The sequence below is a fragment of the Tabrizicola oligotrophica genome, from assembly GCF_011008935.1.
GTDB lineage: Bacteria > Pseudomonadota > Alphaproteobacteria > Rhodobacterales > Rhodobacteraceae > Tabrizicola_A > Tabrizicola_A oligotrophica.
On record NZ_JAAIVJ010000001.1, the window covers coordinates 554178 to 610904 of the forward strand.

Annotated in this window: 50 protein-coding genes (2 of these 50 running past the window's edge); 19 read left to right on the plus strand and 31 right to left on the minus strand. The window is 66.2% G+C overall.

The annotated features are described in order from the left end of the window. Window positions 1–185: the 3' portion of an ArsR/SmtB family transcription factor gene (locus tag G4Z14_RS02695; protein ID WP_164623196.1), read on the plus strand. Its footprint begins 184 nt before the window's first position; 185 of the gene's 369 nt are visible here — the last part of the coding sequence; the start codon falls outside the window, past its left edge; it ends in the stop codon at window positions 183–185. A 144-nt stretch (window positions 186–329) separates the two neighbouring features. Here the strand turns inward: G4Z14_RS02695 and G4Z14_RS02700 are convergent, their stop codons facing one another. After that, window positions 330–1400, minus strand: a complete 1071-nt coding sequence (locus G4Z14_RS02700) for a LysM peptidoglycan-binding domain-containing protein (protein ID WP_164623197.1) — start codon at window positions 1398–1400, stop codon at window positions 330–332. Window positions 1401–1497: 97 nt separating this feature from the next. Here G4Z14_RS02700 and G4Z14_RS02705 point away from each other — a divergent pair, with 97 nt between their 5' ends. Then, window positions 1498–2067: an LOG family protein gene (locus G4Z14_RS02705; protein ID WP_164623198.1), complete on the plus strand. Its 570-nt coding sequence runs from the start codon at window positions 1498–1500 to the stop codon at window positions 2065–2067. On the opposite strand, the gene rarD (G4Z14_RS02710) is transcribed toward G4Z14_RS02705, so the two are convergent. The 6 genes from rarD (G4Z14_RS02710) to G4Z14_RS02735 all read right to left on the minus strand — a co-directional run bounded on the left by rarD (G4Z14_RS02710) (window position 1974) and on the right by G4Z14_RS02735 (window position 9965). Beyond that, complete coding sequence (rarD, locus tag G4Z14_RS02710; protein WP_164623199.1) at window positions 1974–2942, minus strand: EamA family transporter RarD; 969 nt, start codon at window positions 2940–2942, stop codon at window positions 1974–1976. The genes G4Z14_RS02705 and rarD (G4Z14_RS02710) overlap by 94 nt on opposite strands. An 80-nt stretch (window positions 2943–3022) precedes the next feature. Then, on the minus strand, window positions 3023–3625 hold the full coding sequence (locus tag G4Z14_RS02715) for a superoxide dismutase (RefSeq protein WP_164623200.1): 603 nt from the start codon (window positions 3623–3625) through the stop codon (window positions 3023–3025). Window positions 3626–3709: 84 nt separating this feature from the next. Further along, window positions 3710–4825, minus strand: a complete 1116-nt coding sequence (locus tag G4Z14_RS02720) for a cystathionine gamma-lyase (protein ID WP_164623201.1) — start codon at window positions 4823–4825, stop codon at window positions 3710–3712. 90 nt (window positions 4826–4915) lie between these two features. Next, on the minus strand, window positions 4916–5815 hold the full coding sequence (locus tag G4Z14_RS02725; protein WP_407703781.1) for an NAD(P)-dependent oxidoreductase: 900 nt from the start codon (window positions 5813–5815) through the stop codon (window positions 4916–4918). 34 nt (window positions 5816–5849) lie between these two features. Then, complete coding sequence (locus tag G4Z14_RS02730; protein ID WP_164623203.1) at window positions 5850–7409, minus strand: trimethylamine methyltransferase family protein; 1560 nt, start codon at window positions 7407–7409, stop codon at window positions 5850–5852. Between the two features lie 102 nt (window positions 7410–7511). Next, a complete protein-coding gene (locus tag G4Z14_RS02735; protein WP_164623204.1) occupies window positions 7512–9965 on the minus strand; it encodes a GcvT family protein in 2454 nt (817 codons plus the stop codon). A gap of 160 nt (window positions 9966–10125) precedes the next feature. Between G4Z14_RS02735 and G4Z14_RS02740 the strand changes: the two genes are divergently transcribed. Further along, window positions 10126–10677 (plus strand): helix-turn-helix domain-containing protein, encoded by a 552-nt coding sequence (locus G4Z14_RS02740; RefSeq protein WP_164623205.1) that lies wholly within the window; start codon window positions 10126–10128, stop codon window positions 10675–10677. A 74-nt stretch (window positions 10678–10751) separates the two neighbouring features. On the opposite strand, the gene G4Z14_RS02745 is transcribed toward G4Z14_RS02740, so the two are convergent. After that, window positions 10752–13193, minus strand: a complete 2442-nt coding sequence (locus G4Z14_RS02745) for a GcvT family protein (protein ID WP_164623206.1) — start codon at window positions 13191–13193, stop codon at window positions 10752–10754. A gap of 129 nt (window positions 13194–13322) precedes the next feature. On the opposite strand from G4Z14_RS02745, the gene G4Z14_RS02750 reads away from it, so the two are divergent. Beyond that, entirely contained in the window at window positions 13323–14174 is an 852-nt protein-coding gene (locus G4Z14_RS02750; RefSeq protein ID WP_164623207.1) for a LysR family transcriptional regulator, read from the plus strand. Window positions 14175–14282: 108 nt separating this feature from the next. Here the strand turns inward: G4Z14_RS02750 and G4Z14_RS02755 are convergent, their stop codons facing one another. Further along, a complete protein-coding gene (locus G4Z14_RS02755) occupies window positions 14283–14966 on the minus strand; it encodes a GntR family transcriptional regulator (RefSeq protein ID WP_164623208.1) in 684 nt (227 codons plus the stop codon). Between the two features lie 11 nt (window positions 14967–14977). After that, window positions 14978–16336 carry a formimidoylglutamate deiminase gene (locus G4Z14_RS02760; protein ID WP_164623209.1) on the minus strand — a complete coding sequence of 453 codons (1359 nt, stop codon included), beginning with the start codon at window positions 16334–16336 and terminating at the stop codon, window positions 14978–14980. Between the two features lie 72 nt (window positions 16337–16408). Here G4Z14_RS02760 and hutI point away from each other — a divergent pair, with 72 nt between their 5' ends. The 5 genes from hutI (at window position 16409) to hutU (ending at window position 23168) form a co-directional block, all read left to right on the plus strand. Continuing rightward, the gene (gene hutI / locus G4Z14_RS02765; protein WP_227751479.1) at window positions 16409–17608 is read left to right on the plus strand and encodes an imidazolonepropionase; all 1200 of its coding nucleotides are present in this window, start codon (window positions 16409–16411) and stop codon (window positions 17606–17608) included. Beyond that, complete coding sequence (gene hutH, locus G4Z14_RS02770) at window positions 17598–19151, plus strand: histidine ammonia-lyase (RefSeq protein ID WP_227751480.1); 1554 nt, start codon at window positions 17598–17600, stop codon at window positions 19149–19151. Before hutI ends, hutH begins: the two co-directional genes overlap by 11 nt. A 65-nt stretch (window positions 19152–19216) precedes the next feature. After that, on the plus strand, window positions 19217–20359 hold the full coding sequence (locus G4Z14_RS02775; protein WP_164623212.1) for a CaiB/BaiF CoA transferase family protein: 1143 nt from the start codon (window positions 19217–19219) through the stop codon (window positions 20357–20359). After that, window positions 20352–21476: an acyl-CoA dehydrogenase family protein gene (locus G4Z14_RS02780; protein WP_164623213.1), complete on the plus strand. Its 1125-nt coding sequence runs from the start codon at window positions 20352–20354 to the stop codon at window positions 21474–21476. The genes G4Z14_RS02775 and G4Z14_RS02780 overlap by 8 nt, the downstream gene beginning before the upstream one ends. Before the next feature lie 9 nt (window positions 21477–21485). Continuing rightward, window positions 21486–23168 carry a urocanate hydratase gene (gene hutU / locus G4Z14_RS02785; protein ID WP_164623214.1) on the plus strand — a complete coding sequence of 561 codons (1683 nt, stop codon included), beginning with the start codon at window positions 21486–21488 and terminating at the stop codon, window positions 23166–23168. Window positions 23169–23275: 107 nt separating this feature from the next. Here hutU and G4Z14_RS02790 read toward each other — a convergent pair whose 3' ends face one another. Further along, entirely contained in the window at window positions 23276–24235 is a 960-nt protein-coding gene (locus G4Z14_RS02790; protein ID WP_227751481.1) for a CehA/McbA family metallohydrolase, read from the minus strand. A gap of 129 nt (window positions 24236–24364) precedes the next feature. Here G4Z14_RS02790 and G4Z14_RS02795 point away from each other — a divergent pair, with 129 nt between their 5' ends. Further along, window positions 24365–24700, plus strand: coding sequence for an ArsR/SmtB family transcription factor (locus tag G4Z14_RS02795; protein ID WP_227751517.1), 336 nt, complete (start codon window positions 24365–24367; stop codon window positions 24698–24700). Between the two features lie 113 nt (window positions 24701–24813). Here the strand turns inward: G4Z14_RS02795 and G4Z14_RS02800 are convergent, their stop codons facing one another. The 4 genes from G4Z14_RS02800 to G4Z14_RS02815 form a co-directional block, all read right to left on the minus strand. After that, the gene (locus G4Z14_RS02800) at window positions 24814–25548 is read right to left on the minus strand and encodes an SDR family oxidoreductase (RefSeq protein WP_164623217.1); all 735 of its coding nucleotides are present in this window, start codon (window positions 25546–25548) and stop codon (window positions 24814–24816) included. A gap of 1 nt (window position 25549) precedes the next feature. Further along, window positions 25550–25741, minus strand: a complete 192-nt coding sequence (locus G4Z14_RS02805) for a 4-oxalocrotonate tautomerase (protein WP_164623218.1) — start codon at window positions 25739–25741, stop codon at window positions 25550–25552. Window positions 25742–25829: 88 nt separating this feature from the next. After that, entirely contained in the window at window positions 25830–27740 is a 1911-nt protein-coding gene (locus G4Z14_RS02810) for a heavy metal translocating P-type ATPase (RefSeq protein ID WP_164623219.1), read from the minus strand. Between the two features lie 104 nt (window positions 27741–27844). Beyond that, complete coding sequence (locus tag G4Z14_RS02815) at window positions 27845–31540, minus strand: vitamin B12-dependent ribonucleotide reductase (RefSeq protein ID WP_164623220.1); 3696 nt, start codon at window positions 31538–31540, stop codon at window positions 27845–27847. Between the two features lie 937 nt (window positions 31541–32477). Between G4Z14_RS02815 and G4Z14_RS02820 the strand changes: the two genes are divergently transcribed. From G4Z14_RS02820 to G4Z14_RS02835, 4 genes are all read left to right on the plus strand, one after another. Next, a complete protein-coding gene (locus tag G4Z14_RS02820; protein ID WP_164623221.1) occupies window positions 32478–32894 on the plus strand; it encodes a Fur family transcriptional regulator in 417 nt (138 codons plus the stop codon). Next, on the plus strand, window positions 32891–33781 hold the full coding sequence (locus G4Z14_RS02825; RefSeq protein WP_321572993.1) for a DMT family transporter: 891 nt from the start codon (window positions 32891–32893) through the stop codon (window positions 33779–33781). Before G4Z14_RS02820 ends, G4Z14_RS02825 begins: the two co-directional genes overlap by 4 nt. Before the next feature lie 86 nt (window positions 33782–33867). Continuing rightward, entirely contained in the window at window positions 33868–35145 is a 1278-nt protein-coding gene (gene eno / locus G4Z14_RS02830) for a phosphopyruvate hydratase (protein ID WP_164623222.1), read from the plus strand. Between the two features lie 91 nt (window positions 35146–35236). Continuing rightward, entirely contained in the window at window positions 35237–36268 is a 1032-nt protein-coding gene (locus G4Z14_RS02835; protein WP_164623223.1) for an SGNH/GDSL hydrolase family protein, read from the plus strand. A gap of 10 nt (window positions 36269–36278) precedes the next feature. Here the strand turns inward: G4Z14_RS02835 and G4Z14_RS02840 are convergent, their stop codons facing one another. After that, the gene (locus G4Z14_RS02840; RefSeq protein ID WP_164623224.1) at window positions 36279–37346 is read right to left on the minus strand and encodes an NAD(P)/FAD-dependent oxidoreductase; all 1068 of its coding nucleotides are present in this window, start codon (window positions 37344–37346) and stop codon (window positions 36279–36281) included. Between the two features lie 55 nt (window positions 37347–37401). On the opposite strand from G4Z14_RS02840, the gene G4Z14_RS02845 reads away from it, so the two are divergent. From G4Z14_RS02845 to rarD (G4Z14_RS02850), 3 genes are all read left to right on the plus strand, one after another. Next, window positions 37402–37932 carry a pseudouridine synthase gene (locus G4Z14_RS02845; RefSeq protein WP_164623509.1) on the plus strand — a complete coding sequence of 177 codons (531 nt, stop codon included), beginning with the start codon at window positions 37402–37404 and terminating at the stop codon, window positions 37930–37932. Further along, the gene (locus G4Z14_RS19065) at window positions 37917–38051 is read left to right on the plus strand and encodes a hypothetical protein (RefSeq protein WP_265331845.1); all 135 of its coding nucleotides are present in this window, start codon (window positions 37917–37919) and stop codon (window positions 38049–38051) included. The genes G4Z14_RS02845 and G4Z14_RS19065 overlap by 16 nt, the downstream gene beginning before the upstream one ends. 132 nt (window positions 38052–38183) lie before the next feature. Then, entirely contained in the window at window positions 38184–39080 is an 897-nt protein-coding gene (rarD, locus tag G4Z14_RS02850) for an EamA family transporter RarD (RefSeq protein WP_164623225.1), read from the plus strand. A gap of 51 nt (window positions 39081–39131) precedes the next feature. Here the strand turns inward: rarD (G4Z14_RS02850) and phoB are convergent, their stop codons facing one another. From phoB to murI, 15 genes are all read right to left on the minus strand, one after another. After that, window positions 39132–39821 carry a phosphate regulon transcriptional regulator PhoB gene (gene phoB / locus G4Z14_RS02855; RefSeq protein ID WP_164623226.1) on the minus strand — a complete coding sequence of 230 codons (690 nt, stop codon included), beginning with the start codon at window positions 39819–39821 and terminating at the stop codon, window positions 39132–39134. Next, window positions 39821–40531, minus strand: coding sequence for a phosphate signaling complex protein PhoU (gene phoU, locus G4Z14_RS02860; protein WP_164623227.1), 711 nt, complete (start codon window positions 40529–40531; stop codon window positions 39821–39823). The genes phoB and phoU overlap by 1 nt, the downstream gene beginning before the upstream one ends. 9 nt (window positions 40532–40540) lie before the next feature. Next, entirely contained in the window at window positions 40541–41335 is a 795-nt protein-coding gene (pstB, locus tag G4Z14_RS02865; RefSeq protein ID WP_164623228.1) for a phosphate ABC transporter ATP-binding protein PstB, read from the minus strand. A gap of 15 nt (window positions 41336–41350) precedes the next feature. After that, window positions 41351–42706, minus strand: coding sequence for a phosphate ABC transporter permease PstA (gene pstA, locus G4Z14_RS02870; protein WP_164623229.1), 1356 nt, complete (start codon window positions 42704–42706; stop codon window positions 41351–41353). Further along, window positions 42703–44163 (minus strand): phosphate ABC transporter permease subunit PstC, encoded by a 1461-nt coding sequence (pstC, locus tag G4Z14_RS02875; RefSeq protein WP_164623230.1) that lies wholly within the window; start codon window positions 44161–44163, stop codon window positions 42703–42705. The genes pstA and pstC overlap by 4 nt, the downstream gene beginning before the upstream one ends. 64 nt (window positions 44164–44227) lie before the next feature. Then, window positions 44228–45283 carry a PstS family phosphate ABC transporter substrate-binding protein gene (locus tag G4Z14_RS02880; RefSeq protein ID WP_164623231.1) on the minus strand — a complete coding sequence of 352 codons (1056 nt, stop codon included), beginning with the start codon at window positions 45281–45283 and terminating at the stop codon, window positions 44228–44230. Between the two features lie 140 nt (window positions 45284–45423). After that, window positions 45424–46449 (minus strand): ATP-binding protein, encoded by a 1026-nt coding sequence (locus G4Z14_RS02885; RefSeq protein WP_164623232.1) that lies wholly within the window; start codon window positions 46447–46449, stop codon window positions 45424–45426. A 76-nt stretch (window positions 46450–46525) separates the two neighbouring features. Further along, window positions 46526–47011, minus strand: coding sequence for a holin family protein (locus tag G4Z14_RS02890; RefSeq protein ID WP_164623233.1), 486 nt, complete (start codon window positions 47009–47011; stop codon window positions 46526–46528). Then, a complete protein-coding gene (locus G4Z14_RS02895) occupies window positions 47002–47613 on the minus strand; it encodes a holin-associated N-acetylmuramidase (protein WP_164623234.1) in 612 nt (203 codons plus the stop codon). Before G4Z14_RS02895 ends, G4Z14_RS02890 begins: the two co-directional genes overlap by 10 nt. 164 nt (window positions 47614–47777) lie before the next feature. Next, a complete protein-coding gene (gene ccmE, locus G4Z14_RS02900; protein ID WP_164623510.1) occupies window positions 47778–48224 on the minus strand; it encodes a cytochrome c maturation protein CcmE in 447 nt (148 codons plus the stop codon). Between the two features lie 115 nt (window positions 48225–48339). Further along, window positions 48340–49368, minus strand: a complete 1029-nt coding sequence (argC, locus tag G4Z14_RS02905; RefSeq protein WP_164623235.1) for an N-acetyl-gamma-glutamyl-phosphate reductase — start codon at window positions 49366–49368, stop codon at window positions 48340–48342. A gap of 72 nt (window positions 49369–49440) precedes the next feature. Next, on the minus strand, window positions 49441–51591 hold the full coding sequence (locus G4Z14_RS02910) for a calcium-binding protein (protein ID WP_164623236.1): 2151 nt from the start codon (window positions 51589–51591) through the stop codon (window positions 49441–49443). A gap of 206 nt (window positions 51592–51797) precedes the next feature. After that, window positions 51798–52550, minus strand: coding sequence for a DUF1684 domain-containing protein (locus tag G4Z14_RS02915; RefSeq protein WP_164623237.1), 753 nt, complete (start codon window positions 52548–52550; stop codon window positions 51798–51800). A 19-nt stretch (window positions 52551–52569) separates the two neighbouring features. After that, window positions 52570–53418 (minus strand): PhzF family phenazine biosynthesis protein, encoded by an 849-nt coding sequence (locus G4Z14_RS02920; RefSeq protein ID WP_164623238.1) that lies wholly within the window; start codon window positions 53416–53418, stop codon window positions 52570–52572. After that, on the minus strand, window positions 53411–54223 hold the full coding sequence (murI, locus tag G4Z14_RS02925) for a glutamate racemase (protein ID WP_164623239.1): 813 nt from the start codon (window positions 54221–54223) through the stop codon (window positions 53411–53413). The genes G4Z14_RS02920 and murI overlap by 8 nt, the downstream gene beginning before the upstream one ends. 186 nt (window positions 54224–54409) lie before the next feature. Here murI and G4Z14_RS02930 point away from each other — a divergent pair, with 186 nt between their 5' ends. After that, complete coding sequence (locus tag G4Z14_RS02930) at window positions 54410–55303, plus strand: LysR family transcriptional regulator (protein ID WP_164623240.1); 894 nt, start codon at window positions 54410–54412, stop codon at window positions 55301–55303. Window positions 55304–55790: 487 nt separating this feature from the next. Beyond that, window positions 55791–56727, plus strand: partial view of a phosphoribosylformylglycinamidine synthase subunit PurL gene (gene purL / locus G4Z14_RS02935; RefSeq protein WP_164623241.1) — the 5' portion only. It continues 1223 nt past the right edge of the window; 937 of the gene's 2160 nt are visible here — the first part of the coding sequence; the start codon lies at window positions 55791–55793; the stop codon falls past the right edge of the window.

Sequence of the window (56727 nt, forward strand, 5' to 3'; positions counted from 1 at the left end):
TCCACGCCCGCAAGGAGGGCCGCAACGTGTTTTACGCGGTCGACCCGAACGGCATCGGCCAGACTATCGCCTTCCTCCTGAACGATTGCTGCATGGACCATCCCGAAGTGGTCGCCTGCTGCCGCCACGGCCGCAGCCCCGCCGAAATCCGCCCCGCCGCCGATGTGCGCCCGACCACGGACTGACTGGCTCACCCGTCTGTCCCGGCCCCCGGCCCCCGCCTTTCAGACTGGCGCAAATATCCCCGCCGGAGGCTCCGCCGCTGCCGCCACCCGGACCGCCCCGAACCATCCCGCGACGACGCGCGGCACGCGCCGGAGGAGCCGCCTTCAGGGTTTCGGCACGGTGAAGACCTGCCCCGGGTAGATCAGGTCGGGGTCCTTGATCTTGTCGCGGTTGGCCTCGAACACCTGCACATACATCATGCCCTCGCCGAAATTCTCGCGCGCGATGGCCCAGAGCGTAAAGCCGGGCTGCACGGTGGTGGTGATCGGCGCCGGGGCCACCGCGGGCGCCGGATCCGGGGCTGCGGCCGCGGGAGCGGGTTCGGGCGGCGGCGCTGTCGGCAGGTCGCGCTGGAACGGAGTCTCGAACCGGGCGGCCACCGTGCCATCAGCCGCCAGCTGATCGGCGCGCAGGGCGTGCAGACCGGGGGCGACCTCGGCCAGATCCGCCGTCCAGCGGCCGTCCGGCCCGGCCTGCGCTTCGATCAGCGGTGCGTCGTCAAGATAGAGCCGCAGCGTCGCCCCGGGGCTGGCGCGACCGCTCAGCGCCACCTCGCCGCCGGCCCCATAGGCGATGCTGTCGATGCTGAGCGGCAAGAGGTCCGCAGCCTTGGCCTGTTGCAGCACGGTCACCCCGGCCTCGCCCAGCAAGAGCGCGGCGGGCGCCTCCTCGGCCACCACCGCCTCGGGCAAGGCGGCGGGTGGCGCCAGAACCGGGCCGATCGCCACGGTTTCGCGGCCGGCAATCTCGGTGCCGTCGGGCAGCGTGGCGATCAGGCTCATCAGCCGCGGCTGATCGGAGGGCGGCAGGGTCAGGAGCGTGGCGAACTGCCCGGCGGCGTCGGCGCTGGCCGTTGCCGCCTCGACCCCGTCCAGCCGGATCGACACGGCGGCGCCGGCAGGCGCCATGCCGGCGACGGTGGCAAGCCCCGCCGTATCGACTCGCACCACATCAAAGCGTGGCGGTTCGGGCGGCAGGGCGGTGTCCGGCGCGGCAGGGGCCGTCACCGGCGCGCTGGCCTCGGCAGGCGCGGCCTCTTGCGGCGCCGTGCCCGGGTCCGACTGGCCGAGCCACCAGATCACGCCAAGCGCCAGGACCAGCGCACCGGCGGCACCGCCCAAGGCCCAGACCTTTGTCCTGCTCTCTGCCCCGTTCTCTGCCCCGTTCCTTGCCATGGCTTTCCCCATCCCGCGCGGCCTGTTGCCGGCCGCTGCTTTCCTTCGCATGGGAACCCCGTTACACCCCCGAAAGCAACCCTTTTCCGGAGCCGCCATGCCCGCCGACTTCTCCCGCCCCGCTGCCTCGATCTGCGTGTTCTGCGGTGCCCGTCCCGGCAAGGATCCCGCCCATGCCGAGGCCGGACGCGCCACCGGGCGGATGATCGCGGCCAACGGCTGGCGGCTGGTCTATGGCGCCGGCGATGTCGGGCTGATGGGCGAGGTCGCCCGCAGCGCCCAGACCGCGGGGGCGGCCACCTTTGGCGTCATCCCCACCCATCTGATGCGCGCCGAAGTCGGCAAGCGCGACCTGACCACGCTGGTCATTACCGAAGACATGCACGAGCGCAAGAAGGTGATGTTCATGAACTCCGACGCCATCGTGGTGCTGCCCGGCGGCGCGGGCAGTCTGGACGAATTCTTCGAAGTGCTGACCTGGGCGCAGATCGGGCTGCACCGCAAGCCGATCTTCCTGTTGAACGAACAAGGGTACTGGCAACCCTTGATCGGGCTTCTCGATCATATCGTGGATCAGGGCTTTGCCGATGCCTCGATGCTCGGGCTGTTCTCGCCGGTCGCGGATGTGGCCGCGCTGCAAGCGGCCCTGCGCGCCGCCCTGTCCTGAAGGATCGCCGCCAGCGAATAGACCGCCAGCGCCGCCCAGATCAGGCCGAAGGCGGCGGCATGCCAGCGGCTGAACGGCTCGCCCATCACCACCACGGCGGAAAACGCCTGCAGGGTCGGGTTCAGATATTGCACCACGCCCAGGGTCGACAGCCGGACCCGCTGCGCGCCCCACGAAAGCAGGATCAGCGGCAGGCCGGAAATCAGCCCGGTGACCGGCAGCATCAGCGTGGTGTAAAGCTCGCGCCCCCACAGCCCGCCAGCGCGGCCGAACTCCAGCCAGCCGGCGACATGCGCCCCCAGAAGCCAGATCACCGCAAGCGGCGCGATCACCAGCACTTCCGCCGTGACCGAAACCATGGCCGGCGCCGTCATCTCCTTTTTCAGCACCAGATAGGGCGCGAAACTGAAAGCCAGCACCAGCGCAATCCATGGCGCCACACCCATGCCATAGGTCAGCACCAGAACCGCCAGAGCGGCCAGCGCCACGGCAAGGCCCTGCGCGCGCGTCAACCGCTCGCCCAGCAGCACGACGCCCATGACCACCGAGACCAGCGGCAGGATGTAATAGCCAAGGCTCGCTTCGACAGCATGCCCCGCCTGAATTGCCCAGATGAATATCCCCCAGTTCAGCGCAATCACCGCGCCCGCCAGTGCAACCCGCAGGCCCCTTGGCCCAAGGATCAGCCGCCAGACCTGCCCCAACCGCCCCTGCACGCCCAAAAGCGCGCCAAAGAAGATCAGCGTCCAGAGCAGCCGATGCGACAGGACTTCAAGCGGCGGCACATGGGCCATCGCCTTGTAGTAAAGCGTCGCAAAGCCCCAGATCAGACAGGCCGCGACAATCGCCGCCACACCCTTTGCTGCTTCGCTCATCGCTGTCCCCGAAATGCAGACCGCCGCCCCGGCTGGGGGCGGCGGCCTTACGTCTCACATGGGCCTCAGGCCCGCAAGCCTCAGAGCTTGGCGGCGACGGCTTCCCAGTTGACCAGCTTTTCAAGGAAGTTGGTCAGATAGGCCGGGCGCTTGTTGCGGAAGTCGATGTAATACGAATGCTCCCAGACATCGCAGCCCAGAAGCGCGGTCTGGCCAAAGCACAGCGGGTTCACGCCGTTTTCGGTCTTTGTGACCTTCAGCGCGCCGTCCTTGTCCTTCACCAGCCAGGCCCAGCCCGAGCCGAACTGGCCCGCACCGGCGGCGGCGAAATCTTCCTTGAACTTGGCGACCGAACCGAAGGCCTCGGTCAGCGCCTTTTCCAGGTTGCCGGGCATCTTCTTGTCCGCGCCCGGCCCCATCACTTCCCAGAACAGGTTGTGATTCCAGTGCTGCGAGGCGTTGTTGAAGATGCCGTTCTGCGCCACGGCGCCGGCGTTGTAGGTGCCGCGCACGATGTCTTCCAGCGACTTCGATTCCCACTCGGTCCCGGCGATCAGCTTGTTGCCGTTGTCGACATAGGCCTTGTGGTGCAGGTCGTGGTGATACTCGAGGGTTTCCTTGGACATGCCGAGCGCAGCCAGCGCGTCATGGGCATAGGGCAGATCGGGCAGAGTGAAAGCCATCGGACTTCTCCTGTTCAGGGGTTCGCGTCACCCCTGAATAAGAGGCCAAGGGCCGGGAAGGTCAAGGGTTTGCGGCCCGGCGGATCAGGTTTTTCCGCCCGGCAAGGCCGCCTCGATCGCCGTCCAAAGCACCTCCACCGGCTCGACGCCAACCGAAAGCCGGATGAAGCCCGGCGCCACCTTGTCACCCCAGCGCGCCCGCCGCTCCCCCGCCGTATGCACGCCGCCGAAACTGGTGGCCTGCTCGATCAGCGGGCAGGCGCGCAGGAAGGCTTCGGCCTCCGCCTCGTCGGCCAGTTCGAGCCCGATCAGGAAGCCGCCGTTCAGCATCTGGGTCCGCGCCACCGCATGGGACGGATCGCTGTCCAGCCCCGGATAGCGCAGCGCCCGGACCGCCGGATGCGCCTTCAGCCGCGCAGCAATCACTGCCGCACTTTCGCACATCCGTGCAAGCCGCACTTCCAGCGTCTCGATGCCGCGATGCACCAGATAGGCCTCGAACGGCCCCGGCACCGACCCCGTCTGTCGCCGCCCCTCGCGGATGCGCGCCATCAGATTGGCGTCGCGCCCCGCAACATGGCCGAAAAGCGCATCCGAATGCCCGGCCGGCGCCTTGGTATCGGCTGCCACCACCAGATCGGCGCCGAGGTCCAGCGGGCGCTGCAACAGGGGCGTCATCGTGGTATTGTCGGCAATCACCTTTGCCCCCGCCGCATGGGCGCGGGCGGCCAGCGCGGCAATGTCCAGCACATCCAGCCCGGGGTTCGACGGCGTTTCGATATAGATCACGTCAAAGCCGGTGAAGTCCGCCACCGCCATCTCCAGCGTCGGCACCTCCACCACCTCCACCCCGTAGACCGCCAGAAGATCGCGCCCCAGAAGCCGGGTGACATAATAGCCATCCGAAGGGATCATCACCTTCGCCCCGGCCCGCAGCGTGGCAATCAGCGCGGCCGAAATCGCCGCCATGCCCGAGGGGAAAGCCACCACCTCCGCCGCCTCCAGCAGCGCAAGCTGCGCCTCCACCGCATCCCAGGTCGGCTGGCCCGAGCGGCCATAGTAATAGGCCGCGCCCTGCGCTTCGGGCAGATGAAACGTGGTCGCCACCGAAATCGGCGGCGCCACCGGCTCGCCAAGGGCCAGCCCCGCCTTGCGGTGATGCAACACCTGCGCCATCCGCGCCTTCGCCACCTCGTCCATGCCCGTCCTCCTGCCTTTCATACTGGCTCAAATATCCTGCAGGGGGGTCCGGGGGGACGCAAAGTCCCCCCGAGGTCCGGCAGCGAAGCCTTACTCCAGCCTCGCCGGGAACCCCGGCGCGCGCAAGTCGGTGTCCAGCAAATCTTCCAGCAATTTCGCAATCATCGGCGATTGTGCCTGCCCGCCATAGGCCGCCTTCGCCGCGACATAGGTCTGTTCGGTCATGCTGGCCAGGTCCAAAGGCACGCCGAACTCGCGGCCGAACTCCAGCGCAAAACCCAGATCCTTCAGCGCCAGATCGACGTTGAAGGCGATGTCGTAAGACCCGTTCAGAATGAGCGCGCCTTCGGTTTCATGCACAAAGGAATTGCCCGAACTGGCCCTGATCGCCTGCCAGGCCTGCCCCAGATCCAGACCGCCGCGACGCGCCAGCATCAGCGCCTCGGAGGTCGCCTTGAGGTGGATAAAAGCCAGCATGTTGGTGATGACCTTGATGATCGAGGCAGAGCCCAAAGGCCCCATGTGGAAGATCCTGTCGCCCATGGCTTCCATCGCCCCATGGTGCAGATCAAACATGTCTCTGTCGCCCCCCGCCAGCATGGTGATCTTGCCATGCTGCGCCAGATGCACCCCGCCGGTCACCGGCAGCTCCAGCATCCGCACGCCCGCTTCGGCCGCAACCCCGGCCAGCCGCAGCACCTCGTCGCGCCCCAGCGTCGACATTTCCAGCCAATGCGCCCCCGGCTTCATCGCCGGCAGCATGGCGCGCAACACCCGCTCCGACACCGCCGGCGACGGCAGGCAGGTGAGGACATGATCGACCTCCGCTGCCAGCGCCTCGGCGCTATCGGCAAGGGTCGCGCCCATGGCCACCAACGGATCGGCAAGCCTCGGGTTCAGGTCATAAACCGTCACCTTGAAGCCCGCCTTCACCAGACACCCGGCACAGGCCGCCCCGAGATTGCCAAGGCCGATGTATCCATAATGCATGGTCAAACCCTTTGCCTCCAGAGCCTTGCAGGCCTTACTTGAAGTAGATGTTGAACTTCGCCCGGATCGCCCGGTCAATCTCCGGGTCCACCACGCAACCCGCCTTCGCCAGGATCTCGTTCTTGCGCGCAATCGCCCCGTCCAAGAGCAAGGGCTTGCCCGCCTCGTTCCACTCCTTCGGGCTCATCCGGTTGCCGACCTTGGGATAGACATATTCGGTCTGCATCAGCTTCAGCGTCTGCTCGGAACCGAGATAGTGCCCCGGCCCGCCCAGACAGACCTCCTTCATCGCCTCAAGCGAGGTCGAATCCGGCGTCACGTCGATGCCCCGCACCAGCCGCATGGTCTGGCCCAGCAGGTCATCGCCCAGCACAAGGCTTTCCAGACAGAAGCCCAGCAGCGAGGCATGCATCCCCACCGCCTCATAGCACATGTTGAGGCCCGCCAGCCCGGCCAGCGCATTGGTGATGCCCTGCTCCCAACCCGCCTGCATGTCGGGCAGTTTCGAATCGGAAATCCCGCTCGCCGCGCCGCCCGGCAGGTCATAGAAGCGGTGCATCTGCGCACAGCCCGCCGTCAGCAGCGCCTGCTCGGCCGAGCCGCCAGACATCGCCCCGGTCCGCAGATCGCTGACGAAGGGCCAGGTGCCAAAGATCGCCGGCGCCCCCTTCCTGATGGCGTTGACATAGACCACCCCCGCCAGACATTCGGCCACCGCCTGAACGATGGTCAGCGCAATCGGCGCCGGCGCCGTCGCCCCCGCCTGCCCCGCGCTCAAGAGAAGCATCGGCATCCCCCGGCGGATGCAATCCTCCATGGTGATGCAGCTTTCCTCGGCAAACTTCATCGGCGGCACGACGAAACAATTGGAATTGCTGACGAAAGGCCGCTCCAGCCACTTCTCCTCGCCGCCCGCCACCATATGCAGCATGTCGAAACAGTCGGCGACATGGGAGGGGTCCGAGAAAGAGGTGCCCACATGCTTCCTGGTGCCGGCAAGGCAACCATAGAGCGTGTTCAGGTCCATCTCCTTGTTGTCCATCACATCGCGGCAAACCATGGTGCGTTGATAAAAGTGAATGTTATCAAGGTTATCCACCAGCCGCGCCGCATCATAAAGGTCCTGCGCCGTCGACTCGCGATAGTCGAGCGTGATCGGATCGACGATATGCACCGCTGCGCCCGCCGTGCCGTAATGCACATTTGTCCCACTCAGATGCAGGTCATGCTTCGGATCGCGGGCATGCAGCGTGATGCCCCGCGCCGCCACCGCCAGCATGTCCTCGACCAGCGCGCGCGGAAAGCGCATCCGCCCGTCGCTGCCGTAAACCGCTCCGGCGGCGGACATGATCTCGACCCCCGATTTCGGCGCCTGGCTCAGGCCGATCTCCTCCAGCGCATCCAGCGCCGCCTCATGGATCTGCTTCACCCCGGCTTCGCTCAGCGGCTTGTACTGCCCGCCGGCCATGCCGCCGCGCACCGGGCGCACATCATCGGCCAAGGGCGCCGCCCGCAGCGCCACCCTTGCCTGCCGTCCCCCCGATCGCCCTGCCCGCGCCCGTGCCGGTTCGCAAACGTCGCCAATCTCGCTCATCTCATGCCCTTTCATGCTGGCACAAATATCCCGGGGTTAGCCGGTGGTTTCGCCATTGGTTCAAGAAACCACCGGCTTGGGGGGCTGGCCCCCGGTCGCCGGTTACCCGCGCACCCTTTCCGATTTCGGATCATGCATCGGCGCCAGCGAGGCCACCGCCTCATGCCGCACTCCTGCAACTTCAATCTCATAGCGGCTGGCCAAGATCTCGGCCTCCGTCTCGCCCTTGCAGGGCACATAGCCCATGCCCACCGCCCCGCCGAGGAAATGGCCATAGGCGCCGCTGGTCACCGGACCGATGATCTTGCCATCGCGCACCAGCGCCTCGTTGTGGAAGAGGAGCGGTTCCGGGTCGGTCAGGCGGAACTGCACCATCCGCCGCTCGAGCCCCGCCGCTTCCTTGCGCAACACCGCCTCGCGGCCGATATAGCCCGGCTTCTTGCGGCTGGCGGTAAAGCCCAGCCCCGCCTCCAGCACATGATCTTCATCGGTGATGTCATGGCCCCAGTGCCGGTAGGCCTTCTCGATCCGGCAAGAATCCAGCGTGTGCAGCCCGCAGAGCTTCAGCCCCACCTCCGCCCCCGCCGCTTCCAGCGCCTCGAACACATGCGCGGTCTGGTCGGAACTCACATAAAGCTCCCAGCCAAGCTCGCCGACATAGGTCACGCGATGGGCGCGGGCCAGACCCATGCCTATCTCGATTTCCCGCATGGTGCCAAAGGGATGCGCCGCATTCGAGAAATCCGCCGGCGACACTTTCTGCATCAGATCGCGCGATTTCGGCCCCATGACACACAGCACCGATTCCGCCGCCGTCATGTCGGTGATGACGGCAAAATCCTCGCCGAGATGCTCCCGCATCCACGCCAGATTGCGCTGCAAGGTCGCCCCCGGCACCACCGCCAGATAGGCGGTTTCGGAAAGCCGCGTCACCGTCAGGTCGGCCTCGATGCCGCCCTTTTCGTTCAGGAACATGGTGTAGACGATGCGCCCCACCGCCACATCCATCTCGGCCGAGGAAATCCGGTTCAGGAATTTCACCGCATCCCGGCCCTCGATGCGGATCTTGCCGAAGGAGGTCATGTCGAAGAACCCGACCCCGTTCCGCACCGCCAGATGCTCGGCCTTCTGGTTGTCAAACCAGTTCTGCCGCTTCCAGCTATATTCATACTCCGCCTTCTGACCGGGATTGGCGAACCAGTTCGCCCGCTCCCAGCCCGCCACCTCACCAAAGACCGCGCCGCGGGCCTTCAGGTGGTCATGCAGCGGCGTCCGCCGCACACCGCGCGCGGTTTCCACCTGCCGATAAGGGAAGTGGTCGGCGTAGAGGAGGCCCAGCGTTTCCGACACCCGTTCCTTGAGATAAGCCTTGTTGCGCTGGAAGGGTTGCGCCCGGCGGATATCCACCTCCCAAAGGTCAAACGGCGCCTCGCCCTCGGTGATCCAATGCGCCAGCGCCATGCCGGCCCCGCCCGAGCCGGCAATGCCGACCGAGTTGTAACCGGCGGCCACCCAATAGCCTTTCACCTCGGGCGCCTCGCCCAGATAGTAGCGGTCATCGGGGGTAAAGCTTTCCGGCCCGTTGAAGAAGGTATGGATACCAGAGGTCTGGAACAGCGGCATGCGGTGCATCGCGTGTTCCAGAATCGGCATGAAGTGATCCCAGTCCTCGGGCAACGTATCGAACTCGAAATCCTCGCGGATGCCGGCCATGCCCCAAGGCTTGGCCTTCGGCTCAAAGGCGCCGATCATCATCTTGCCGGCGTCGGATTTGTAATAGGCACATTCATCCGGCACCCGTAGCACCGGCAGATGGCCCAGCCCTTCAACGGGTTCGGTGATGAGGTAGAAATGCTCGCAGGCATGCAGCGGCAGCGTAACCCCGGCCTGTTCCGCCAGATCGCGGCCCCACATGCCGCCGCAGTTCACCACGACATCGGTGGCGATATGGCCCGGCTCGCCGTCGCGGCCCACATAATCCACCCCGGTCACCCGGCCATTCGCCCGGGTCACGCCGGTCACCTTGGTATATTCAAAGATCTGCGCGCCCTGCATCCGCGCGCCCTTGGCCAGCGCCATGGCGATGTTGGCCGGGTCGCACTGGCCATCCAGCGGTAGATGCACCGCCCCCACCACATCGCCGACGTTCAGATGCGGATACATCGCCTTGGCTTCCGAGGGCGAGATTTCCTGCACATCCACATCGAAAATCCGCGCCACCGTCGCCTGCCGCAGCAACTCCTCATGCCGGTGCTGGGTCAGCGCCACCGAGATCGAGCCCACCTGCCGCATCCCGGTTTCCACCCCGGTCTCGGCGGCCAGCTTGACATAAAGGTCGGCGGAATATTTCGCCAGCCGCGTCATGTTGGCCGAGCCGCGCAACTGCCCGATCAGCCCCGCCGCATGCCATGTGGTGCCGGAGGTAAGCTGCTTACGTTCCAGCAGCACGATGTCCTTCCAGCCCATCTTGGCCAGGTGATAGGCGACCGAGGCGCCAGAGACGCCGCCGCCAATGATGACGGCCTGGGCTTTCGCGGGAATGGGGGCTGCGCACATGTCAGAGACCTTTCAGGATTGGGATACGCTGGTTCTGCGCTTCCTGAAATGAAATTTCAACGAATTCTTTCATTTTTGAGCCATCGAAATGAAAATCCTTCACCATTCCCCTTGCCAAGCGCCCCGGTTTCACCGCACCTTGCCGGTGAAAGGACCCGCCATGACCGATCCCCTCGGCCCCGACATCCGCGCGCTGCGCAAGTCGCGCGGCCTGACGCTGCAAGAGCTTGCCTCGGCGCTTGACCGCTCGGTCGGCTGGCTGAGCCAGGTCGAGCGCGGCCAGACCACCCCCGCCATCCCCGACCTCGCCCGCATCGCCGAGGTCTTCGGCCTGACCATCAGCTTCTTCTTCCGCTCCGCCGCCCGCGAGGCCGCCGAGCGCGGGGTAATCCAGCGCGCCGGTGACCGCGTGGCGATTGGCGACCTCACCCAGGGCCTGTCCGAAGAACTCCTGTCCCCCAGCCTCACCGGCGGGTTCGAGATGATCCAGTCCACCTTCGCCCCCGGTGCGCGCGGCCAGGGCCAGCAATCGGACGCCCGCGAAGACGGCGGCGTGCTGATCTCGGGCCAACTGACCTTGACGCTCGGCGCGCTGACCACCACGCTGAACCCCGGCGACAGCTTTCAGTTCAAGGGGCAAAGCTATGGCTGGTCGAACCCCGGCGCGATCCCCGCCGTGGTGATCTGGGTGATTTCCCCCCCGATCTACTGACCCGATCCCTCTCACGCCCTCGCCTTTCATACTGGTGCAAATATCCCGGGGTCCGGGGCTGGCCCCGGGGCTTGTCACGCGCGAATGCGCTCGTTCTTCGCATCCCACAGCGGCGCATCCGCCTGCACCACCGCCGGATAAAGTGTGCCGAAAATCTCCACCTCAACCTTGGTGCCGGGCTGATTGACCTCGGTCTTCAGCATCCCCAGCCCGATGCAGGCCCCGACCCGGTGGCCATAATAGCCCGAAGTCAGTTCGCCCACGATGGCCCCATCCTTCCAGATCGTCGCCATATAGGGCGGGTCCAGCTCGCCCGCCTCGATCACCAGCGTCGCAAAGCGCTTGGTCAGCCCACGCTGCTTTTCCGCCGCCAGCGCCGATTTCCCCCGGAACTCGGGCTTGGTCCAGTCGATGAACCGCTCCAGCCCGCCCTGCAACACGGTGTAATCGGTCGACAGATCGCCCTTCCAGGCCCGGTAGCCCTTTTCGATGCGCAAGGAATTCAGCGCAAACATGCCGAAGGGGCGCAGCCCGTGGCCCTTGCCCGCGCGCATGACCGCATTCCAGATCGCTTCGGTATCGGCGACTTTCGAGTGGATTTCCCAGCCCAGTTCACCTGCGAAAGACACGCGGGCCAACCAGACTTCGGCCCCGGCGATGCGGGCGGTCTGATGCGTCAGCCAGCCCTTCGCCAGATCGGCGTCGGTGACTTCGCCCAGAATGGCGCGCGATTTCGGCCCGGTCAGGATCTGCGTCGACCATTCGGTGGTGTGGTCGGTCAGCGACAAGTCCGGCGCCAGATGGCGCTTCAGCCATTCCCAGTCATGGCTTTGCGCGGTGGCCGCGGTGATCAGCACCATCTCGTCCTCGGCCATCCGCGCCACCGACATTTCGGTCACGATGCGGCCCTTGTCATCGGCGAAATAGGCGAGCCCCAGCCGCCCGACGCTTGGCAGTTTGCCGGTGATCTGGGTGGCAAGCCAGTCCGCCGCCCCGGCCCCTTTCAGGCCAAACCGCGAAAAGCCCGGCAGGTCGAGAATGCCGGCGGCATCGCGCACCGCCTGACATTCTTCCTTCACTGCGCCGAACCACGGGCCTTCCCGGTCCCAGGTGCGCTGCGCGTCCTCGCTCACATCATCGCCGGGCCGGGCGTACCAGGCCGCCCGCTCCCAGCCGTTATAGGGCGCATAGACCGCGCCGAGCGCCTTGGTCTGGGCATGCACCGCCGACAGCTTCTTGCCGCGCCCTTCCGGCCAGGAGTGGTGCGGGAAATGCATGGCGTATTCGTGGCCATAAACCTCTATCCCCTTCCTGACGCAATAGTCCGGGTCTTCAAAGCCGGTGAAGCGGCGCGGATCGCAAGACCACATGTCCCATTCGGTCGCGCCTTCCGTCACCCATTCCGCCAGCACCTTGCCCGCGCCCCCGGCCTGACAGATGCCGAAGGTGAAGACACAAGCCTCAAACGCGTTCGGCACGCCCGGCATCGGGCCGATCAGCGGGTTGCCGTCGGGGGTATAGGGGATCGGGCCGTTGATGACTTTGCTGAGGCCCGCCGATGCCAGCAAGGGCACCCGCGCCATCGCGTCATTGATGTGCCATTCCAGCCGTTCCAGATCGTCGGGGAACAGCTGGAAGCTGAAATCCTCGGGGAAGGGATCATCCTTCGTGACCCAATGCGCCTTGCAGTTGCCCTCATAGGGGCCAAGGTTGAAACCGTTTTTTTCTTGCCGCAGGTAATAGGACGAATCCACGTCGCGCAGCAAAGGCAGCTTGTGGCCGACCTCTTTGGTCCAGCCCTCCAACTCCGGAACGGTGTCGAACAGCATGTACTGATGGCTCATCACCATCATCGGCAGATCGCGGCCAAACCACTTGCCGACCTCGCGGGCATAATAGCCCGCCGCGTTCACCACGATCTCGCAGCGAATCTCGCCCTTCGGCGTTGAGACCACCCAGTCATCGCCCTCGCGCCGCACCCCGGTCGCCGGGCAAAACCGCTCGATCCGCGCGCCCATCTGGCGTGCGCCCTTGGCCAGCGCCTGCGTCAGCTGCGCCGGGTCAATGTCGCCGTCATAGGGGTCATGCAGCGCGCCGGTCAGATCATGGGTCTCGACAAAGGGATAGACCTCTTTGATCTCGTCCGGCGTCAGGATGTTCAGGTCCATCCCCTGATAGCGCCCCATGCCGACGACCTTCTTGAACTCCTGCAAGCGTTCCTTGGTATGGCCCAGACGCACCGATCCGGTGACGTTGTAATTCATCGGATAGTCGACCTCGTCGCCCAGACGGCGATACAACTCCGCCGAATAGCGCTGCATGTTCATGATCGACCACGAGGATGAAAACGTCGGCACATTGCCCGCCGCGTGCCAGGTGCTGCCCGCCGTCAACTCGTTCTTTTCCAGCAGAACGCAGTCGGTCCAGCCCGCCTTGCACAGATGGTACAGGCTGGAGGCCCCCACTGCGCCGCCCCCGATGATGACCACGCGGGCATGGGTTGGAAAATCTGACATGAGGGCCTCCCGGTTATCTGCGCGGCAGTATCCACCGCGCGAAAACCGCTTTCAATCGAGCCAATCCCGGTCTATTGATCGGGATAAACGATCAGGCCGCGAAGGCCCGGCAACCGACAGGCAGACCCGATGCAGATCGAACTTCTCGACACTTTCCTCGATCTGGTGGAAACCCGCAGCTTCCATCGCACCGCCGAACGGCTGGAAATCACCCAGTCCACCGTCTCGGCCCGGGTGCTGGTGCTGGAGCAGGCGATCGGCGCGCGACTGTTCTCCCGCTCGCGCGCCGGCACGCAGCTCACCACCGAGGGGCTGAAATTCCTGCCCCATGCCCGCGGCCTGCGCCATGCCTGGACCGAGGCGCAGCGCTCGGTCGCGCCCTCCGGCGATGCGGCGGTCTCCTTGCGCATCGGCATTCAGCACGACCTTGCCGCCGGGCGCATCGGCGGCTGGATGGCGGGCTTTCGCAAGACGCTGCCGGACTGCGCCTTTTATCTCGAACCCGACTATTCGGTGCAGATGTGCCAGGACGTCGCCAAGGGCGCGCTCGATTTCGCCATCCTCTACTCGCCGCAACCGCAGCCCGACCTGCATTTCGCCTCGGTCGGCGAGGTCAGCTACCGGCTGGTTTCCTCGATCGGCACCCGGCGGGCCGACCTGAAACCCGACCGCTACATCCGCGCCAGCTATGCCGCCGCCTTCGATGCGGCCCATGCCCAGGCGCTGCCGGAAATGTCGGCCACCCCCTTTGCCTCCGGGCAGGAGGCGGCGGTGGCGGCACTTCTGCAATCGCTTGGCGGCGCCGGTTTCGTGCTGGACCGCACTGCAGCGGCGCTGATCGAAACCGGCAAGTTCGCCGCCGTCACCGATGTCGAGCCGATCACCCAGCCGGTCTATGTGGTCACCCACCAGCGCCACCGCACCCAGCGCATGCACAAGCGGCTGACCAAGTCGGTGCTCAAGACCTTCGGCGCGCGCTGAGGCCTTTCATACTGGCTCAAATATCCATGTCCCGCCGCTTGGCCCCGCCTGCGCGGCCGGCAGGTTTGTCCGCGACGCGGCAGCGCCAGCGCCCCGAGGAGCCCACCTTCACACCAGCGTCTGCACCCGGTAGCCGGAGCCATGGGCCAGCCGGACAAAGGTGATCGGGCTTTCCGCCGTCCAGGTCATCCGCTCGGTAATGAACAGCGCGGTGCCGACCGCCACCCCCAGCACCGCCGCCTCGCGCGGGCCGGCGCCCTCGGCGGTAAAGGCGATGTCGCCGGTGACATAGGCGACATGCGACACCAGCCATTCGTTCGCGCTCAGCTCCTGGAAATCCGGCATCGGGCGCGGCAGGATTTCTGAATTCAGCCAGCGGGTTTCAAAGGCAAAGGGCTTGCCGTCGGCCAGATGCAAGGTTTCAAGATACAAAAGCTTGATCCCCGGCGGCAGTCCCAGCCGCGAGGCGATGGGCACCGGCGGCTCCATGAAGGCCTGTTTCAGCACCTGAAAGCTGTGCGCCTGCCCGCGCGCCTCGATTTCCTGGCGGATCACCGGAATATCCAGCGTCGCCTTGCGCACCGGCAGGGCGGCCACCCGGGTTCCCGCCTTGCGCCGGCGCTCCAGCACCCCCGCCTCGGCCAGATCGCGCAGCGCCCGGTTTACCGTGGCCCGCGCCACGCCGAATTCGACCGCCAGTTCCTCCTCGGTCGGGATCAGGCCGCCGGGCTGCCAGTCGCGCACCCGGATGCGGCGCAGCACCTCGGCCCGAATATCCTCCCACCCCTTCATGCCCGTCCCCTTCACAGCGCCTCTCTCAGCCGGGCCATCGCCGCCCGATAGCGGGCGATGATCCCTGCCCGTCCGGCATGCCTGCCGCCCGTCACGATATGACGGCCCGCCGACCAGACTTCGGCCACCATGCGGTCATCGCCGGCAAAAAGGAAGGTGTCGAGCAGCATATCGCCCTGACTTGCCGCCAGATCCGGCCCCGAGCAATCCAGCGCCATCAGGTCGGCCCATTGGCCCGCCTCGATCCGGCCGCCCTGCCGCCCGCCCGCCAGCGCGCCGCCGCGGGCTGCGGTTTCATAAAGCACCCGACCCGTAGAGCGCCCCTCGGTGGCCAAGAGCGCCCGCCCCTTCAGCCCCAGCCGCTGCGAATATTCCAGAAGCCGCAACTCCTCGGAGAGCGAGATCCGCACATTGCTGTCCGAGCCCACGCCGTAAACCCCGCCATGGGCGGCAAAGCGCACCCCGTCGAAGATGCCGTCACCAAGATTGGCCTCGGTGATCGGGCAAAGCCCCGCCACCGCGCCGGATTTCGCCATGGCTTCGGTCTCGAAAGGCTCCATCTGGGTGGCATGGATCAGGCACCAGCGCGCCGACAGATCGGTGTTGCCGATCAGCCATTCGACCGGTCGCGCCCCGGTAGCGCCCAGAACCTCGGTCACTTCCGCCACCTGTTCGGCGACATGGATATGGATCGGCGCGCCGAGGTTCAACCGCGCCGCCGCCGCGATCCCCTCCGGGCTGGCCGCGCGCAAGGAATGCGGCGCGACGCCCAGCACCGTATCGGCCGGCAGGTGCGACAGCGCCTTTGCCGCGCCCTCCCACAGCCGGGCAAAGCGGTCGGGGTCATTGCCAAAGCGCAACTGCCCCGCCGTCAGCGCCCGCCCGTCACAACCGCCCCGCTCGTAAAGCACCGGCAAATGCGTGAGGCCCAGCCCGGTTTCCGCCGCCGCCGCCGCGATGCGCGCCGACATCTCGGCCAGATCGTCATAGGTGCCGCCGCCCGGCGCGTGGTGCAGATAGTGAAACTCCGCCACCGCCGCATAGCCAGCTTCGGCCATCTCCAGCATCACCATCGCGGCAATCGCCTGCACATCCTCGGGGCTGAGCCGGTCAAGGAAGCGATACATCAGCGTCCGCCAGGTCCAGAAACTGTCCTGCCCCGCGCTGCGGTATTCCGTCATCCCCGCCATGGCGCGCTGGAAGGCATGCGAATGCAGGTTGACCATGGCCGGCAACAGGCAATCCACCCGCTGCCCGGTCGGCGTGGCGCCGGGCGTGATGCGGTCAATCCGGCCCTCCGCGATCTCGACCCGCACGTCATGGGCCCAGCCTTCGGGCAGCAGCGCGGTCTTGGCATGCAGAACGGTCATCGTCAGCCTCGTCTTGACAGGGTTATTATGTGCAGACATATTACAACCAAGCGCAGACAAAAGGCAAGCCAAATGGCGATTCTCCTGACCCATGCCACGATAGCCACTATGACGGCCGGATACGGCCTGATCGAGGACGGTGCCTTGGTGGCCGAAGGCGAGCGGATTGTCTGGATTGGACAGACGTCCGATATTCCGGCGCAGTGGCAGACCCTGCCCGCCCAGAATTGCGGCGGCCGCCTCCTCACCCCCGGACTTGTCGACTGCCACAGCCATATCGTCTTTGGCGGTCATCGCGCGGTTGAATTCGAAATGCGGCTGAACGGCGCCAGCTATGAGGAGGTCGCCCGCGCCGGGGGCGGCATTCTCTCCACCGTCACCGCCACCCGCGCCGCCTCCGAGGCCGAGCTTCTCGCCGCGGCGCTGGCCCGCGCCGATCTGATGATCGCCGCCGGCGCCACCACGATCGAGGTGAAGTCGGGCTATGGCCTGACCGTCGCGGACGAGCTGAAGATGCTGCGCGTCGCCCGCCAGATTGCCGCCCACCGCCGCTTGCGCGTGGTCACCACCCACCTTGCCGCCCACGCCATTCCGCCCGAATACAAGGGCCGCCCCGACGCCTATATCGACGAGGTGGCGATTCCCTCGCTGCACGCCGCTCAGGCGCAGGGCCTGATCGACGCCGTCGACGCCTTCTGCGAGGGCATCGCCTTTTCCCCGGCTCAGGTGGCGCGGCTTTTCCGTGCCGCGCAAGACCTCGGCCTGCCGATCAAGCTGCATGCCGAACAGCTTTCCGACTTGAAAGGCGCAGTGCTGGCCGCCGGCATGGGGGCGCTGTCCTGCGACCATGTCGAATATATCGGTGCCGATGGCGTGGCGGCCATGGCGGCCGCCGGCACGGTGGCGGTGATCCTGCCCGGCGCCTTCTACACCCTGCGCGAAACCCGGAAACCGCCGATCGAGGCCTTCCGCGCCGCCGGCGTGCCGATGGCGGTGGCGACCGATTTCAACCCCGGCTCCTCGCCGGTGGCCAGCCTGCCCTTGTCGATGAACATGGCCTGCACCCTCTTCCGCATGACGCCTTTGGAGGCGCTGCAAGGCACCACCACCCACGCCGCCCGCGCCCTTGGCCTGACCGACCGCGGCACCATCGCCCCCGGCCAGCTGGCCGATCTTTGCCTGTGGGATGCCACCCACCCGGCCGAACTGTCCTATCGCATCGGGGCCACGCCCCTTCACACCCGCATCTTCGGAGGCCGCCTTGACGCCTGACACCCTCATCCCCGAAATTCTGGTTCCGGGCCAAGCCACGCTGGCGCAACTGGAACGGATCTGGCGCGACGAGGCTCCGGCCCGCCTGCACCCCTCGGCCCGCGCCGGCATCGACCGCGCCGCCGGCATGATTGCCGCCGCTGCCAATGGCTCGGAGGCGGTCTATGGCGTCAACACCGGATTCGGCAAGCTTGCCAGCATCAAGATCGCCTCGGAAGATACCGCGACGCTTCAGAAAAACCTGATCCTCAGCCATTGCTGCGGCGTGGGCGAGCCGATGCCGCGTGCCACCGCCCGGCTGATGATGGCGCTGAAACTCCTGTCGCTCGGCCGCGGCGCCTCGGGCGTGCGGCATGAGGTGGTGGCGCTGCTGGAGGCCATGCTGGACAAGGGCGTCACCCCGGTCATTCCGGCGCAGGGCTCGGTCGGCGCCTCGGGCGATCTGGCGCCGTTGGCGCATATGACGGCGGCCATGCTGGGCCATGGTCAGGCAGAGCTCAGAGGTCAGGTGAAGAATTCTACTGATGCCCTTGCAGAAGCTGGACTTTCTCCCATCACGCTCGGCGCGAAAGAGGGCCTTGCCCTCATCAACGGCACCCAGTTTTCCACCGCCTATGCCCTTGCCGGCCTGTTCGACGGCTGGCGCGCGGCGCAGGGCGCGCTGGTCACCAGTGCGCTGTCGACCGATGCCATCATGGGCTCCACGGCGCCCCTGCAACCCGAGATCCACACCCTGCGCGGCCACCCCGGCCAGATCGAGGCCGCCGCCACCCTGCGCGCTCTCCTGGACGGCTCGGTGATCCGCGAAAGCCACCGCACCGGCGACAGCCGCGTGCAGGACCCCTATTGCATCCGCTGCCAGCCGCAGGTCACGGGCGCGGCGATGGACGTCATGCGTCAGGCCGCTCGTACTCTGGAAATCGAGGCCAATGCCGCCACCGACAACCCGCTGGTGCTGACCGAAGCCGGGATGATCGTCTCGGGCGGCAACTTCCACGCCGAGCCGGTGGGCTTTGCCGCCGACATGATCGCCATGGCGCTTTCCGAAATCGGCGCCATCGCGCAGCGCCGCATCGCGCTGATGGTCGATCCGGTGCTGTCCTTCGACCTGCCGGCCTTCCTCACCCCGAAGCCCGGCCTCAACTCCGGCTTCATGATCGCCGAAGTCACCACCGCCGCCCTCATGAGCGAAAACAAGCACATGGCGCATCCGACGGTGATCGACTCGACCCCCACCAGCGCCAATCAGGAGGACCACGTCTCGATGGCCGCCCATGGCGCGCGCCGCCTTGGCCGGATGGTGGCGAACCTGAACGTCATCCTCGGCGTCGAGGCGCTTTGCGCCGCGCAAGGCATCGAGTTCCGCGCGCCGCTGCCCACCTCCACCCCGTTGCAAGGCGCCATCGCCCGGCTGCGCGCCGATGTGCCGGCGCTGGGCGATGACCGCTACATGGCGGACGACATCGCCGCCGCCGCCAGCCTGATCGGCGCCGGCGCGCTGGTTCAGGCCACGCAAACCCCGATGCCATTCATACTGGCCTGAATATCCCACGGGGGTCCGGGGGTGTGAAACCCCCGGTCCCGCCCTCCGCGCCCCAGGACCGCCCGATGAAACCCTTGCAAGGCCTTCGCATCCTCGATCTGACCCGCGTCATGGCGGGGCCGTTCTGCACCGCGCTGCTGGCCGACCTCGGGGCCGAGGTCATCAAGCTCGAGCCGCCGCAGGGCGACGATTACCGCCACATCGGCCCCTTCGTGCAGGGCGAATCCGCCCTGTTCACCCTGATGAACCGCGGCAAGCAGTCGATCGTGCTGGATCTGAAAGACCCCGCGGCGCAGGCCACTGCCCGCGCGCTTGCGCTTGCCTGCGACGTGGTGGTGGAAAACTTCCGTCCCGGCGTGGCCAGCCGCCTTGGCCTTGGGCCCGAGTTGCGCGCCGACAAGCCCAGCCTGATCTATGCCTCGATCTCGGGCTTCGGCCAGACCGGCCCCGCCGCCCATCTGCCGGCCTATGACCTTGTGGCGCAGGCCATGTCGGGGCTGATGGCGGCGACCGGCGAAGAGGGTGGCGCGCCACTGAAGGTCGGCGAAAGCTATGGCGACCTGATGGCGGGGCTTTACGCCTCCTGGGCCATTCTGGCGGCGCTGCACAAGCGTGCAAATACCGGCGAGGGCAGCACCATCGACGTCGCCATGTTCGACGCGCTGTTCTCGCTGCTGCCCACCTCCCACGCCGTGCAGTTCTACGCCGGCGCCGCGCCGCGCCGGGTCGGCAACCGCCACCCGCTCTCCACCCCCTTCGGCTGTTTCCAATGCGCCGATGGACAGGCGGTGATCGCCGTGCTGGGTGACCGGCAGTGGCAGGCGCTGTGCAGCCTGATCGCCCGGCCCGATCTGGCCGACGACAGCGGTCTTGCCAGCGATGACGGCCGCACGGCCCACGAGCCCAGGGTGAAAGCGGCAATCGAGGCCTTCACCCTGCCCCGCGCCACGGCCGAAGTCGTGGCCTCGCTGGCCGCCGCCGGCATTCCGACTGCCGAGGTGCAGACGTTGGCCGAAGCCGCCGCCTCCCCGCATGCCACCGCGCGCGGGCTGGTGGCCGACCTGCCGCATGTCACGCTCGGCGCGGCGAAAACCGTCGGCCAGCCGGTGCGCTTTGACGGGGACAAACCGATTGCCGCCACTTCGGCCCCGGCTTTGGGGGCCGATGGCCCCGCCATTCTGCACCGTCTGGGGATCGCACATGACTGACCTTTTCCACATGCTCCCCGAGGAAGAGCGCGCGTTTTGCGATATGTTGTCGCGGATATGTGCAGACAAAATCGCCCCGTTGGCCGCCGAAACCGATGAGTCCTCGACCTTCGTCCATCGCCAACTGGCGGTGCTGGCCGAGGCGGGCATGATGGGAGCGAACCTGCATGTGCTGTCGGCCCAAGGCCTCTTGCGCGCGGTGGAGATCGTTGCCGGGGCCTGCGCCTCCACCGCCTCGGCGCTGACGGCGCATTATCTGGCCACCGACTCGCTTCTCCTCGGCGCCGATCAGGCCTTGCAGGACCGCTTCCTGCCCGCCGCCGCCGAGGGCAAGACCCTCGGCGCCTTCGCCCTGACCGAGCGCAATGCCGGCTCCGACCCCGCCGACATGCGGACAAAGGCCACGCGCGACGGCGACGGCTACTGGCTGAAAGGCTCCAAGTGCTTCATCTCGAACGGCGGGGTGGCGGATTTTCTGGTGGTCTATGCGGTGACCAACCCCGAGGCCGGGCACCGCGGCATTTCGGCCTTTGTGGTCGAGAAAGGCACCCCCGGTTTCACCCCTGGCCGGGCCGAAAACACCATGGGCCTGAAAGGCGGCCATGTCTGGGAACTGGAGTTTGACTGCCTGATCCCCGCCACGAACCGCCTTGGCGCCGAAGGCACCGGCTTTCGCACCGCGATGCAGGTCTTGGACCGCGGGCGGCTGGAAGTGGCCGCCATGTGCATTGGCATCGCCCAAACCGCGCTGAATGCCGCGACCGATTGGGCAAAGACCCGGATCATCGGCGGCGAGCCGCTGGCCGCTCGGCAAGGCATCCGCTGGCAACTGGCCGACATGGCGACCGACCTGCAGGCCGCGCGGCTTCTGGCGCTCGAGGCTGCCCGCCAGCGCCAGAATGGCAGCCGCTTCAGCCAAGCCGCCTCGATGGCCAAGCTTTACGCCAGCGAAATGGCCCACCGTGTCACCGACGCCGCGCTGCAACTGCATGGCGGCTACGGCTTTACCCGCGATTTCCCGCTTGAACGTCACGCCCGCGATTGCCGCATCATGCGGATCTACGAGGGCTCTTCCGAAATCCAGCGCACGATCATCGCTGGCCACCTTCTGCACTGAGGTATCCCCATGAACTCCCGTCACAACACCCGCGACATCTATCCCCCGACCGGCACCGAGATCACCGCCAAAAGCTGGCTGACCGAGGCGGCGATGCGGATGCTGATGAACAACCTGCACCCCGATGTGGCCGAAAACCCGCATGAGCTGGTGGTCTACGGCGGCATCGGCCGCGCCGCCCGGACCTGGGAAGATTTCGACCGCATCGTCGCCACGCTGAAGACGCTGAATGACGATGAGACGCTTCTGGTGCAGTCCGGCAAGCCGGTCGGGGTGTTCCGCACCCACAAGGACGCGCCGCGCGTGCTGATCGCCAACTCGAACCTAGTGCCGCACTGGGCGACCTGGGAGCATTTCAACGAACTCGACAAGAAGGGTCTGGCGATGTACGGCCAGATGACCGCGGGTTCCTGGATTTACATTGGAACTCAGGGCATTGTGCAGGGAACCTATGAAACCTTCGCAGAAGCCGGCCGCCAGCATTACGGCGGCGATCTGAAAGGCAAATGGATCCTGACCGGCGGTCTTGGCGGCATGGGCGGGGCGCAGCCCTTGGCCGCGGTGATGGCCGGGGCCTGCTGCCTTGCGGTGGAATGCGATGAGACGCGGATCGATTTCCGTATTCGCACCCGATACTTGGACGCCAAAGCCAAGACTCTGGATGAAGCGCTGGCGCTGATCGACGACTGGACCGCCAAGGGCGAGGCCAAGTCGGTCGGCCTGCTGGGCAATGCCGCCGATGTCTTCCCCGAGCTGGTCAAACGCATGAAGAATGGCGGCCATCGCCCTGATATCGTGACCGATCAAACCTCGGCCCATGACCCGCTGCATGGCTATCTGCCGCAGGGCTGGACCGTGGCCGAATGGCGCGCAAAACAGGAAACCGACCCCAAGGCGGTGGAAAAGGCCGCCCGCGCCTCGATGCGCACCCATGTCGCCGCCATGGTCGAGTTCTGGAACGCCGGCGTCCCGACGCTCGATTACGGCAACAACATCCGGCAGGTGGCGCTGGACGAGGGCCTTGAAAACGCCTTCGCCTTCCCCGGCTTCGTGCCGGCCTATATCCGTCCGCTGTTCTGCAAGGGCATCGGCCCGTTCCGCTGGTGTGCGCTCTCGGGCGACCCGGAAGATATCCGCAAGACCGACGCGGCGATGAAGAAACTCTTCCCGGAAAACACCCACCTGCACCGCTGGCTTGACATGGCGGGCGAGCGCATCGCCTTCCAGGGCCTGCCCGCCCGCATCTGCTGGATCGGGCTGGGCGACCGGCATCGCGCCGGGCTGATGTTCAACGAGATGGTGGCCTCGGGCGAGCTGAAAGCCCCGATCGTCATCGGCCGCGATCACCTCGATTCCGGCTCGGTCGCCTCGCCCAACCGCGAGACGGAAGCCATGAAGGACGGCTCGGATGCCGTCTCCGACTGGCCGCTTCTGAACGCGCTTCTGAACACCGCCAGCGGCGCGACCTGGGTGTCGCTGCACCACGGCGGCGGCGTCGGCATGGGCTTCAGCCAGCACTCGGGCATGGTGATCGTCGCCGACGGCACCGAGGACGCGGCCCGGCGGCTGAACAACGTGTTGTGGAACGACCCGGCCACCGGCGTCATGCGCCATGCCGATGCGGGCTACGACATCGCACGCGACCATGCCAAGGCGATGAACCTGCGCTTGCCGGGCATTTTGGGCAACTGACCAGCCTTCAATGTGGCTCAAATATCCCGGGGGTAGCCCATTGGTTACGCCATTGGTCCGAGTAACCAATGGGCCGGGGGGCTGGCCCCCGGTCCCACCATGACAACCTAGCCCGCCACCCGCGGGTTCTTCCCTTCGGCGCCGGTCCAGATCGGGTTAGACCAGGCCCGCTTGCCGGCGGCATCAATCACCGCCGCCCGCACCCAGGGCGAGTTGTTCAGCCGCTCCAGCGGCACCTCGGCGCGGGTCATCGAATGGCCATGCACCGCCTTGGCGCCGGTGCCGTGGCCAAGCGCCACCACCGAAACCGCCGCCGAGCAGTCGACGATCAGCTTGTCGCCCTCGATCCGCACATCGCGCAGCTCCGGGCCTTGGGTGGAGTAGAAATGCCCGGCCTTGAGCGCCGCCAGCAGCGCCTCTGGCGTGTTGGCTTCCGCCTTCACCATCACCCAGCCGCCGAAATGGTCCGGTTCGGAGAAATGCGCATCATCGGTGGCGATGAGCGTCAGGCGGCGGCCCTCGGTCAGCAAGAGATCGGCAATCGCCGCCCCGTCGGGCCGGTCGCAGCCCATGGCGCAGCCGTGGTTGTAGATCTCGACGGCATGGGCGGCGGTGATGCTGCGGGCATCCGCCAGCGTCAGACCCGACCATTGCGGATGGGCGATGGCCACGAAAGCGCCGGCGGCAACGGCGCGGGCGGCAATTTCCGGGCCGGTTTCCTGCCCCGCGACCGGCACGAAGGACGGCGTCTGCGAGGGCGCGAAACCGGCGGGCAGGCCGACGGCGAGGATATGCCACAACTCGCCGTTCGCCATGGCGCCGGAATGCAGCTCGGCCCCGAGAATCGTGGTGAATCCGGCATCGCGCATCGGGAGGGTATCGGTGATCGGATAGCCGAAGAGGCCGACGAAATGGTCGGTCAGCGCGATGAAATCATAGCCTTCGGCCTTGTAGCGCCGGCAGACCTCCTCGGGCGACAGCACCCCGTCCGACCGCGTCGAATGGGTGTGCAGGTTGCCCCGCCAGAAGCGGCCCGGGGCGGTGAAGGCGGGATCTTGGTGGCTCAACTCGGTCTCCTTGGCGGGCAAATCCCGCTTGCGTCGTCGCGCACTATCGCAACGGCGCGAAAGCTGTGCTATTCCAAAGCCGACAGGCGAAGAAGGCTGGAAACGATGGTCGCGCTCGGCAAACAGGCGATGGAACCCGGTGAGGCGGTGGGCTGCGTAAGCCTTCCGCCCGAAGAAATGGCGACCCGCGCGGCCGAGGCGGCGACCTTTCTCAAGGCGCTGAGCCATGAGGGCCGGCTGATGATCCTGTGCCACCTGTCCTCGGGCGAAAAGTCGGTGACAGAGCTTGAGGAACGCCTTGGCGCGCGTCAGGCCGCCGTCAGCCAGCAGCTGGCCCGCCTGCGCGCCGAAGGGCTGGTCGCGGCGCGGCGCGACGGCAAGGCGATCTATTATTCGATCAAGGACCCGAAGGCGGGGGCGATCATGGAACTGGTCTACGACATGTTCTGCAAGCCGGGCGCGTGACGCCCGATCCCGCGCCCAATCCCGCACCCGGTGCCCGGCCTGCCGCCGTCGGCCCGGTGGCCGGGGTTTGAGGCCTCCGGCGGGGATATTTGCGCCACGTTGAAGGCCATGGTCTATCCCCGGCCAAGGAAGGGCATGTCGCGGGCCATGATGGTCAGGAAGGGGATGTTGGTGGTCAGGGGCAAGCTGGCCATATGCAGCACTGCCGCCGCGACCTCGGCCACGTCCATTGTGGGTTCGACCCGCGTGGACCCGTCGGCCTGCGGCACTCCCTTGGTGAAGCCCTGCGTCATCTCGGTCAGGGCATTGCCGATGTCGATCTGACCGCAAGCGATGTTGAAGGCGCGGCCGTCAAGGCCGAGGGTCTTGGTCAGCCCGGTGACGGCGTGTTTCGACACCGTATAGGGCACCGAGCCGGGGCGCGGGGCATGGGCCGAGATCGAGCCGTTGTTGAGGATGCGCCCGCCCTGCGGGTCCTGATGGCGCATCAGGTGGAAGGCGGCGCGGGCGCACAGCACCATGCCCGAGATGTTGGTGTGCATGACCGCGAGCCAGTCCTCGACCGGGATTTCGTCCAACGGGGCCGGTTTCGTGGCGATACCGGCATTGTTGAACAGCACGTCGAGCCGGCCCCATTCGGCCGCCAGTCGGGCAAAGGCGCTGTCGACTTCGGCCGGTTGGCTCACATCGGCGGGCAGGATCAGCACGCCCGCGCCCTCGGCGGTTTCGCGCAAGGGTGCCTCGCGCCGGCCCATCAGCGCCACCCGCCAGCCGGCCGCCCGGAAGGCGCGCGCCGTGGCGCGGCCGATCCCGGCACCCGCGCCGGTGATGAGGACGGTCCTGTCCATGCTATTTCAGCCCGTCGGACATCAGCTTGCCGCCCGTCGCCCAATCGCTTTTGGCGATGTCGGTGAAGATCACATGCACCGCCTCGGGCTTGCCGTTGCAGGTTTCGGCCCAGGCCCTTGTCACGGCCTCGGCGCAGGCGCGCTTCTGCGCCTCGCTGCGGCCTTCAAACATTTCGATGCGGATGATGGGCATGGGGTTTTGACCTTTCGTTTCAGGGATTCAACGGCGCCGCGTCGGCAGGAGGCGGGGGCCATGTCGAGGTTGTACTAACGTACGACTCTCATTCGGTCGCCCCACCGCCCCGCCGGATCGGGTCGCCGAGCAGCCGCAGGCCGTTCAGCACCACCAGCACCGTGCCGCCTTCATGGCCGATCACGGCCAAGGGCAGCGGCAGCTCCCACAGGAGCGCGCCCAGCACCAGAACTGCCATGGCGCCAAGCGAAAAGGCCAGATTCTGCCGGATGATGGCGCGGGTGCGGCGGGCCAGCCGATAGGCGGCGGGAAGCTGGGTCATCTCTTCGGAGAGCAGCGCGACATCGGCGGCCTGCAGCGCCACCTCGCTGCCCGCCGCCCCCATCGCCACTCCGATATCGGCCCGGGCGAGCGCCGCGGCATCGTTCACCCCGTCGCCGACAAAGGCGACGCGTCCCTTGGCGGCGAGCTCCGCCACCAACGCCACCTTGTCCTCGGGCAGAAGGTCGGCCAGCGTTTCCTCGGGTCGCAAGCCCAGTTCGGCCGCGATGCGCTGCGCCACGGGTTCCCGGTCTCCGGTCAGCATGGCAAGCGTCGCGCCCGTGGCGCGCAGCGCGGTCAGCGCATCGCGCGAGGTTGCGCGCGGCTGGTCGGCCACCGACAGCGCGCCGATCAGCCGCGCGCCCTGTCCGACATGAATCAGCGTGCGATCGTCGGCTTGCAGCCCGGCCAGCCAATCCACCTGAGGATCTGCCCTCATCTGTTTGACAAGGCGCAAGTTTCCGGCCCAGAGCATCGCCTCGCCCTGACCGCTGGCGATGCCCAGCGACGGCAGGCTGCGAACATCAGGCCGTTCCTCGACCTTCAGCCCGCGTTCGGCCACCTCGCGGCGGATGGCGCTGGCGATGGGGTGTTCGGACTGCGCCTCGAGCCCCGAGACGAGACCAAGGAAGGCGTCCTCGGCCATCCCCGGCGCGACGATCCGCGCCACTTCGGCCCGTCCGGTGGTCAGGGTGCCGGTCTTGTCAAAGGCAAAGGCGCGCACCTCGGCCAGCGTTTCCAGCGCCGCGCCGCCCTTGAACAGCACCCCGCCACGCGCGGCCGCGGACAACGCGGACAGGATGGCGGCGGGCACTGAAATGACGATGGCGCAGGGGCTGGCGGCGACCAGCAGCGTCGCGGCGCGGTACAGCGCAAGATCCGGCGGCAGGCCCCAGCCCAGCATCACCGCCCAGGCCGCCAGCGCGCCGGCCAGCACCGCCACCGTATAGCGCTGGCCGAACCATGCCGAGAAGCGCTCGGACGGCGCCCGCGCCGCCTGCGCCTCGGTCACCAGATGGATCATGCGCGCCACCGTGCTGTCGGAAAGCGCCCGCGTCACCGCCATGTCAAGCACACCGTCAAGGTTCACCGTCGCCTCGTAAAGCGCCGCGCCGGGGGTCTTGTGGCGTGGCTCGGCTTCGCCGGTCAGGGTGGATTCGTCCAAGGCCCCCTCGCCCGCGACGATCACCCCGTCGACCGGCACCCGCGCGCCGGGACGCAGCACCACCACATCGCCCGGCTGCAGGCTGTCGGCGGGCACCTCGCGCACGCACGCCCCGTCGCGCAAGAGCGCGGTTTCCGGGCGCAGTGCCATCAGCGCCTCGAGCGCGCGGCGGGCGCGGCCCATGGCGCGATGTTCGAGCGCGCCGGCGAGGGTGAACAGGGTCAGGAGGATTGCGCCTTCCAGCGGCGCCCCCACCACCGCGGCGGCAAGGGCGGCCAGCACCATCAGGAGGTCGATGTCCAGGATGTGGGCGCGGAGCAGGCTGCGCAGCGCCTCGAGCGCCGAGGGCACGCCGCCCGCCAGATAGACCAGCCCATAGCCCCAGAGATCCAGATCATGCCGCCCGGCGAAATGCGCCGCAAGACCCGCCGCCATGCCCAGAACCACAAGGCCGGGCAGGATCAGGCTCTCCTCCGCCTCGGCGGCATGGTGGTGGGTATGGGCATGGGCCATGGCACTCTCCTCGCCCCACCCTGCCTCAGAGGCGCCCGAGCGCAAGGCCAAAACGAAACCGGGGGCCACGACGGGCCCCCGGATTGTCGATTTTACGCCGGGGCTTAGCTACACCCGCTCGTTCCGCCGCAAGTGTTGCACTTCATGCAGGTGCCGTTCCTGACCAGCGTGTAGTTGCCGCATTCGCCGCAAGGATCGCCCTCGTAGCCCTGCATCTTGGCCTTGGTGCGGGCGTCCATCGAGACGGTACCCGAGGAGATCGCCGTGGCCGAGCTCATGCCGCCCGTGGGTTGCGCGGTGTCCGGCACCAGCATGTTCAAGGCTGTCACCGGGTCGCTGCCGGCAAGCGCGGTGGCCCCGGCGGCGCTGATGCCGCCCTGAAACACCATCAACTCTTGCGGCAGGCGCTTGCGCAGGTAGCCGGTCGAGGAGATCGACTTCAGGAGTTCCACCGATTTCGAGGCCGCCCCGTCGCTGACTTCGCCGAAGTTGCGCTTGCCCTCGTTGTCGCCGCGCCCCAGATCGTCAAAGGCGGCGCCGGTGGGTTTGACATGCGCGAGATCGGTGCGGTCAAGGTAGGAGATCGCCAGTTCGCGGAAGATATAGTCAAGGATCGAGGTGGCGTTCTTGATCGAGTCGTTGCCCTGCACCATGCCCGCCGGTTCAAAGCGGGTGAAGGTGAAGGCCTCGACAAACTCCTCCAGCGGCACGCCGTATTGCAGGCCCACGGAAACCGCGATGGCAAAGTTGTTCATCATGGCGCGGAAGCCCGCGCCTTCCTTGTGCATGTCGATGAAAATCTCGCCCAGCCGCCCGTCACCATATTCGCCGGTGCGCAGGTAAACCTTGTGGCCGCCGACGATGGCCTTTTGCGTGTAGCCCTTGCGGCGCTCGGGCAGCTTTTCGCGGTTGGTGCGGATGATTTCCTTGACGATGATCTTCTCGACGATCTTTTCGGCCAGAACGGCGGCCTTTTCCTGCGCCGAGCCGGTGGCGAGGATTTCTTCGGCCTCTTCGTCATCCTCGATCAGCGCGGCGGCAAGCGGCTGGCTGAGCTTGGAGCCGTCGCGGTAAAGCGCGTTGGCCTTGATGCCGAGCGAATGGCTGAGTTCATAGGCCGCCAGCGTTTCCTCGATCGTGGCCGAGTTCGGCATGTTGATGGTCTTGGAAATTGCCCCCGAGATGAAGCTTTGCGCCGCCGCCATCATGTAGATGTGCGCGTTGACCGACAGATAGCGCGTGCCCTTCTTGCCGCAGGGGTTGGCGCAGTCGAAGACATTGTAATGTTCGGCCTTCAGGAAGGGCGCGCCTTCCAGCGTCATCGTGCCGCAAACATGGTCATTGGCGGCGTCGATCTGCGCCTTGGTAAAGCCGAGGTGGCGCAGCAGGTCGAAGGTCGGGTCGTTGAGCTTTTCCGCCGGGATGCCGAGGGTCTGGGTGCAGAACTCCTCGCCCAGGGTCCACTGGTTGAAGACGAAGCGGATGTCGAAGGCCGAAGGCAGCGCGGCCTCGACCTTTTCCAGCTCGCGCGGGCCGAAGCCGTGGCCGATCAGCGCGGTCGGGTTGATGCCGGGGCAATTGCCGATCGAGCCATGGCCGACGGCATAGGCGACGATCTCCGCCGACTGGCTGGTGGAATAGCCGAGTTTCTCCAGCGCCGCCGGAACCGACTGATTGATGATCTTGAAATAACCGCCGCCGGCCAGCTTCTTGAACTTCACCAGTGCAAAATCGGGTTCGATGCCGGTGGTGTCGCAATCCATGACAAGGCCGATGGTGCCGGTGGGCGCGATCACCGTGGTCTGGGCGTTGCGGAAGCCGTGCTTTTCGCCAAGCGCCAGCGCCTCATCCCAGGCCGAGCGGGCCAGCGTCACAAGGGTCTGGTCGGGGCAGTTGGCGGCATCCAGCGCCACCGGGGCGACGTTCAGATCCTCATACTTGCCCTTGTTCCAGGCGGCGGCGCGGTGGTTGCTAATGACGCGCAGCATGTGGTGCTTGTTGCGCGCATAGCCGGGGAAGGCGCCCAGCTCGGCGGCCATTTCGGCCGAGGTGGCATAGGAGATGCCGGTCATGATCGCGGTCAGCGCGCCGGCCAGCGCCCGGCCCTCGTCGCTGTCATAGCCAAGGCCCATGTTCATCAGGAGCCCGCCGATATTGGCATAGCCAAGCCCCAGCGTGCGGAAGTCGTAGCTGAGTTGCGCGATTTCCTTCGACGGGAACTGCGCCATCATCACCGAGATTTCCAGCGTGACAGTCCACAGCCGCGAGGCGTGGATATAGGCTTCGGCGTCGAACTTGCCGTTATGGAAGAAGGTCAGCAGGTTCATCGACGCCAGATTGCAGGCGGTGTCGTCAAGGAACATGTATTCCGAGCAGGGGTTCGAGCCGCGGATCGGGCCATCCGCCGGGCAGGTGTGCCAGGCGTTCACCGTGTCGTGGAACTGGATGCCGGGGTCGGCACAGGCCCAGGCGGCATGGCCGATCTGGTCCCAGAGCTCGCGCGCCGAGACGGTCTTGGCGACCTTGCCATCGGTGCGGCGGATCAGCTCCCAGGGCTGGTCGTTCTTCACCGCCTTGAGGAAGGCGTCGGTGACGCGGACCGAGTTGTTCGAGTTCTGGCCCGAGACAGTGATATAGGCTTCCGAATCCCAGTCGGTGTCATAGGTCGGGAATTCGATGCTGTCGAATCCTTGGGCTGCGTATTGCAGCACGCGGTTGGTGTAGGTGTCGGGGATCATGGCCTTTTTCGCGCCGCGGATCGCCGCTTTCAGGCCGGGGTTCTTCGCCGGATCCACCGCGTCCTCGCTCGAGCCGTCCCAGGCCCGGATCGCCGCGAAGATCTCGTTCAGCTTCTGCTCATGCATCTTCGAGCCGGCGACGAGGCTCGCCACCTTCTGCTCTTCGATGACCTTCCAGTTGATGAAGGCCTCGATATCGGGGTGGTCCATGTCGGCGATGACCATCTTGGCCGCGCGCCGCGTGGTGCCGCCCGACTTGATCGCCCCCGCCGCGCGGTCGCCGATCTTCAGGAAGCCCATCAGGCCGGAAGACTTGCCGCCGCCCGACAGTTTCTCGCCCTCACCGCGAAGCGAGGAGAAGTTGGTGCCGGTGCCCGAACCGTATTTGAACAGCCGCGCTTCCCGCACCCACAGGTCCATGATGCCGCCGTCGCCGACGAGATCGTCTTTCACCGACTGGATGAAGCAGGCATGCGGCTGGGGATGCTCATAGGCCGAGGCCGATTTGGTCAGCTCGCCCGTCTTGTGGTCGACATAGTAGTGGCCCTGCGACGGGCCGTCGATGCCATAGGCCCAGTGCAGCCCGGTGTTGAACCATTGCGGGCTGTTCGGCGCGGCCATCTGGCGGGCCAGCATGAAGCGCATCTCGTCGTAATAGGCGCGGGCGTCGGCCTCGGTCGAGAAATAGCCGCCCTTCCAGCCCCAATAGGCCCAGGCGCCGGCCAGACGGTCGAACACCTGCCTGGCCGAGGTTTCGCCCACCATCCGCGCGTCCAGCGGAAGTTTGGCCAGCGCCTCGTCATCGGGGACCGAACGCCAGAGGAACTCGGGCACGCCCTTTTCCTTGACGCGCTTCAACGCCGCGGGAATGCCGGCCTTGCGGAAGTATTTCTGCGCCAGAACGTCGGACGCCACCTGGCTCCAGCCGTCCGGCACTTCGACCGCCTCGTTGCGGAACACCACCTTGCCATCGGGATTGCGGATCTCCGATGTGGTGATCTGAAACGCCATTTCGCCGTAAGCCCCGGCCTCGGCCGTAGTGAACTTCCGCTCGATTTTCATGCCCCGTCTCCGTCCCGTGCCTGGCGGGGATTTTCCCCTGCCGTTTTGGTTGCATTTCCCCTGCCCGCAAAACACATGCCCACCGATCCTTCCCGCGCTTGGCAAAAAGGGCCGCGCCGGTGCTCTGGCGCTGATCTGGATCGGTGACCATCTGTCCGTCTCCACTATATCTTGTGGTTTGGCGGGCGACCTCATCAAATTGTCGGAATTCCGGCCGCGCGGCAATTGGATTTTTTAACTCATCCACAAGATTTTGTGCTTGACCGCAGGCCCGCCGTCTAGGGGTGGCAAGGCCTGCCGACGACGGCCTCTTGCGGCACTCCTTCACAAGCCCTGTGAAGAAAGCGCTTTTCCCTTTGGAATCGGCCTGCTTGCCGGGCAAGGCCGATGCAGACTCTGAAGCAGACCCAGCCCCGGCCGGCCCGGCGGTTCACCGGAATGATTCCCGCCGCGACAAGCAGAAATGCCACAACCCGCGCCAGGGTAAGCGGTTCGTCATGGAACATGAGGCCAAGGCGAATGGCGAAGGCCGCGGCCAGCGAGGGAAAACCTGCCAGCGTGGCCGTCGGGTTGACCGACAAGCGCCATGCCACAAAGCCCCCCCCGCCACGACGACCGCCCGCAGGAACGGGCCGAAGCCAAGGCTCGCCCCCAAGAGAATCGGGGCGGAGACGGCGACCCTCCAGATCCGCTGCGCCACTGGTCCCGCCACGCGCAGGCTGGTCTTGCGGGCGAGAACGGCCGTGCCCACCAGATCTTGTGTCCCGCCCCCGCAGGCCGCGCAAGAATCGCCGCTGTGCAAGGGAAAGCCAGCGCCAGTCCTGCCGCATCCAGCCCGTCCCTGCACCTCCCTGCCCGCCCACCCGCCAGCCTGCCTTGCCTCTGGTCCTGCGGCCGCTGATGGCGTAAAGCGCCGGGAGAGAAAAGGACACCGCCCATGCGCGACATCATCGCCCGATGCGAGGCCAAGGGCCTGCGGATGACCGACCAGCGCCGGGTTCTGGCGCGCGTCATCGGCGAGGCCGAGGATCACCCCGATGTCGAGGAACTCTTTGCCCGCGCCGCGGCGGTGGATCCGAAGATCTCGCTCGCCACAGTCTACCGCACGGTAAAGCTGCTGGAAGAGGCGGGGATTCTGGACAAGCTGGAATTCGGCGATGGCCGCGCCCGCTATGAGGATGCCGAGCGCGACCACCATGACCACCTGATTGATGTCTCGACCGGCGCGGTGATCGAATTCGTCGATCCCGAAATCGAGGCCCTGCAGGAAAAGATCGCCGCGCGGCTGGGCTACAAGCTGATCGGGCACCGGCTGGAACTGCTGGCGGTGCCGCTGAAGAAGGCCAAGGCGTGAGACATACCGACAACACCGCGGCCACCCTGCTGATGGTTGGCTCGATGGCGGCCTTTGCCGTCGAGGATCTGTTCCTGAAGCGCGCCGCCATGGCGCTGCCGCCCGGTCAGGTGATTGCGATGATGGGCGCGGGCGGGGCGCTGGTGTTCTGGCTGCTCGCGGCGCTGAAGCGCCAGCGCATCCTGACCGCGCCGGCGCTGCGCGGTGCGGCGCTGGTGCGCTCGCTGTCCGAAGCCGGCGCGACCATGCTCTACATCACGGCGCTGGCGCTGATTCCGCTGTCGGTCAACTCGGCGCTGCTGCAAGCCTCGCCGCTGGTCGTCACCATGGGGGCGGCGCTGTTTCTGGGTGAACCGGTGGGCTGGCGGCGCTGGACGGCGATTGCCACCGGCTTTGCCGGCGTGCTGATCGTGTTGCAACCGTGGAACGACAGCTTTCAGGCCGCCGGCATCCTGACCGTGCTTTGCGTCGTGATGCTGGCCGCGCGCGATCTGTCCACCCGCGCCATGCCCGCCGACATCGGCACCTTCCAGCTTGTCACCTGGGCCTATCTGGCGCTGGTGCCGGCGGGGCTGGTGCTGATGGTCCTTGCGGGCGACCGCGTCACCGCGATCGACCCGACCCGCTGGTTCGACCTTGCCATGGCGCTGATCTCGGGGCTCTTCGGCTATTACGCCGTGACCGCCGCCACCCGTCTGGGCGAAGCCGCCGTCATCGCGCCGTTCCGCTATACCCGGCTGGTCTTTGCGCTGATCCTGGCGATGCTGTTTCTCGGCGAACAGCCCGGCCCGGCCATGCTGATCGGGGCGGCGCTCATCATCGGATCGGGGCTTTACACCTTTGCCCGCGAACGGATCCGCGCAAGGGCCGCCCGCGTCACCGGCTGACCCTCTCGCCGCACCGCAGAGACTTTCCTTGCGCGCCTCAAGCGTGTATGAGGCGCACGAGAGCATTCAGGCCGAGGGAGCGCCCCATGAGCACGATCATCGACATTCACGCCCGCGAAATTCTGGACAGCCGGGGCAACCCGACGGTCGAAGTCGACGTCACCCTTGAAAGCGGCGCCATGGGCCGCGCCGCGGTGCCCTCGGGCGCCTCGACCGGCGCGCATGAGGCCAACGAGCGCCGCGATGGCGACAAGGCGCGCTACCTTGGCAAGGGCGTGCTGGAGGCGGTTGCGGCGGTGAATGGCGAGATTGCCGAAGAACTGGTGGGCTTTGACGCCACCGAACAGGTCGGCATCGACCGCACCATGATCGAGATGGACGGCACGCCGAACAAGTCGCGCCTCGGCGCCAATGCCATTCTCGGCGTCTCGCTCGCCGTGGCCAAGGCGGCCGCCGAATTCACCGCGCAGCCGCTTTATCGCTACATCGGCGGCACTTCGGCCCGCATGCTGCCGGTTCCGATGATGAACATCATCAACGGCGGCGAGCATGCCGACAACCCGATCGACATCCAGGAATTCATGATCATGCCGGTCGGCGCGCAGGACATCCGCGAAGCCATCCGCATGGGCGCCGAGGTGTTCCACACCCTGAAGAAAGAGCTGCAGAAGGCCGGCCACAACACCGGGATCGGCGATGAGGGCGGCTTTGCGCCGAACCTGAAGTCCGCGCGCGAAGCCCTGGATTTCATTCTGAAATCCATCGAGAAGGCCGGCTACAAGCCGGGACAGGACATGTTCCTCGCGCTCGACTGCGCCGCGACCGAGTATTTCAAGGGCGGCAAGTACGAGATGAAGGGCGAAGGCAAGTCGCTGACCATCGCGCAGAACGTCGAGTTCCTTGCTGGCCTTGCCGCCGATTACCCGATCATCTCGATCGAGGACGGCTGCTCGGAGGATGACTGGGAGGGCTGGAAGCTTCTGACCGACACGCTCGGGGCCAAGGTGCAACTGGTCGGCGACGACCTGTTCGTCACCAACCCGCGCCGTCTGGCCGAGGGGATTTCCAAGGGCGTGGCGAATTCCATGCTGGTGAAGGTGAACCAGATCGGCACCCTGACCGAGACGCTGCAGGCCGTCGATATGGCGCATCGCGCGCGCTACAGCAACGTGATGAGCCACCGCTCGGGCGAGACCGAGGATTCGACGATCGCCGATCTGGCGGTGGCCACCAACTGCGGCCAGATCAAGACCGGCTCGCTTTCCCGCTCCGACCGGCTGGCCAAGTACAACCAGCTGATCCGCATCGAGGAAATGCTGGGCGAGACGGCAGAATACGCCGGGCGCTCGATCCTGAAATCCTGAGGCGCTGACGCGGCGTCAAGCGCGCCCGGCTCTTGACGCCGGGCGCGCATCTTGTAATGGTATTCCCGTCCAGGTTGAATTTTCGGGGTCTATGGTCGTGACGGTTTTTATTTATGGCGGTTCCAACTCGCTTCTTAAAACAGGCTGGACTGCGGGATTACAGGAAGATTTTCCGCCCCACTCCGTAGTCAATCACTCCATCGGGGCGACTACTTCGGTTACAGCAATCTACCAGATGCTTACCAATGCCAAGATCAGGCACGAACCTGGTGATGTGGTGGTCTGGGAATATGCCCTGAATGAGGCCAACCATATTACCAAAGGGTTAGACCCTGAAATAGCGTTGGGAAATACTGAAAGATTCATCCGGGAATGTGCGCGGCGTGAATTGAAACTTGCCGCCGCGGTGTTCACACCGCTGGACCAAGAAATGGCAGAAGAACGCATGCCGTACTATTCGATGTTGCATGCGCTGTTTCAACACTATGGTATTGAAATATTTGACGTATCACAGACTTGGCGCTTGCAGAATGACGTCCCGCGAGTTCCCCGGAGACTCTATCGCAACAAGGCACATTATGCCGATGATCCGGAAATTCGCAACTTCATCATTGCTGGCGTGAAGACGGCACTTGGCAAGGCTCAAAGGCCAATGAATGTTTCACCCTTGCGGTGTGGCCCGGGGGAACTTCATGTCGAGCTTGCCAAGACTGGCGAGCGTTTCGAGAATTCCCGCATTTCGGCGCTTGTTGCGCCTATCAATTATCGAATGGAGTTTTCGCGCAAGGGCGCTGTGGTGGGGCTTGCCGCCTTGGTTCACCCCAATTCGCGCAGCGGACTTCATGTGCGGCTTGATCGACGGAATCGCGTCGAAAGCATGGCCAATTTTTCGACGGCGGGCGCGAAATCCATGGGAAAGCCGATCATGAAAGTATATTCGGCCGAGGCTGCAAAAAACGTCACATGGGATGTAATACCCGGAGACGTCTTGGATATCGGCCCACTGAATTCTGCTGGTCTGCTATATTCCGAAACCTCATCGCGGGGTGAGCTCAAGCGGCTGGATGAAGTACAGCCCGCGTCTTTTATCGGCGTGGTGATGGAACTGTCTGAGACAGACTGACAACCGGCCGTCAGACCGGCCGCAGCAGCCGGTCCGGCCGGAAGGGCGCAGCCTCGGGCAAGATCCCCTGCCCGGTCATTTCGGCCGCCAGCGCCTCGGCTGCGATGGCCGCCAGCGTCACGCCGGAATGCATCACCGAAAGCCAGAGCCCCGGCACGCCCGCCACCGCGCCGATGATCGGCAGCCCGTCGCCCGGCACCGGCCGGTCGGCCTGCATCACCGTTTCGACCCGCAGGTCCTTCAGGCCCAAGAGCGCCGAAATGCGCGCCAGCGCCGCGACCGCCTGACCGAGCGGGTCGGAAAGATCGTCGCCCGCGTCCGACTGATGGAACGCCGCCGCCGGGGCCAGAAGCCGGCCGTCATCCTCTTGCCGAAGTTCCTGTTCGGGGCCGGCAAGGATATGGGCCAGCCGCAGGCCGACCGGCGCGCTGCGCAGCAGCAGGCCGGGCCGGTGCAGCATCGGCAGCGCCAGCCCGAGCGGGGCCAGCAGGTCGGGCGCGCCAAGCCCCGCCGCGATCACCACCTGATCGGCGGCCAGCGGGCCGTGGGGCGTTTCGACGCCGGTGACGCGACCCTCCGCAACCCGCAGTTGGCCGCGCACCCCGCTCAGCACCCGCGCGCCCGAGGCGGCGAGCAGCGCCCGGCTCAGCTCCGCGGCATCGACCCAGCCTTCCGTCGGAAAGAACAGCGCCTCCTCCGGCGGGGCGGTCAGGGCCGGTTCGCGCCGGGCAATCCCGGCCCGGCCGAGCCGCTCCAGCGGATAGCCCGCCGCCTCGAGACGCGCGGCGGTGGCGGCAAGCGCCTCGCCCGCCTCCTCCCACCACAGGCAGCCACTGGCCCGGTGCAGCCCCGGCAGCGCCCGCGCCAGCCGCTCATGCGCGGCCATCCCGGCAAGGCGCAGCGCGAAATGCGCCTCCGACAGCGAGAAGCTGGCGTTGATCCAGCCGAAACTGCGCCCCGAGGCCATGGCGGCGGGCAGCCCGGCCTCGACCACGGTGACGTCGCGGCCACGGCGGGTCAGCTCAAAGGCCAGCGCGGCGCCGATCAGCCCGGCGCCGATGATGGTGATCTTTTCCATGCCGGCAGGCTGGCACGGCGTGGCGCGGGCGGCAAGGCCTGTGCTAGAAGGCGCCATGCTGATTTGCCTGAACAAGCCCTATGACGTGCTGTGCCAGTTCACCGATGGCGAGGGGCGCGCCACGCTGGCCGATTTCGTCGGCGTGAAGGGGGTCTATCCCGCCGGGCGGCTTGACCGCGATTCCGAGGGGCTGGTGATCCTGACCGATGACGGGCGCCTGCAGGCCCGCATCGCCGACCCGCGGCACAAGATGGAAAAGACCTATTTCGCGCAGGTCGAGGGGCTGGCGGGCGAGGCGGCGCTTGCGGCGCTGCGGCAGGGGGTCACGCTGAAGGACGGCCCCACCCTGCCCGCCCGCGCCCGCGCGGTGCCGCCGCCGGACTGGCTCTGGCCCCGCGTGCCGCCAATCCGCGAGCGCAAGACGGTGCCGGACGGCTGGATCGAGCTGACCATCCGCGAGGGGCGCAACCGGCAGGTGCGCCGGATGTGCGCCGCTGTCGGGCTGCCCTGCCTGCGGCTGATCCGCTGGCGGGTCGGGGACTGGACGCTCGAGGGGCTCGCCCCCGGCAAGTGGCGGCAGGCATAACCGAAGCGGCGCGGATCGTCGCGCCCCGCACGCTCGCACCGCATCCTGAGGGCGGCTGGCATCGGCAGGCCAGGGTCGACGCCGGCCTGCGCGATCATCTGGCCAAGTCACGCATCTAGCCAGGTCACGGCCGAGGGCTGTCCGACCTTCACCAGCGACCATCTGCAACGGGGCCGGCCATAACGCCGGCTTATTGTAGGGGTCACAAGATTGCATTGGCCGCCGCCGCCGCCCTGCGCTAGTCAGGGCGCATGAGTGCAACATCCCCCCAGAACGTCGACACCCCCCGCGGCTTTGCCTTTGCGCTGGTGGCCTATCTCCTCTGGGGCTTCCTGCCGCTCTACATGAAGGCGCTGGCCGAGATCCCGACGCTGGAGGTGCTGGCGCATCGGGTGCTGTGGTCGGTACCGATCGCGTTGCTCATTCTGGCGGCACTTGGTCGTACCGCCGATCTGGCGGCGGCGCTCGGCAGCCCGCGGATGCTGGCAATGGCGGCCCTCACGGCGGCGCTGATTTCGGTCAACTGGGGGATCTATGTCTGGTCGATCCAGACTGGCCACGCCCTTGAGGCGGCGCTTGGCTATTACATCAACCCGCTGTTTTCGATCTTCCTTGGTGCGGTTCTCCTCAAGGAGCGGCTGTCTGGGGCGCAGAAGCTTGCCATTGCGCTGGCGGCAACCGCGGTTGCCTTCCTGACATGGCAGGTTGGCAAGGTGCCGGTGGTGGCGCTGAGCCTGACGCTGACCTGGGGGTTCTACGCCTACTTCAAGAAGAGGCTGCCTATCGGGCCCAATCAGGGCTTCACGCTGGAGGTGATCCTGCTGCTGCCCTTTGCGCTGGGTTATGCGGTCTGGCTTGGGCTGCGGGGCGAGGCGATGTTCATGGCCTCGACCCCCGCGAACACCGCGCTCCTGATGGGCTGCGGCGTGGTCACGGCAGTACCGCTGATGATCTACGCCAACGGGGCGAAGCTCCTGAAGCTCTCGACCATCGGCATCATGCAATACATCGCGCCGACGATGATCTTCCTGACCGCGGTGTTCTGGTTCGGCGAGCCTTTCGACAGCGCGCGCCTGATTGCCTTCGGACTGATCTGGGCGGCGCTGGTGATCTACACCATCTCGCTCCTGCGGCAGGCCCGGCGCTGAGCCTGCGAAAATCGCCCGATTTTCGCAGGGCGATTTTCGGATGAAAATCGCTCAGCCCAGCGAGTAGCCCGCGCCGCGCACGGTGCGCAGCGGGTCATCGCCGCCCGTAGCCATCAGCGCCTTGCGCAGGCGCCCGACATGGACATCCACCGTCCGGCTGTCAACATAGATGTCGCGGCCCCAGACCCGGTCGAGCAGCTGTTCGCGTGAAAACACCCGGCCGGGGCGTTCCATCAGGCAGGACAGGAGCCTGAACTCGGTCGGCCCGAGTTTCAGCGCCGCCCCGGCGCGCGTGACGCGATGGGTTTCGGGATCAAGCCGGATGTCCTGCCAGTCCAGCACTTCACCCGCCTGTGCGGGCCGCACGCGGCGCAGGTGGGCGCGCAGGCGGGCCATCAGTTCGGCTACCGAATAGGGCTTGATGACATAGTCGTCTGCCCCGGTTTCCAAACCGCGCACCTTGTCCACTTCCTCGGAACGGGCCGAGAGCATCAGGATCGGAATGCCCCGCGTCTCGGGCCGGGCGCGGATGCGGCGGCAGACCTCGAGCCCGGAGACATGCGGCATCATCCAGTCCAGCAGGATCAGGTCGGGCAGGCCTTCGGCCACCCGCTCCATCGCCTCTTCGCCATTGGCGGCAGCGATCACCTGAAAGCCCTCGGCCTCGAGGTTGTAGCGCAGGATCTCGCGCTGCGCCGGTTCATCCTCGACCAGAAGGACGCTGGGCCTTGGGGCGGACATCAGCCCTGCCCTCCCTGCCCCAGCACGGCATCGACCTTGGGCCGGGCGTCGCCCGGCAATTGCCCGGTGGTCATGTAGATCACCTGCTCGGCAATCGTCGTGGCGTGGTCGCCCACCCGCTCGATGTTCTTGGCGATGAAATGCAGCTGCATTGCCGGGGTGATCTTGCGGCTGTCTTCCAGCATATGGGTCAGCAGTTCGCGGAAGATGGCGTTGTACATCTGGTCGACCTCGTGGTCGCGCAGGCGCACTTCGGCGGCAAGGCCGGCATCGCGGGCAATGAAGGCGTCAAGCGCGTCCTTCAAGAGCAGGCTGACCTGCCGGCTCATCCGCTTGAGCGAGCCATGGGCCTCGGGCAAGGGCGCGAGATCGGCCAGCAACTTGGAGCGTTTGGCAAGGTTCTTGGCATAGTCGCCGCAGCGCTCCAGATTCGAGGCGATCTTCATCACCGACAGGACGGTGCGCAGGTCAGTGCCCATCGGCGCGCGCAGGGCGATCAGCCGGGCGCATTCGGTGTTGACCTGCTCTTCCAGCAGGTCGATCGCGGCGTCATTGGCGCGCACCTGATCGGCCAGCACCTCGTCGCGGCTTTCCAGCGCCCGCGCGGCATCGGCAAGCGCGGTTTCCACCAGTCCGCCCATCCGCATGATCATCGCCTGCACGGCCTCGAGATCGCGGTCAAAGGCCCGCAGGATGTGTTCGTTCGCCATGGTCGCTCCTTAGCCGATCCGGCCGGTGATGTAGGATTCCGTCCGCGGGTCCTGCGGGTTGGTGAAGATCTGCCCGGTCTCGCCGTATTCCACCAGATGACCGAGGTGGAAGAAGGCGGTGTGCTGGCTGACGCGCGCGGCCTGTTGCATGGAATGCGTGACGATCACCACGGAAAAGGCGCTGCGCAGCTCGTCGATCAGTTCCTCGACCTGCGCGGTGGCGATCGGGTCAAGCGCCGAGCAGGGCTCGTCCATCAGCAGCACTTCGGGGCCGGTGGCGATGGCGCGGGCGATGCACAGGCGCTGTTGCTGGCCGCCCGAAAGCCCGGTGCCGGGGGCATGCAGGCGATCCTTGACCTCGTTCCACAGCGCCGCCTTCTTCAGGCAGCTTTCCACGACCTCATCCAGCTCCGCCTTGTTGCGGGTCAGGCCGTGGATGCGCGGGCCGTAGGCGACGTTGTCATAGATCGACTTCGGAAAGGGGTTCGGCTTCTGGAACACCATGCCGACCTTGGCGCGCAACTGCACCGGATCGACGCGCTTGTCATAGATGTCCTCGCCTTCGAGCTGGATCAGGCCTTCCACCCGGCAGACCGGGATGGTGTCGTTCATCCGGTTCAGGCAGCGCAGGAAGGTGGACTTGCCGCAGCCCGAGGGGCCGATGAAGGCGGTCACGGCCTTGTCGGGGATGTTGACGTCGACATCCTTGATGGCATGGTTTTCGCCGTAATAGACCTGCACCTTGCGGGCCTCGATCTTGTTGACTGCGCTTTGCACGCGGCTCTCCATTCGCATATCTTTCATGGCTTCCCCCGCCCCTTACCAGCGGCGCTCGAACTTGCGGCGCAGCAGGATCGCCAGAAGGTTCATCGTGACAAGGAACGCCAAGAGCACGATGATCGCACCATTCGAGCGTTCCACAAAGGCCGGGTCTGACCTTGTGACCCAGGTGTAGATCTGCACCGGCAGGGCGGTCGCGGGGTCAAGGAACCCTTCGACCGGGACCGAGGGGTGGTTGTCGACAAAGGCCACCATGCCGATGAGCAGCAAGGGCGCGCTTTGGCCAAGGCCGGCGGCCAGCCCCAGGATGGTGCCGGTCAGGATGCCGGGCATGGCCAGGGGCAGCACATGGTGGAACACCGTCTGCATCTTCGACGCCCCCACCCCGAGCGCGGCATCGCGGATCGACGGCGGCACGGCGCGGATCGAGGCGCGGGTGGCGATGATGATGGTCGGCAGCGTCATCAGGCTGATGACCAGCGCCCCCACCAGCGAGGAGGATTGCGGCAGGCCGAGGACGTTGATGAAGATCGACAGGCCAAGGATGCCGTAGACGATCGACGGCACTGCGGCGAGGTTCGAGACATTGACCTCGATTGCGTCGGTCAGGGTGTTTTTCGGCGCGAATTCCTCAAGATAGATCGAGGCGGCAACTCCCACCGGCACGCACATCACGGCGACGAGGATCATCAGGTAAAGCGAGCCCAAGAGCGCCACGCCCAGACCGGCCGCTTCGGGCCGCTGGTCGGAGGCGTCGGGATTGGTGAAGAACTCCCAGTTCCAGCCGGAGCCAAGGAGCCCCGCCGCGCGCATCCGGTCGGCCAGGTGCAGCTGTTCGGGCGAGATGTTGCTGTCGAGTTTCGCGCTTTCCAAGGTAACGCGGCCCTTGAGATAGCCGTCGATCCGGCCCGCGGCAAACACGCTGGCGTCGATCGTGCTGCCGATCAGCGCCGGGTCGGCCAGCACCATGGCACGCAAGGAGCCGGCGGCGTCCTTCGAGATCAGCTCGGCCACTTCCTTGGGTTTCAAGCCGCCAAGGTCGATCTTCTGGCGCTCCAGCTCGGCCATCAGCCCCGCCGCCAGCACCTTGCCATAGCCAACCGTCGTGACCTTGGCCATTTCGTCGCGATTGCGGTTGCCCTTGGGGTCCAGCACCTTTTCGCTCAGCTCTACCGGATAGCCGAGGCGGGCCTGAAAGAACGACGAGGTGCCATCGCGGAAGATCGTCACCAGCATGAGCGCCAGCATGGTCAGCGACAGCGCAATCGCCACCAGGCCATAGGCACGGAAGCGGGTTTCGGCGGCATTGCGGCGCTTCATCGCCGGGCTGGTGACGTAGATCGACTGCGCCGGGGACACTAGCGCCGGGCCGGGCTGGGCGGAAAGGTCGGTCATTCGTATTGCTCCCGGTATTTGCGCACGATGTAGAGGGCAAAGACGTTCAGCCCCAGCGTGATGAGAAACAGCGTCATGCCAAGCGCAAAGGCCACCAGCGTTTCGGGCGCGGCGAAATCGGTGTCACCGGTCAGCTGGCCGACAATCTTCACCGTCATGGTGGTCATGGCGTCAAAGGGGTTGAGCGAGAGCTGCGCCGCCGCCCCTGCCCCCATGACGACGACCATAGTCTCGCCAATGGCGCGGCTGGCGGCCATCAGCACCGCGCCGACGATGCCCGGCAGCGCGGCGGGCAGGATCACCTGCCGCACGGTTTCGGATTTCGTGGCGCCAAGCCCGTAGCTGCCATCGCGCAGGGATTGCGGCACGGCGTTGATGATGTCGTCGGACAGGGACGAGATGAAGGGGATGTTCAGGATGCCGATCACCAGCCCCGCCGTCATCACCGACGAGCCGCTGTCGCCCAGACCCATCGGCGCGGCAAACCAGTCGCGCAGGAAGGGGCCGACAGTGACAAGGGCGAAGATGCCGAACACCACAGTCGGAATGCCGGCGATGACCTCGATCAGCGGCTTGACCCAGGACCGGGTGGCCCGCGAGGCGTATTCGGCCAGATAGATCGCGGTGAACAGCCCGACCGGCACGCAGACGATCAGCGCAACCAGCGTGACATAAAGCGTGCCCCACAAGAGCGGGATCATGCCAAGGTCCGAGTTGCCCTTGAAGTTCGGCGACCAGGTAAGCGAGAAGAAGAAATCCTTCAGCGGGTATTTTGTAAAGAAATCAGCGGTTTCCGTTATCATGGAGCCGACGATGCCAAGGGTGGTCAAAATGGCGATGGATGAGGCCGCCACCAGGAGGCCCAGCACCACCTTTTCCACCTCGTTGCGGGCGCGGAACTCCTTGTGCCCGCGCGACACGCCGCGGAACAGCCCCGCCAGCGCCAATGCCAGAACCAGCGCCGACCGCGCCGCCGCACCCCAGGCCGTCATTGCACGATAGTCTTGTGCCGCGGCCAGCACCTCGGGCGACACCTCGTCGCCAAGGGCCACCCCGACACCGGCCAGAACTGCGCGGATGTCGGTGGTCTGGCTGTCGATCTGGCCCGAGCCGTCCGCACTGAGCGCGCCTGCCGCCACTGCAGTATCCAGCCCGCCCGCCACCCGGCGCACATCGGCCATGGTCAGCGCGCGCGCGGCGGCATCGGTCACCAGCTCGGCCGGAAGCGTGCCGGAGATGCGGCTTTCGACCACCATCGGCTGCACGACCAGCCACAGCACCAGCCCGGCCATGGCCGGCAGCAGCACCCAGATCGCCCCGTTCCAGCCGTAGTAGTTCGGCAGCGAATGCAGGTCGCGCGGATTGCCCCCGGCCGAAGCCAGCGCCCTGTGGCGCGCAAGGACGAAAGCGGCCAGCGCCAGCGCGCCAATCACCGCAAGAAGCATCAGGACGGACATCAGGGAGGCCTTCGTCTTGTCAGGAAAGGGAAAGCGGGGCCCGAAGGCCCCGCCCCTGTGGTTCTTATTCCAGCGGACCCATCGGGGTCTCGGCGGCAACCTCGGCCTGGGTCTTGGCCAGTTCCGGGTCCGACACCAGACCGTATTCCGCCAGCGGGCCGTCCGGGCCGGCCATCTCGTCCGACACGAAGAACTCGATGTATTCCTTCAGGCCGGGGATCACGCCGATATGCGCCTTCTTGACGTAGAAGTAGAGCGGACGCGACACCGGGTAATCACCCGAGGCAATCGTCTCGGTCGCGGGCACGATGCCGTCGATGGTGGCGACCTTCAGCTTGTCGGTGTTGTTCTGGTAGAACGACAGACCAAAGACCCCGACGGCCTTCTTGTCGGCATCCAGACGGGCCAGCGTTTCGGTGTAATCGCCGTCGATGTCGACCGATTTGCCGTCGGTGCGCAGCTCAAGGCACATCGCCTTGGCGGCCTTTTCCTTTTCCTTGTCATCCGCGCCCTCGGCGGTCGCCAGGAACAGGTCCAGCGCGCCGGTCGCCTTGCAGCCGGCCTCGATCACCTTGACGTCGAACACTTCGCGGGTGCCGTGCTTGGTGCCGGGGATCAGCGCCAGGATGTCCTGCGCGGGAAGGCTCGCGTTCACATCGGCCCAGGTCGCGGCGGCGTTGTCGACCAGCGCGCCATCCTTGGCAACCTTGGCCGCCAGCGCACCGTAGATGTCCGACGGCGTGAAGGCGAAATCGGCGCCGGCGACGTCCGAGGCGAACACGATGCCGTCATAGCCGATGCGCACTTCCATCACCTCGGCCACGCCGTTGGTGGCGCAAAGCTCCAGATCCGATTTCGAGATGCGCGACGAGGAGTTGGCGATGTCGACGGTGGTCTCGCCCACGCCTTCGCACAGCTTCTTGCGGCCGGCACCCGAACCGCCGCCTTCCACCACCGGCGAGGGGAAATCGAAGTTCTCGCCAAAGGCCTCGGCGACGATGGTGGCATAGGGCAGCACGGTCGACGAGCCGGTGACCTGGATCTGGTCGCGCGCCGAGGCGATCACGGTCGAGGCGGCAAGGATCGCCACAGTCGAGGCGGAAAGTTTGAAGAAAGACATCTGTCACTCCAGTCTTGGATGCGAGGGGCCGGATGCCCTTCGTCTGGCGCTGGTCTAGGTCGCGTTGACCAAGCTTTTGCGACAGATGTGTAACAGCAACATGACAATGCGCCGGACAGAGGGCAAAGCCAAGGAAAAGGTCAGGGCATAGGCAGCAAGATGCTGAAAACGCTTCCCTTTCCAAGTTCGCTTTCAATCACCAGCCGCCCGCGGTGGCGCTGGACGATGTGCTTGACGATGGCCAGTCCCAGCCCGGTTCCGCCCTTTTCGCGGCTTCTGTGACTGTCGACGCGGTAGAATCGCTCGGTCAGGCGCGGAATGTGCCGGGGGTCGATTCCCGCTCCCTGGTCGCTGACCGACACCCGCAGCACCGGCCCGCGCGGCCCGTCCTCGCGGCCAAGCGCCACAGTGACGGTCGCACCGGCAGGGCTGCCGTATTTGACGGCATTTTCGGTGAGGTTGGTCAGCACCTGCACCATCTGGTCGGGATCGGCGCGCAGGGTGATCTCCTGGCCAGCGCCCACAAGGTTCAGCCGCACTTCGCCCGCCCGGGCAACCGGTTGCAGGCTGTCCACCACCGAGCGCGCGATGCCCGCAATGTCGACGCGGCTTTCCGGTCGGTTGCGCTCTTCGGCTTCGACCCGGCTGAGGTGCAAAAGGTCGCGCACCAGCCGGTTCATCCGCTCCGCCTCGGCGGCCATGATGGCCAGGAAGCGTTCGCGTGCCCTGGCATCCTCCTTGGCCGCGCCGCGCAGGGTTTCGATAAACCCGGAAATCGCAGTCAGGGGCGTGCGCAATTCATGGCTGACATTGGCCACGAAATCGCGGCGCATGCGATCCATCTCCTCGGCCTCGGTCAGGTCGGTGAAGGCGAGCAGCACCCCCTCGTCCAGCGGTGTCACCGTCACCTCATGCACCCGGTCGGGACCGGAGGTCGGCGTCACCAGCCGCACCACCGCCGGCTCGGCCCGGGTCAGCGCCCGGTCGATGGCCTGCAGAAGGTCCGGCGCGCGGAACAGCAACCCGTGATGCCGCCCGACCGGGCCTTCACCACCGGGAAACAGCGCCTGCGCCGCAAGGTTGGCCTCGATGATGAACAGATCGCGGCCGACAACCAGAAGCGGCATCGGCACACCCTGCAACAGGCGGGAAATCGGGCTGGGCATCGGGCGTCCTGCGGCTGGCGTCGGGCTTGGCCGACAGGCTAGCCGCAGGATGTAACAATTGCCAGACAGTCAGCGCTCAGTGATCGGCCCCGCGCCAGTCGCGCAGCGCAGCGTTGTCTGCAGGCGGCGGGCTGGCCGGGCCGCTGGCCTCGGCCACCACCGGGGCGCGGTTGCGGAAATACCAAGTCTCGCGCGCGCCGAAGTAAAACGCCACCACCGCCCCCAGCAGCCACCAGAGCGGCTCGGGCACCGCGTTCAGCCCCACCATGCGGGCGGCAAAGCCCGTCGGGTCCTGCATGGCGTAGACGAAAAGCCCGATGGTGCCAAAGGCCAGCAACGGCCGCGGCAGGCGGTTGAGACCATTGACGAAACGGTCGAACCCGCCAGGCGCCGCCATCTGGTATTCCTCGCCCAGCTGGTTCAGCGCCGCCATCTGCGCCTCGGCCGACAGCTCCATCCGGCGCGTGGCGGAGGGGGTGAACACCTCGGCCACATCGCGCGCCGCAGTGCCGACGGCCGCAAGGCCGCCCGCCCCGCCGATCAGTTTGCCCATCAGCCCCATGCCGCCACCCGCGCCCGATGCTGGGCATCCGTCAGGTGATAGTGCGGCGCGATGAACTCCTCGGCCCGCGTGATCCAGCCGCCCTTGCCGCCATCCCGCCGGCAGGCATATTTGCGGCTGGCGGGCCGCGCATCTGCCAGCGCGTAGTAGAAATTCCGCCGGGCGATGCCATAGGCATCGGCCAGATGCGCCGGCGCCGCCTCATAGGCCAGTTGCGCCGCACGGATCGTCGCCGGGCCGACCGCGCCGTCATCGACGCAAGCAAACCCCATCTCGCTGCAAAGCCGTTGCAGGATCTTCACCGCACTGGCCCCGGCATTGACCTGCATGTCAAAGACCGCCGGCTGCACCACCTCGGGCAGCGCCCCGAGCCCCGGCCGGCGAAAGTAATGCTCGATGTAGATCTCCACCGCCTGCGCCGCACTCAGCCGCCGCACATCGCTGCCGTCGATCGTCCCGTCACCCGAGATGTCCAGCCCCAGCCGCCGCAGTGCCGCCAGCGTGACCCCGTGGTTCGTAGTCCCGCCCGGATCATCCGGGTCCTGCACAAACCCGCCCTCGCGGGCGACAATCTCCCGCGCCAAATCCCTGACCGTCTTCATCGCAATCCCCCTTGCCCCTTTGGAAGGCCAAGAATTGCGGGCAAGGGTTAAGACCGGTCCACCGCAGCGCACGGTCTTTCATGCTGGCCCAAATATCCCCCGCGGAGCGTCCGCGGCCGGCCGGGGGAGCCTCCGGCGGGGATATTTGAACCAGTCTGAAAGGCTCAGTCCTTGGCAGGTTCCTGATAGACGCCCTGTTCCTTGAGGCTGTCGATCACTTCCTTGGGCATGTAGGTCTCGTCATGCTTGGCAAGGATTTCGCTGGCAACAAAGGTGTCGCCCTGCATCTGGCCGGTGCCGACCATGCCCTGACCTTCCTCGAAGAGGTCGGGCAGGATGCCGGTGAAGGTGACGGCGACGCTGGCATTGGTGTCGGTGACGCGGAAGGTCACGGTCTCGCCCTGCCCGCGTGTGAGGCTGCCGTCCTCCACCAGACCGCCGATGCGGAAGATCTCGCCGGGTGCGGGGGGCTGTTCCAGCACCTGCGTCGGCGAGCGGAAGAAGTTGATGCCGTCCTTCATCGCATAGCCGACAAGCGCGGTCGCCACGGCGATGGCGAGGAACGCCAGCAGGATCACCTGAATCCGGCGCTGTTTCTTCAGGCCCTTCATGCCGCGGAATCCGGGTTTTGCGGTGGCGTCCATCGTCTGTGCTCCTTCGGTCCTGCGCAGGGCATGCCCCATCCAGATGGGGCTTGCCTTGACCTCGGTCAACTGCGGCGGGGCGTCACGGGAAGACGGGGGCGAGCATCAGCCCCGTGGTCTCTTTGATGCCGAGCATGAGGTTGGCGTTCTGGATCGCCTGCCCCGAGGAGCCCTTGGTCAGGTTGTCGAGCACGGCTACGACGATGGCCCGGCCCGCGATGCGGTCGCCGATCACGCCGAGGTGGCAGAAGTTCGACCCCGCGATGTCACGGGTCGAGGGCAGCGCGCCAAAGGGCAGGACGCGCAGGAAGGGCTCGGTTTCATAGGCCTTCGCAAGGGTTTGATGGATGGTCTTCGCGTCGCCCCGGACATAGACGGTGGCGAGGATCCCCCGGTTCATCGGCAAGAGATGCGGGGTGAACTGCACCTTGACCGGCCGACCGGCGATGGCCGAAAACTCCTGGTCGAACTCGCCCAGATGCCGATGCTTGCCGCCCGCCGAATAGGTGTGCGTGCCGCCCGACAGCTCGGCATGCAGCAGGTTTTCCTTCAAGGACCGGCCCGCGCCCGAGACCCCGGCCTTCAGGTCGATCAGGATTTCGTCAAGGTCGATCACCCCGGCGGCGATCAGCGGGCGCAGCGCATATTGCCCGGTCGCGGCATTGCAGCCGGTGCCGGCAATCAGCCGGCCCTTGGCGATGGCGTCGCGGTAGAACTCGGTCAGCCCGTAGACCGCCTCGGCTTGCAGGTCGGTGGCGGCATGCGGGTTGCCATACCATTTCTCGTATTCCACCGGGTCGCGCAGCCGGAAATCGGCGGAGAGGTCGACGATCTTCAGATCGCGCGGCAGCCGGGCGATCACCTCTTGTGTCGTGGCATGCGGCAGCGCGCAGAAGCACAGATCGACGCCGGAAAAGTCGATCTCGTCGATCTTCACCAGGGTCGGCAGGTCAAGGTGGCGCAGGAAGGGAAAGACCTCGGCCATCGACATGCCCGCCTTGCGGTCTGCCGAAAGCGCCACGATCTTCATGTCGGGATGCGTGGCGATCAGACGGACAAGCTCCGCCCCCGTATAGCCCGAGGCGCCCAGAATTGCGATGCGATGGGTCATGCTTTTCCCCTTTGCCGGATCTTCCGGCCCTTCTTTGCGGGAGAGGGCCGGGCCATGCAAGAGGGAAACGCGTCACAGGATCACGACATCATCGGCCAGCGCCGCAACCGTGCAGTTCAGGACTGTCAGCCGGTCACCGGCGCCGAAATCGAAGATGACATGCGCGCCGTCCTGCTGCGCCAGCGCCAGCGCCTCGGCAACCGTGGCCTGCCCGGCAAAGCCGGACAGGACGATCCGGTCGAGATCGTCCTGAAAGTCGCCGATCCGGTCGCTGGCATCGCCCGGGGCGAAGAGGAAGCGATCGGCCCCCGCCCCGCCGAACAGCAGATCCGCGCCGGCACGGCCCGCCAGCCGGTCCTGACCGGCCAGCCCGCGGATCGTGTTCGCACCTGCCCCGCCGGTGAGCCTGTCGCCAAAGGCCGAGCCGGTCAGGTTCTCGACCGACACAAAGCTGTCACCCATCGCCTCGCCCGCAGTCAGGATCGCAAGAACCCTGGACAGATCGACCTGCACGCCGCCCGCCGCCCGCGCGTAGGAGGCAAGGTCGACCCCGGCCCCGCCAAGCAGAACATCGCCGCCGCTGCCGCCTTCCAGCGTGTCGCGCCCGTCCAGACCGGCGAGCGTATCCGCCCCGGCCCCCCCTGTCAGCCAATTGGCCAGCGCGTTGCCGGTGCCGGCAAAGTCTGCCGATCCGACGCAGGACAGATGTTCCAGATTGGCGCCGAGCCCGTAGGCGGCCAGCGTGGTCTGCACCAGATCGCTGCCGAAACCCGTGTGTTCGGCAATCGCATCCAGTGCATCGCTGACAAGGTAGGTATCATTGCCCTGCCCGCCCGCGAGATAATCCCGCCCCTCGCCGCCGTCGAGCGTGTCCATCCCCCAGCCGCCGAACAGGTTGTCCGCCCCGGCCCCGCCGGTCAGCCGGTCATTGTTCTGCTGCCCGAACAGGAAGTCATCGGCGGCAAGCCCGTCAAGCCGGTCATCGGCGCGGCCGCCGTAGAGGAAATCGTTGCTCTGGTCGCTGCCGTGCAGCGTGTCATCGGCACCGAAGCCAAAGGCAAAGCCGGCCTTGGTCACGGCGTCGAAATCGCCCTCGCCCGCGGCGATCTCATAGCTTTCGTTGCGCAGGCGGACGGTGATCTGGCTGACCCCAAGGCTTTCCGCCAGATCCGCCTCCAGAGAGGCGCGCCCCAGCGAAAAGGCGTTCAGCGCATGGGCCAGCGAATGCTGGTGGCGATAGGTCTCGGCGCCATTGCCTTCGAGATAGAGCAGATGCGAGGCCCCGGTCTGCAGCCCGGGATACCAGCCAAAACCGATGCCGCGATCGGCGAACCATTCGTAGGAGGCGGCAAAGAAATCGTCATAGCCAGCACCCGCCGCCGGATCATCGACCTGACCGTCGGCGTTGATCTCGGTAATCATCACCGCATCCCCGGCGACCGGGGCATAGACCGCCTCCAGCCGGGCGATCAGGTCGGCGGGAGTGCTGGCAAGGTCGGTGCCCATCCAGCCCGGGTAAAGATGTGCCGACCAGACCAGATCGGCCCCGACGCCGGCGCGCAGATAGTCCAGCGCGCTGGCGCCCTGGATCTGGGTCTGTTCCAGCGTCAGGAAGTCGCCGTTGTAGCCCCAGCCGCCGACAAGGATGCGGCCCTGGGCGCGGGCGTCGATCAATTGCGCCAGTTGCAGCGCGTGATCGGCGTAAAGCTGCACGAAATCACGCGTGGTCAGCCCGTCGCCGTCGCCGTTGGCGCGCACCGTGTTGCGATAGGCGGCGCTTTCGTTCATCAGCTCCCAGCCCCAGACACCCTGTGCCACCTCGGGATGCGCCGCCATCCAGCCCAGCATGGCCTCCCAGGCGCCGCTGACATCGGCAAGGTTTTCCTGCAGCGCGGCGAAAGCCTCGGCATTGGTCAGCGCTGGCCAGCGCCCCGAGCCGATGCCGATGTTCTGGGCATCGCCCTCGCCATAGCAGATCGTCAGGTCGAACCCCTGCGCCGCGGCGGCGACAAGGAAGGCCTCCATCTGCGGGTGCAGCGAGCCGTCGGCATTGAAGCTGTGTTCGTTGAACAGCACCCGCAGGGTGTTGACCAGGGGCAGCGCGTCGCGGATCCGGGTGACGAAACCCACCGGATCGTCATACATGCCCATCGGGATCAGTTGCACCGGGTCCTGCCAGACCCCGCCCACCCCGTCGGCCCCGGTCATCACCAGATTGATCATGGCAACAGCAGAGGTCGGGTTCGCAAGCGACACGGGGCGGGGTCCTGACACGGGATCAATTCAAGGTTTGGCCGTCACCAGCGTGACTCTGCCGAAAGCTGAATCCTCCTTCTCCCGCCAAGATGTCCGAAATTCGGCAAGACCGTGCCCTTGGCAGGGAAGATGCCCTGAAGGCCTGCGGTCCTGTTGGCGCCAACCTGCCGGGGCTAGGGAGAAAGTTCTCCCGCAAGAACCTGAAACGGCAGGATATTTTGCCGTGGCGGCAGCGGGCAGATGGCAAAGGGGGTAAAGCCGCAGGGCGGCGTGAAGGCGCGGTTGAAATCCAGCGTGATCTCGGTGTCGGTCATGTCCTCGCCCATCAGGAAGCGGGCGGCTCCATAGGTCTCGCGCCCCGAGGTGGCATCGCGGATCACGAACATCGGCTGGCTTGCCTTCCAGTGCGTCGGCACAAGGGCGATCTCGTGGCCGGCAAAGCCAAAGCGCGCCACATGGGTCAGCGACACTTCGGTGTCGCCGCCGCCGCGCTGGCCGATGGTGGTGGCCTCGGGGGTCGCCAGACGCTCCCAGCGGGCGCGGATCACGAAGGCCGGGTTCTCGGGGAAATAGCGCAGCTCGACATGGCGCGGCGCGGTCAGGTCGCGGACGCGCAGCGCGGAAATGCCGTCGACGGTGTGCAGTTCCAGCAGAAGCGGCGCAACCCGCAGCTTGGGAAAGTTGCCCGGGGTGGACAGGAAGGGCTGATCCGGGCCGCCGGGTGTCTGGAACCGCGCGCCGTCGGGTGTCAGGGTCAGAAGGCCCAGATGGTCGGGGCCAACCGACAGTTGCAGATCGTTGTCCGCCGCCTTGCCCACCCGTTGCGGACCAGCGGGGATATCCACCCGGTCGGTCAGGTTAAGCCAGCCGTCCTCTGCCACCAGCGCCGCCCGCCGCTTGGCCTTCCACGTCTCCAGATCGTCCATTGCCGCCCCTTGAATGACTTTAAAGAAATAATGTCCCCGCCATGGTGCGGACCGCCTGCCCCGCGACCGTCACCCCCGCGGGACCGACGGAAACCGAAATCCGCGAGGGCCGCCCCATGTCGACGCCTTGCGAGATGGACAGCGCCTGCGGACCGCCCGGCAGGCGGGCGAGATAGGCCGCCAAAGTGGCCGAGGCCGATCCCGTGGCCGGGTCTTCCGGCACATTGTCCAGCGGTGCGAACATGCGGGCCTCGACCTGCGCGCCGTCGCGGACATAGCAGAAGATCGCGAAATCCAGACCGGCAGGGTAAAGCGCCGCGCCCTTGCGGAAGGCTTCGGTCTGCGGCCGGGCCTGCGCCAGATGCGCGCGGCTGTCGAGTTCCACCAGCACGAAGGCCAGCCCCAGCGAGGCCTGCACCGGCCCATGCCGGTCGCTGCGGATCGCCGCTTGCGGCAGGCCAAGCGCCTCGGCCACCAGCGCGGCCGGCGGTTCGCCGAAGATCTGCAGCGGAACCGGCGTGGCAAAGGCCGCGCCCTGCGGCCCGACCGTGCAGCCAATCGGCCCGACACCCAGCTCCAGCACCATCTGTGCGCCGCGCCCCAGATCATGCAGCGCAATCGCCGTGCCGATGGTCGGATGCCCGGCAAAGGGCACTTCGCTGGTCGGCGTGAAGATGCGGACGCGGGCGGTATGGGCGGGATCGGCAGGCGGGTAGACGAAGGTCACTTCCGAGAAGTTGAACTCGCGCGCGATGCCCTGCAGGCGGTCCTCGGGCAGGCCCGCGGCATCGGGGAAAACTGCCAGCTGATTGCCGCCAAAGCGGGTATCGGTGAAGACGTCATAGACGAGGTAGGTCGCCTCACGCACTTTCGAACACCACCCGGCGGCGCAGGAATTGCGTCGCCTTGGACGAAACGTAGGACGGATCGCCCGTGGTCAGGAACTTTGACTGCGCGCCCGGCCCCAACATCTCGGGCCGGCGGATCAGATAGTCGGCAAGGCTTTCGGCCACCAGATTGGCCTGGCTGTAAACCTTGACCTCCGCCCCGAGCGCGTCCTGAAACGCTTTTTGCATCAGCGGGTAATGCGTGCAGCCCAAGATCGCGGCCTGCGGATGCGGCATCCGCCGCTTCAGGCTTTCGACATGGGACCGCACCAGTGCCTCGGCCAGCATCTCGTCGCCCTGTTCGATGGCATCGACCACGCCGGCGCAGGGTTGCGCCTCGACATCCACCCCGATGGCGCGGAAGGCCAGTTCGCGCTGAAAGGCGCGGCTGGCCACTGTGGCCGGCGTCGCAAACAGCGCCACATGCTTGACCGCCACTTCGCGCGGCGGCGAGTTGTCGCCCCAATGCCGCTCGGTCAAGGCCTCGATCAGCGGCACGAACACCCCCAGCACCCGCTTGTTCGGCGGAACCCAGCTTTCCTGCATCCGCTTCAAGGCGGCGGCGCTGGCGGTGTTGCAGGCGAGGATCACCAGATCGCAGCCCTCGGCCCAAAGCCGCTCGACCGCGGCACAGGTCAGGTTGAAGATGTCGTCATGCGTGCGCACGCCGTAAGGTGCATGGGCGTTGTCGCCAAGATAGACGAACGGCACCTCGGGCAGCCGTTTTGCCACGGCGTCCAGCACCGTCAACCCACCCAAACCGCTGTCAAAAATCCCGACCGCCATGCCCGCCCCCGTTATGTGGTTCTTGCCTCGCCCGCATCTTAGGCAGAATGCACCGCGGGGAAAAGCCGCTTGCATGCTCCTGCGGCAAAGCCGGTGCTTTTCGTCAGGCCTGTCGTTTACACGCCATTTTTTCTGACTACATAGGCGGTTCGCGTGCTAGGGTCGCGCGCGCATCGGAGGCGGGTAATGGACTGGGACAAGCTGCGGATCTTTCATTCGGTGGCCGAAAAGGGCAGCCTCACCCATGCGGGCGACGTGCTGCACCTCAGCCAGTCCGCTGTCAGCCGCCAGATCCGCGCGCTGGAGGAAAGCCTGAATGTCACGCTGTTTCACCGCCATGCCCGCGGGCTGATCCTGACCGAACAGGGTGAGCTTCTGTTTGATGCCACGCAGGCCATGGTCAAGCGGCTTGATGCAACCGCCGCGCGCATCCGCGATTCGGAAGATGAGGTTTTCGGCGAGTTGCGGGTAACGACGACGACCGGCTTTGGCACGCTCTGGCTGGCCCCGCGCCTGCCGACGCTGTTCAAGCAATATCCCAGCCTGAAGATCGACCTGATGCTCGAGGAGCGGGTGCTGGATCTGCCGATGCGCGAGGCCGACGTGGCGATCCGCATGAAGGAACCCTCGCAGGCCGACCTGATCCGCAAGCGGCTGATGAACATCAAGATGCGGCTTTACGCGACACCGGAATATCTGGCCGAACATGGCACGCCGACGACAATGGAGGATTTCGCCCATCACCGGCTGATCTGCCAGCACGCCGGCACCGCACAGGTGGCCGCCGGCGCCATGCTGGTGGCCGAACTGATGAGCCATGACATCCCGTCAACCCTGACGGTGAACAACTATTTCGGCGTGCTGCAAGGCGTGCTGAACCACCTTGGCATCGGGGTCTTGCCCGACTACATCACCGAAGACTTCCCGCATCTGGTGCGGGTACTGCCCGAGACCGAAAGCAGCGAAGTGCCGGTGTTTCTCGCCTATCCCGAAGAGTTGCGGCACTCCAAGCGCGTCGCGGCCTTCCGCGAGTTCGTGACCGAAGAGATCTTCAACTATCGCAAGCGGCATCAAACATGACTCTGGCTTGCCTGTTTTTCGTGCCGTTTCAGAAGCTTGGCCCGAAAAAGCCGCAAACCCTGCCCCTGCGCCATGCTTGCCATGCACCCAGCGCATAGCGGCAATGCTGCGATTGCAGCATGATAAGTCTTGAGATGCCCATTTTGTGCGCATAGATACGTCCTCGAAGCAGCAATCGAGTTCGCTCTTGCTGGTTCAACCTCCCTGTTGGACTTGGCCGAGCGTAAAGCTCGGCCTTTTTTTTGGCGTTTGCTCTGGCGGCGTTCCGGAGTTGGTCAGGCCTTGGGCAGATCGGCCGGGCCAAGGGCCAGAAAACCGGCAGCTTGTGGGCAGGCGTTTTCGCAGTGGCGCGAATTTGGTCACGCGTCGCGCGCTGGCCGGGCCGCGGGACGAAAATATTTCGCCCCCCTGCCCCCGCCAGCGCTTTCCCTTTCCCGCCCCTTGCCCTAAAGGGCTGGCAAACCGCCGCGCCTGATGGGAGACTGCCATGTCGGAACCCGAAATCACCCCGGAAATCGTCGCCAAGCACGGCATCAAGCCGGACGAATGGGAGCGGCTTCTGGGTATTCTCGGCCGGATGCCTTCGTTCACCGAGCTGGGCATCTTCTCGGCGATGTGGAACGAGCATTGCTCCTACAAGTCGTCGAAGAAATGGCTGCGCACCCTGCCGACCACCGGGCCGCAGGTGATCTGCGGGCCGGGCGAGAACGCCGGGGTGGTGGATATTGGTGATGGGCAGGCGGTCATCTTCAAGATGGAAAGCCACAACCACCCCTCCTACATCGAGCCGCATCAGGGCGCCGCGACCGGCGTCGGCGGCATCCTGCGCGATGTTTTCACCATGGGCGCGCGGCCGATTGCGGCGATGAACTCGCTTTCCTTCGGCGTGCCGGCGCATCCGAAAACCTCGCATCTGGTCAAGGGCGTGGTCGAGGGCATCGGCGGCTATGGCAACGCCTTCGGCGTGCCGACGGTGGGCGGCGAAGTGCGCTTCCACAAATCCTATAACGGCAACTGCTTGGTGAACGCCTTTGCCGCCGGTTTGGCCGATGCCGACAAGATCTTCTACTCGGTCGCCTCGGGCGTCGGCATGCCCGTGGTCTACCTTGGCGCCAAGACCGGCCGCGATGGCGTCGGCGGCGCCACCATGGCCTCGGCCGAGTTTGACGACACCATCGAGGAAAAGCGCCCCACCGTGCAGGTCGGCGACCCCTTCACCGAAAAGCGCCTCTTGGAGGCCTGCCTTGAGCTGATGGCGAGCGGAGCCGTGATCTCCATTCAGGACATGGGCGCGGCGGGTCTGACCTGCTCGGCCGTCGAGATGGGCGACAAGGGCGGCCTCGGCATCAAGCTGCAACTCGATGACGTGCCGCAGCGCGAAGCCCATATGACCGCCTATGAGATGATGCTGTCGGAAAGCCAGG

Bases quoted from the DNA above. Each gene is read 5' to 3' on its own strand.
- G4Z14_RS02700 (WP_164623197.1), bottom strand. From the start codon at position 1,400: ATGGCAAGGAACGGGGCAGAGAACGGGGCAGAGAGCAGGACAAAGGTC.
- G4Z14_RS02705 (WP_164623198.1), top strand. From the start codon at position 1,498: ATGCCCGCCGACTTCTCCCGCCCCGCTGCCTCGATCTGCGTGTTCTGC.
- rarD (WP_164623199.1), bottom strand. From the start codon at position 2,942: ATGAGCGAAGCAGCAAAGGGTGTGGCGGCGATTGTCGCGGCCTGTCTG.
- G4Z14_RS02715 (WP_164623200.1), bottom strand. From the start codon at position 3,625: ATGGCTTTCACTCTGCCCGATCTGCCCTATGCCCATGACGCGCTGGCT.
- G4Z14_RS02720 (WP_164623201.1), bottom strand. From the start codon at position 4,825: ATGGACGAGGTGGCGAAGGCGCGGATGGCGCAGGTGTTGCATCACCGC.
- G4Z14_RS02725 (WP_407703781.1), bottom strand. From the start codon at position 5,815: ATGCATTATGGATACATCGGCCTTGGCAATCTCGGGGCGGCCTGTGCC.
- G4Z14_RS02730 (WP_164623203.1), bottom strand. From the start codon at position 7,409: ATGAGCGAGATTGGCGACGTTTGCGAACCGGCACGGGCGCGGGCAGGG.
- G4Z14_RS02735 (WP_164623204.1), bottom strand. From the start codon at position 9,965: ATGTGCGCAGCCCCCATTCCCGCGAAAGCCCAGGCCGTCATCATTGGC.
- G4Z14_RS02740 (WP_164623205.1), top strand. From the start codon at position 10,126: ATGACCGATCCCCTCGGCCCCGACATCCGCGCGCTGCGCAAGTCGCGC.
- G4Z14_RS02745 (WP_164623206.1), bottom strand. From the start codon at position 13,193: ATGTCAGATTTTCCAACCCATGCCCGCGTGGTCATCATCGGGGGCGGC.
- G4Z14_RS02750 (WP_164623207.1), top strand. From the start codon at position 13,323: ATGCAGATCGAACTTCTCGACACTTTCCTCGATCTGGTGGAAACCCGC.
- G4Z14_RS02755 (WP_164623208.1), bottom strand. From the start codon at position 14,966: ATGAAGGGGTGGGAGGATATTCGGGCCGAGGTGCTGCGCCGCATCCGG.
- G4Z14_RS02760 (WP_164623209.1), bottom strand. From the start codon at position 16,336: ATGACCGTTCTGCATGCCAAGACCGCGCTGCTGCCCGAAGGCTGGGCC.
- hutI (WP_227751479.1), top strand. From the start codon at position 16,409: ATGGCGATTCTCCTGACCCATGCCACGATAGCCACTATGACGGCCGGA.
- G4Z14_RS02775 (WP_164623212.1), top strand. From the start codon at position 19,217: ATGAAACCCTTGCAAGGCCTTCGCATCCTCGATCTGACCCGCGTCATG.
- G4Z14_RS02780 (WP_164623213.1), top strand. From the start codon at position 20,352: ATGACTGACCTTTTCCACATGCTCCCCGAGGAAGAGCGCGCGTTTTGC.
- hutU (WP_164623214.1), top strand. From the start codon at position 21,486: ATGAACTCCCGTCACAACACCCGCGACATCTATCCCCCGACCGGCACC.
- G4Z14_RS02795 (WP_227751517.1), top strand. From the start codon at position 24,365: ATGGAACCCGGTGAGGCGGTGGGCTGCGTAAGCCTTCCGCCCGAAGAA.
- G4Z14_RS02800 (WP_164623217.1), bottom strand. From the start codon at position 25,548: ATGGACAGGACCGTCCTCATCACCGGCGCGGGTGCCGGGATCGGCCGC.
- G4Z14_RS02805 (WP_164623218.1), bottom strand. From the start codon at position 25,741: ATGCCCATCATCCGCATCGAAATGTTTGAAGGCCGCAGCGAGGCGCAG.
- G4Z14_RS02810 (WP_164623219.1), bottom strand. From the start codon at position 27,740: ATGGCCCATGCCCATACCCACCACCATGCCGCCGAGGCGGAGGAGAGC.
- G4Z14_RS02815 (WP_164623220.1), bottom strand. From the start codon at position 31,540: ATGAAAATCGAGCGGAAGTTCACTACGGCCGAGGCCGGGGCTTACGGC.
- G4Z14_RS02820 (WP_164623221.1), top strand. From the start codon at position 32,478: ATGCGCGACATCATCGCCCGATGCGAGGCCAAGGGCCTGCGGATGACC.
- eno (WP_164623222.1), top strand. From the start codon at position 33,868: ATGAGCACGATCATCGACATTCACGCCCGCGAAATTCTGGACAGCCGG.
- G4Z14_RS02835 (WP_164623223.1), top strand. From the start codon at position 35,237: ATGGTCGTGACGGTTTTTATTTATGGCGGTTCCAACTCGCTTCTTAAA.
- G4Z14_RS02840 (WP_164623224.1), bottom strand. From the start codon at position 37,346: ATGGAAAAGATCACCATCATCGGCGCCGGGCTGATCGGCGCCGCGCTG.
- G4Z14_RS02845 (WP_164623509.1), top strand. From the start codon at position 37,402: ATGCTGATTTGCCTGAACAAGCCCTATGACGTGCTGTGCCAGTTCACC.
- rarD (WP_164623225.1), top strand. From the start codon at position 38,184: ATGAGTGCAACATCCCCCCAGAACGTCGACACCCCCCGCGGCTTTGCC.
- phoB (WP_164623226.1), bottom strand. From the start codon at position 39,821: ATGTCCGCCCCAAGGCCCAGCGTCCTTCTGGTCGAGGATGAACCGGCG.
- phoU (WP_164623227.1), bottom strand. From the start codon at position 40,531: ATGGCGAACGAACACATCCTGCGGGCCTTTGACCGCGATCTCGAGGCC.
- pstB (WP_164623228.1), bottom strand. From the start codon at position 41,335: ATGAAAGATATGCGAATGGAGAGCCGCGTGCAAAGCGCAGTCAACAAG.
- pstA (WP_164623229.1), bottom strand. From the start codon at position 42,706: ATGACCGACCTTTCCGCCCAGCCCGGCCCGGCGCTAGTGTCCCCGGCG.
- pstC (WP_164623230.1), bottom strand. From the start codon at position 44,163: ATGTCCGTCCTGATGCTTCTTGCGGTGATTGGCGCGCTGGCGCTGGCC.
- G4Z14_RS02880 (WP_164623231.1), bottom strand. From the start codon at position 45,283: ATGTCTTTCTTCAAACTTTCCGCCTCGACTGTGGCGATCCTTGCCGCC.
- G4Z14_RS02885 (WP_164623232.1), bottom strand. From the start codon at position 46,449: ATGCCCAGCCCGATTTCCCGCCTGTTGCAGGGTGTGCCGATGCCGCTT.
- G4Z14_RS02890 (WP_164623233.1), bottom strand. From the start codon at position 47,011: ATGGGGCTGATGGGCAAACTGATCGGCGGGGCGGGCGGCCTTGCGGCC.
- G4Z14_RS02895 (WP_164623234.1), bottom strand. From the start codon at position 47,613: ATGAAGACGGTCAGGGATTTGGCGCGGGAGATTGTCGCCCGCGAGGGC.
- ccmE (WP_164623510.1), bottom strand. From the start codon at position 48,224: ATGAAGGGCCTGAAGAAACAGCGCCGGATTCAGGTGATCCTGCTGGCG.
- argC (WP_164623235.1), bottom strand. From the start codon at position 49,368: ATGACCCATCGCATCGCAATTCTGGGCGCCTCGGGCTATACGGGGGCG.
- G4Z14_RS02910 (WP_164623236.1), bottom strand. From the start codon at position 51,591: ATGATCAATCTGGTGATGACCGGGGCCGACGGGGTGGGCGGGGTCTGG.
- G4Z14_RS02915 (WP_164623237.1), bottom strand. From the start codon at position 52,550: ATGGACGATCTGGAGACGTGGAAGGCCAAGCGGCGGGCGGCGCTGGTG.
- murI (WP_164623239.1), bottom strand. From the start codon at position 54,223: ATGGCGGTCGGGATTTTTGACAGCGGTTTGGGTGGGTTGACGGTGCTG.
- G4Z14_RS02930 (WP_164623240.1), top strand. From the start codon at position 54,410: ATGGACTGGGACAAGCTGCGGATCTTTCATTCGGTGGCCGAAAAGGGC.